The organism is Thalassospira mesophila, from assembly GCF_002115755.1.
In the GTDB taxonomy this organism is placed as follows: domain Bacteria; phylum Pseudomonadota; class Alphaproteobacteria; order Rhodospirillales; family Thalassospiraceae; genus Thalassospira; species Thalassospira mesophila.
Genome location: NZ_JFKA01000019.1, coordinates 1 through 46,031, shown reverse-complemented (window position 1 = coordinate 46,031; position 46,031 = coordinate 1). Strand labels below are relative to the sequence as shown.

At 53.5% G+C, this 46,031-nt stretch carries 33 protein-coding genes; 13 read left to right on the top strand and 20 right to left on the bottom strand.

Annotated features, from left to right (window positions below):
• On the bottom strand, positions 1-653 hold a 653-nt coding region (locus tag TMES_RS21290), incomplete at its 3' end, for an autoinducer binding domain-containing protein (protein ID WP_211275983.1).
• Between the two features lie 418 nt (positions 654-1,071).
• Here TMES_RS21290 and TMES_RS21285 point away from each other — a divergent pair.
• The 4 genes from TMES_RS21285 (at position 1,072) to TMES_RS21270 (ending at position 17,293) form a co-directional block, all read left to right on the top strand.
• A complete protein-coding gene (locus TMES_RS21285) occupies positions 1,072-11,742 on the top strand; it encodes a beta strand repeat-containing protein (RefSeq protein ID WP_158091289.1) in 10,671 nt (3,556 codons plus the stop codon).
• Between the two features lie 103 nt (positions 11,743-11,845).
• Positions 11,846-13,378, top strand: coding sequence for a TolC family outer membrane protein (locus TMES_RS21280; protein ID WP_085586383.1), 1,533 nt, complete (start codon positions 11,846-11,848; stop codon positions 13,376-13,378).
• Complete coding sequence (locus TMES_RS21275; RefSeq protein ID WP_085586381.1) at positions 13,375-15,987, top strand: type I secretion system permease/ATPase; 2,613 nt, start codon at positions 13,375-13,377, stop codon at positions 15,985-15,987. Before TMES_RS21280 ends, TMES_RS21275 begins: the two co-directional genes overlap by 4 nt.
• The gene (locus TMES_RS21270) at positions 15,980-17,293 is read left to right on the top strand and encodes an HlyD family type I secretion periplasmic adaptor subunit (protein WP_085586378.1); all 1,314 of its coding nucleotides are present in this window, start codon (positions 15,980-15,982) and stop codon (positions 17,291-17,293) included. The genes TMES_RS21275 and TMES_RS21270 overlap by 8 nt, the downstream gene beginning before the upstream one ends.
• A gap of 69 nt (positions 17,294-17,362) precedes the next feature.
• Here the strand turns inward: TMES_RS21270 and TMES_RS21265 are convergent, their stop codons facing one another.
• The 7 genes from TMES_RS21265 to TMES_RS21235 all read right to left on the bottom strand — a co-directional run bounded on the left by TMES_RS21265 (position 17,363) and on the right by TMES_RS21235 (position 24,946).
• Complete coding sequence (locus TMES_RS21265; protein WP_342746325.1) at positions 17,363-19,153, bottom strand: adenine deaminase; 1,791 nt, start codon at positions 19,151-19,153, stop codon at positions 17,363-17,365.
• Positions 19,150-20,082, bottom strand: coding sequence for a nucleoside hydrolase (locus TMES_RS21260; RefSeq protein ID WP_245835543.1), 933 nt, complete (start codon positions 20,080-20,082; stop codon positions 19,150-19,152). The genes TMES_RS21265 and TMES_RS21260 overlap by 4 nt, the downstream gene beginning before the upstream one ends.
• The gene (locus tag TMES_RS21255) at positions 20,079-21,113 is read right to left on the bottom strand and encodes an ABC transporter ATP-binding protein (RefSeq protein ID WP_085586376.1); all 1,035 of its coding nucleotides are present in this window, start codon (positions 21,111-21,113) and stop codon (positions 20,079-20,081) included. Before TMES_RS21255 ends, TMES_RS21260 begins: the two co-directional genes overlap by 4 nt.
• The gene (locus tag TMES_RS21250; RefSeq protein WP_085586374.1) at positions 21,106-21,885 is read right to left on the bottom strand and encodes an ABC transporter permease; all 780 of its coding nucleotides are present in this window, start codon (positions 21,883-21,885) and stop codon (positions 21,106-21,108) included. The genes TMES_RS21255 and TMES_RS21250 overlap by 8 nt, the downstream gene beginning before the upstream one ends.
• Entirely contained in the window at positions 21,882-22,709 is an 828-nt protein-coding gene (locus tag TMES_RS21245) for an ABC transporter permease (protein ID WP_085586372.1), read from the bottom strand. The genes TMES_RS21250 and TMES_RS21245 overlap by 4 nt, the downstream gene beginning before the upstream one ends.
• A 144-nt stretch (positions 22,710-22,853) precedes the next feature.
• Positions 22,854-23,873, bottom strand: coding sequence for an ABC transporter substrate-binding protein (locus TMES_RS21240; protein WP_085586370.1), 1,020 nt, complete (start codon positions 23,871-23,873; stop codon positions 22,854-22,856).
• Positions 23,870-24,946: a LacI family DNA-binding transcriptional regulator gene (locus tag TMES_RS21235; RefSeq protein WP_085586368.1), complete on the bottom strand. Its 1,077-nt coding sequence runs from the start codon at positions 24,944-24,946 to the stop codon at positions 23,870-23,872. The genes TMES_RS21240 and TMES_RS21235 overlap by 4 nt, the downstream gene beginning before the upstream one ends.
• A 311-nt stretch (positions 24,947-25,257) precedes the next feature.
• Here TMES_RS21235 and TMES_RS21230 point away from each other — a divergent pair, with 311 nt between their 5' ends.
• The 6 genes from TMES_RS21230 (at position 25,258) to TMES_RS21205 (ending at position 31,335) form a co-directional block, all read left to right on the top strand.
• A complete protein-coding gene (locus tag TMES_RS21230) occupies positions 25,258-26,010 on the top strand; it encodes an IclR family transcriptional regulator (protein ID WP_158091288.1) in 753 nt (250 codons plus the stop codon).
• A gap of 89 nt (positions 26,011-26,099) precedes the next feature.
• Entirely contained in the window at positions 26,100-27,059 is a 960-nt protein-coding gene (locus TMES_RS21225) for a Bug family tripartite tricarboxylate transporter substrate binding protein (protein WP_085586364.1), read from the top strand.
• A gap of 28 nt (positions 27,060-27,087) precedes the next feature.
• Complete coding sequence (locus tag TMES_RS21220) at positions 27,088-27,567, top strand: tripartite tricarboxylate transporter TctB family protein (RefSeq protein ID WP_085586361.1); 480 nt, start codon at positions 27,088-27,090, stop codon at positions 27,565-27,567.
• Between the two features lie 36 nt (positions 27,568-27,603).
• Positions 27,604-29,109, top strand: coding sequence for a tripartite tricarboxylate transporter permease (locus TMES_RS21215; protein ID WP_085586359.1), 1,506 nt, complete (start codon positions 27,604-27,606; stop codon positions 29,107-29,109).
• Between the two features lie 88 nt (positions 29,110-29,197).
• Positions 29,198-30,445 (top strand): CaiB/BaiF CoA transferase family protein, encoded by a 1,248-nt coding sequence (locus tag TMES_RS21210; RefSeq protein WP_085586357.1) that lies wholly within the window; start codon positions 29,198-29,200, stop codon positions 30,443-30,445.
• Complete coding sequence (locus tag TMES_RS21205; protein ID WP_085586355.1) at positions 30,442-31,335, top strand: HpcH/HpaI aldolase/citrate lyase family protein; 894 nt, start codon at positions 30,442-30,444, stop codon at positions 31,333-31,335. The genes TMES_RS21210 and TMES_RS21205 overlap by 4 nt, the downstream gene beginning before the upstream one ends.
• A 67-nt stretch (positions 31,336-31,402) precedes the next feature.
• Here TMES_RS21205 and TMES_RS21200 read toward each other — a convergent pair whose 3' ends face one another.
• Genes TMES_RS21200 through TMES_RS21175 form a run of 6 tightly spaced genes read right to left on the bottom strand, consistent with a single transcriptional unit; the run spans position 31,403 to position 36,646 of the window.
• A complete protein-coding gene (locus TMES_RS21200) occupies positions 31,403-32,071 on the bottom strand; it encodes an RraA family protein (protein WP_085586353.1) in 669 nt (222 codons plus the stop codon).
• Positions 32,068-32,820 carry a FadR/GntR family transcriptional regulator gene (locus tag TMES_RS21195; RefSeq protein WP_085586351.1) on the bottom strand — a complete coding sequence of 251 codons (753 nt, stop codon included), beginning with the start codon at positions 32,818-32,820 and terminating at the stop codon, positions 32,068-32,070. Before TMES_RS21195 ends, TMES_RS21200 begins: the two co-directional genes overlap by 4 nt.
• Positions 32,814-33,632, bottom strand: coding sequence for an SDR family oxidoreductase (locus TMES_RS21190; RefSeq protein WP_085586349.1), 819 nt, complete (start codon positions 33,630-33,632; stop codon positions 32,814-32,816). Before TMES_RS21190 ends, TMES_RS21195 begins: the two co-directional genes overlap by 7 nt.
• Positions 33,625-35,181 (bottom strand): tripartite tricarboxylate transporter permease, encoded by a 1,557-nt coding sequence (locus tag TMES_RS21185; RefSeq protein ID WP_085586347.1) that lies wholly within the window; start codon positions 35,179-35,181, stop codon positions 33,625-33,627. The genes TMES_RS21190 and TMES_RS21185 overlap by 8 nt, the downstream gene beginning before the upstream one ends.
• A gap of 5 nt (positions 35,182-35,186) precedes the next feature.
• Entirely contained in the window at positions 35,187-35,657 is a 471-nt protein-coding gene (locus TMES_RS21180; RefSeq protein ID WP_085586345.1) for a tripartite tricarboxylate transporter TctB family protein, read from the bottom strand.
• 20 nt (positions 35,658-35,677) lie between these two features.
• Positions 35,678-36,646: a tripartite tricarboxylate transporter substrate binding protein gene (locus TMES_RS21175; RefSeq protein WP_085586343.1), complete on the bottom strand. Its 969-nt coding sequence runs from the start codon at positions 36,644-36,646 to the stop codon at positions 35,678-35,680.
• 30 nt (positions 36,647-36,676) lie between these two features.
• Between TMES_RS21175 and TMES_RS21170 the strand changes: the two genes are divergently transcribed.
• Positions 36,677-36,919 (top strand): hypothetical protein, encoded by a 243-nt coding sequence (locus TMES_RS21170; RefSeq protein ID WP_085586341.1) that lies wholly within the window; start codon positions 36,677-36,679, stop codon positions 36,917-36,919.
• Between the two features lie 18 nt (positions 36,920-36,937).
• On the opposite strand, the gene TMES_RS21165 is transcribed toward TMES_RS21170, so the two are convergent.
• The 6 genes from TMES_RS21165 to TMES_RS21140 form a co-directional block, all read right to left on the bottom strand.
• Positions 36,938-38,215 (bottom strand): TRAP transporter large permease, encoded by a 1,278-nt coding sequence (locus TMES_RS21165; RefSeq protein WP_085586339.1) that lies wholly within the window; start codon positions 38,213-38,215, stop codon positions 36,938-36,940.
• Positions 38,212-38,739, bottom strand: a complete 528-nt coding sequence (locus TMES_RS21160) for a TRAP transporter small permease (RefSeq protein ID WP_085586337.1) — start codon at positions 38,737-38,739, stop codon at positions 38,212-38,214. Before TMES_RS21160 ends, TMES_RS21165 begins: the two co-directional genes overlap by 4 nt.
• Positions 38,740-38,828: 89 nt before the next feature.
• Entirely contained in the window at positions 38,829-39,821 is a 993-nt protein-coding gene (locus TMES_RS21155) for a sialic acid TRAP transporter substrate-binding protein SiaP (protein ID WP_085586335.1), read from the bottom strand.
• 155 nt (positions 39,822-39,976) lie between these two features.
• The gene (locus TMES_RS21150) at positions 39,977-41,479 is read right to left on the bottom strand and encodes a UxaA family hydrolase (protein WP_085586333.1); all 1,503 of its coding nucleotides are present in this window, start codon (positions 41,477-41,479) and stop codon (positions 39,977-39,979) included.
• Positions 41,476-42,600, bottom strand: a complete 1,125-nt coding sequence (locus TMES_RS21145; RefSeq protein ID WP_085586331.1) for a mannitol dehydrogenase family protein — start codon at positions 42,598-42,600, stop codon at positions 41,476-41,478. Before TMES_RS21145 ends, TMES_RS21150 begins: the two co-directional genes overlap by 4 nt.
• A complete protein-coding gene (locus tag TMES_RS21140) occupies positions 42,590-43,597 on the bottom strand; it encodes a zinc-binding alcohol dehydrogenase family protein (RefSeq protein WP_085586329.1) in 1,008 nt (335 codons plus the stop codon). Before TMES_RS21140 ends, TMES_RS21145 begins: the two co-directional genes overlap by 11 nt.
• A gap of 211 nt (positions 43,598-43,808) precedes the next feature.
• Between TMES_RS21140 and TMES_RS21135 the strand changes: the two genes are divergently transcribed.
• Positions 43,809-44,702, top strand: a complete 894-nt coding sequence (locus tag TMES_RS21135; protein WP_085586387.1) for a GntR family transcriptional regulator — start codon at positions 43,809-43,811, stop codon at positions 44,700-44,702.
• A gap of 372 nt (positions 44,703-45,074) precedes the next feature.
• Positions 45,075-46,031, top strand: a 957-nt coding sequence (locus tag TMES_RS22725; protein WP_211275982.1) for a hypothetical protein, incomplete at its 3' end; no start/stop codon positions are given.

The window sequence follows — 46,031 nt, the reverse complement described above, 5'->3', positions numbered from 1 at the left end:
ATGCGGTCGGCAATGGCGTCATTGCGCATTCCTTTGCATAGCCAAAGCAGACATTCCCGTTCTCGTGGGCTGAGAAGGGGATAGGAAGTGTTCTTTTTCGGGGCTAGATGGACGTCCGTTCGGGATAATTGAGGATCAAGTTCCTGACAGCGTTGATGCACGGCATGCGCAGCAAGGACAAGGGCGTTTTCCTTGTCGTTATAAAATTGCGAAAATTCCTGCTTTTCCATTGTATTTGCAATGTTGAAGCCACTGATTTTCAGGGTAGAGGGGGCCATTGTTGGAATGACAAATCCGCTACTCGAGCCTGTTTCGGCAAATTCCTGAAGCATCTGAGCGGCGGGCCCAGAGAGGGAAATTGGCAGATTAACCGATCTGGTATCAAATCGGGTTGGTTTGAAATAAGCGCGTCCGACATCAATGAACGGGTCCAGGCTGGCATAGTCATTTTCGAGATAATAGATCATCCACCAGTCTGGAAGGGTGGTGAGAAAGACGATGCTGCCATCCTGTCTTTCATGGGTATAGGTAATTTGATTACCTCCATATTTTTTGAAAAAATCCAGCCCCGCTTGCCATGCGTCTGGCACAGACAGCGCATTGTCCAGTGCATTTAACAGATCAAAAAGATCGTTATTTAGCTGAAGGGCCATTCCTGTCATTCCGGTAAAATTGCCTACCTATGGTTTTCCATAGATTGTTTCTAACAATTTATAAGACGAAAATTACCCTGTTGTCAGCACAAACGCATTCGGAACTTTTAAAGTAAAAAAGTGACATCGATGAAAGTGCTGAATAACGACGATGTAACATATCATTTTGATAAGCATTACATCTGAAATTAATGACACATAAGGATAGTTTTCCGATTCTATGCTTTGGGGTGGGATAGTGAAAATGAACAATTTTTAAGTCAAAAATATTTGAAATTATTAATCGCGATAAGGGTGGGTTTGACCGGATAGGCGAAAATCCGATCAGAGCATAATGCAATACTTTGGGACACTTGCAAGCAGGGCAGTGAATTTGCCTTCTTGGGTTTAAACGGGAAAGCTCAGCATGATATCAAACATGAATAGCATTGTCGCGTCTGCGGATACAGTCGTTGGCGGTCTTGCTAATGCGATTGATCGTGATACCAGTGCCGCATTTCTGGCGGGCCATTTTTTACCGTCGGTTCGGGTTGCGCATCAGGATGTCGGATTAGACCGATTTGATGAGCTGGAAGCACGTGAGATCCAAATTCCCCAGGGACGGCAGGCATTTCTGGAATTTATTGCCGATTGGCAGAAGAAATATAATGCCAACCTGAAGATCGGCATTATTTCTACCCTGATTTTACCTTTGGCTGCTTGCGGTGGTGGTGGCGGTGGACTGGGGGGTGTGTTTGGTGGTGGATCTGGCGGCAAGGTTGTCGATGGTTACATTTCTGGCGCCACTGTGTCGCGTGTTGATGGATCGGGTAATACGGTTACAACCGATGCCAATGGCAACTTTACCGGCCTGACCGGCAGTGGTGCCATCAAGATCACGGGGGGTACCGATATCAGCACTGGCCTGGCGTTTGAAGGGACATTGACGGCTCCAGGGGGTTCCAGCGTGGTCACGCCGCTGACAACACTTGTGCAAAAGCTGATTGACGATGGCGAAAGTGAGGAAGATGCGCTTTCCGCAGTCAAGGCAGCCTTTAATCTGACCGAAGATTTAAAGGCGGTTGATCCGGTCGCCACAAGTAACCAGGCCTTGTTCAAGGCGGGCGTTCAGGTTGCCAATATTATGACGATGGGGGCCAAGGCCCTTACAGGGTCGGGGGCGGAAGGAAACTCATCCTCGGCGATCGATATGGTGGCAACGGCCCTTGCCGCGCAGATCAAGGGTGCCGCCGCACCTGTAACCCTGGACAGTGCCGCGCTAAACACAGTGTTGCAGTCTGCCGGGGTTAGCACGACCATCGCCAATGATGCCGCCTCGATAATTTCAGCAAGTAATACCAATGTTGGTAACGCAACGTCGATAAATGATGTGGTTAAAAGCCAATATGTTGCACAGGGTGAAGCGGCAAATGCCATTAGTGATGGTGCCGCATCGGGGGATTTGTCGCAGGCCGCATCGGAGTTTGATCAGGCCGCACAATCGGCCAAAGCGGAAAATGTATCGCTAAGCAATGGCGGGGTTGGCTCCTTTACTGCTTCTGTGACGGAGCAAGGGGTGTTGTCGCTGTCGAACCTGCCGACATCGGGCAATATAACGTTGACACTGGATGAAAATGGCGGCGGGTCGGTGGTTTACGCCGGTGGAACATTGACCATTCCTGACGCCAATGTTGTGACATCGCTTAATTTATCCGGGGTTGGACGCCCGGTGATTATTAATGATTTTGGTGTCGTCACAACCCTGACCGCAGCGACAGATGCCCGGACAACGATTGTTGGTTCCTATGATATCCTGCGTGCGTTTATTCCAACCGGAGACGAGCAGCAAGGCGACCCGGTTAATACGATCACGGGAACATTTACCTTCCGTGTGACGGGTATTTCGGACCTGAGTGCGGGCAACACAAATTTCTATAATCTGGCTGAAGATATTACCGATATTGGCAGTAACAATCGTATTGCTGTTGTTGGGGATACGGATGTCAGTTTTACCATCGCGGCAAGTGGTGCGCAGTCTTTGGCGTCTTTGTATAGTTTGACGACAACGGGGACTGGCACGGTTACCTTAACGGGGGCAACGGTTGCCAATCTGGCGTCGTCGGTCGCAAAGGTGACCACGGCAGCCAGTACCGGAATTTCGGCCGAAATAACCGATAGCGACGGCGCAAGCCTTGCCTTGTCCAAGGCGCTGTTAAATCGTTTGTCGGCGCTTGATTTCAATGTTGATAACGGCATTATCAATTTTGGCGGGGCCACCAGTGCCGCCTTGCAGGCCGATTTGGCCAAACTCGATATTTCCGGCCATACCGTTGCGATCAATGTTACCGGAGTGATAAACGGTAATTTCTCGATTACCGATGATCAGCTGGAAAATCTTGCATCGTTAACGACGACGGGGACTGGCACAATTACCCTGACAAGCCTTGATGGTGCAGATGATATATCGGCCATTTTGGAGAAATTGACCGTGGCCAGTGGTTCCAGCATTTCTTTTGAAGCGGCAACGGATGAAAACATTGCCCTGACCAAGACGCAGCTTGATCAGATTGCCAGCCTGACCGTAAGCGGAACAGGCACGATTGCTGCGTATAGTGAGGCAACCAGTGCGGCACTTGTGGCCGATTTTGCCAAATTACATGCCGGAAGTGAAAAAATTTCCATTTCGGGGGCAAGCGGGCAAAGTTTTGAAATTACCAAGGCATTTCTTGATCAACTGGCCCAGTTTACAACGGTTTCGGGCAATCTTGCCCTGAGCGGTGTAACAGCGGCCGACCTGTCGGGTGATGTTGGCAAGTTGAGTATCGATGGTGCCTTGTCCTTGCAAGGGGCGGATGGTGAAGACTTTGTAATCGCCAAATCCCTGCTTGATAATGTGGCAGCACTGGAAGCGACAGGCGATGGCACGATTGGTTTTCAAGGTGCAACCAATGCGGATTTGGCGGCGGATCTGGCAAAATTAAGCGTTGTCGATGCCGGGGCAATTTCGGTGACAGGTGCCGATGACGAGGCCTTTACCCTGACGGAAACCCAGCTGGATAAACTGGTGGCATTTAGTGCCGCTGGCACCGGCGCTATTGCGTTATCAGGTGTTACTAACGCCAACCTGGCAGCCGACCTTGGCAAACTATCGGTGGTTAGCGGTTCGATTGCGATTACCGGGGCGGGCGATGAAAACCTTGCGGTTACGCAAAACCAGCTCGATGGTCTTGCCAGTGTTTCCGGTGCAGGGACGGGCGATATTACAGTAACCGGGGTTACTGCGGTTGGTTTTGCCGGTGATATGCAAAAGGTTTCAGTACAAGCAGGCAGTATTTCGGTTGAAGGCGCAAGCGATGAAAACTTTGCGCTCGATAAGACCGTGCTTGATACGCTGGGCCATTTTACGGCTACTGGCACTGGCACCATTACGTTTAGTGACGCGACCAGTGCGGCCTTTGATGCCGACCTTGCCAAGCTAAGTGTTGCGGATGGTTCAATTTCAGTTTCCGGTGCGACGGATGAAAGCTTCACGATTAGTGAAACCGTACTGGCAACATTATCCGGCCTGGCGGCCACGGGGGCCGGTGACATCACACTTACAGGTGTAACGAATGCCGTTTTGTCGGCTGACCTGGCGAAATTGACCGTTGGCAGTGGCGAAATTGCCATTCAGGCGGCATCGGGCGAAAACATTATTATTACGCAATCCGACATCGCAAATATTGCCCAGCTGACAACAACAGACGGCGGCAACCTGACCATCAATGACGCAACGGGCGGCGCACTGAGCGCGGATTTGGCCAAAATAACGGTTGATGGCGATTTGACACTGAATGGTGCGGTGGATGAAACCTTTACGCTGACCCAAAGTGACCTTGGCAACATTGCCGCCCTGAATGTAACCGGTACAGGCGGGGTTACTTTGACCGGGGTAACAGCCGCAACGCTGGCGTCGGACCTTGCCGCAATTACGGTTGCAAACGGTAATTTTGCCATTACCGGTGCGACAGGTGAAAGTTTTACCATAACAGAAACAGCCCTTGCCGAAGTGACGACGCTTCAGGCAACTGGTGGCGGTAATATTGTTTTAAACGATGTTACAGCTGCGGTTCTAACCAGCGATCTGGCGAAAATTTCGGCCATTGATAACGGGTCGATTACCGTTAATGGCGCAACGGGTGAAAACCTGAGTGTTACCAAATCGCAACTTGACGATCTTGCTGCCCTGAATGCGGCAGATGGCGCGACAATTACGGTTAGCGATCTGACGGCAGCAGACTTTGCAGTCGATTTTGGCAAGCTGACGGCGACGGGTGGTTTGGCCTTAAGCGCAGCGGCGGACCAAAGTTTTTCGATCAGCGAAACAGAACTAGCCGGCATCAACAGCTTTACAGTTAGTGGTGCTGGCAATGTGACACTGACCGACGTAACCGCGGCCTCATTGGCTGCTGACAGTGCCAAAATTACAGTAGGTGCGGGCAATATCAACGTTGTTGCTGCCGACGGTGAAAACCTTAGCCTGACCCAGGCGGATGCCGCGACCTATGGCAGTATTACAGCGACCGGGGCGGGCAACATCACCATTACCGAGGTATCAGGCGATGTTTCGGCCGTGCTGGATAACCTGACGGTTGGCACTGGCGTTATCAGTGTTGCGGCGGTTGCCAATCAGGACCTTTCCATCACCGAAGAGGCACTGGGCGATCTGGGTGGGCTGGCTGCGACCGGCACGGGCAATATTGCCCTGACGGATGCCAGCAGTGCATCTGTTGGCAGTGATCTTGCGAAACTGACCACAGAAACCGGCACAATTTCAATCACGGTTACAAGTAGTGATCAATCTGACGTTGCTCTGACATATAGCGATGTATCGGGCAAGATCGTTGAAATCGTTGCGACGGGCAATGTCGACGTTACGATCACGGCGGATGGGGCATATGATTTCTCCTACCTGTCTGGCGGGACGGTGCGCCTGGTGATTGATACAACAAATGGTGACGTGACCCTAAGCGACCTTGACCTCGGCAGTATTGACGAAGTGGTTGTTACCGGGCCGAATAATGCCTTTATTCAGGCCGCAGACGTAGACGGCTTGACCGTGGACTTTAGTGCGACAGGCGAAGGCAACGTTGTTGTTGCCCTGCCCGAAGGCACGACGATTGATGACACAGGCCTTAGTGGCGATGTCGAATATCAGTCCAGCATAACCTACAACGAAAGCGGCACGGTCCTAGACGGGTATCTGGTTGGTGCAACCGTGATGCTGGTGGATGGCGATGGTAACCAGGTAGGGACCCAGACCTGGACGACCGATGAAAATGGCCATTACAGCATTGAAGGTTATCAGTTCACCGGGATACTGCCCGAGAATGTTTCCGTCCGGGTGACGGGCGGTACGGACATGACGACGGGGCAGGCATTTGATGGTGCGTTGTCGGTTTTTGTTGGCGAGAATGCCACCGTGGTAACGTCGCTGACCGCAGTTATGCATCATTTGGTCGCAGGAAATATTTCGACCGATGCAGCTGATGCCCAAAGTGATTTGATTGCCGGGTTGGGGCTGGATGCATCGGCACTATCGGGCGCCAATGTTTTAACCATTGACCCGGTTGCGGTTGTGGCTTCTGGCAGTTCAAGTGCGGTTGATGCCGTTAATGCGGCCACACTACAAATTGCGGCTGCGGAAATGCTAACCATTTCGGCGCAGCTTGCCGAAGCCCTTCAGCCGGTTCTTTCGGCAGGTGAAAATGATTTCAGCCTTGCCGAAATTTCCGATGCGGTATTGGCGCAGATCGCTGTTGCAATTGGCAATGCAAATGGCGCCAGTGTCGACTGGACCGACAGCACTGTGCTGGGCAACCTTATTCAAAGCGTTGGCAATGCGCTGGTTGGTGCGGAAAATTTTGACGGATCCGAGACAGTTGCCACTGGCGTAACACTGCAAGACGTCTTTAGCGAAGTTGCCGAATTACTTGTAAATACGGTGAGTACCCTTGCGGAACTGATGCCAAGCGAACAGCAAATGCAGGATGTTTCCAGCATTGACGCGATGAACCTGATGATTTCAGCGATCAAAATTCAGGCAGCATCAAATGCAACTTTGGGGGATCTGCTAGACGGACTGTTTGACAGTAATGGTGTTTTCGACGAAGTCGGCTATCAGGCATTGCAAACCTATAATGATAACTTTTCAACCAGCTTCCCGACCGATGTTGCAGGTGTTTCGATTGGTGAACTTGTTGACGGAACCATTTATGGTTCTGCCGCAGCTGACATACTGACAAACGGCGATGAAGGCGGTCGTTTTTATGGAAATGGCGGTGCCGATACCATGATCGGCGGAACCGGCGATGACAGGTTCCATCTTGAAGCGGATCATTTGGTAAGCGGCCTTTCCATTACCGGAACCGACGGTGATGAAGGTAGCAAGGACCGCGTGGTCCTGCACGGCGAAGCTAATGACAGCTTTGATTTTACAGCCAGCGGTATGTCGTTTGATGGTGTTGACCGGATCGACATGAACAATGACGTTGCCGGACAGACCGTGATCATTGGGGATCAGCTTGCCGCAACGTCGGATGCGAATAATGACGAGACGCCAGGCGACATTCGCATCGTTTCACGCATTCATGACAGCAATGACCTTGATGTCGGGATGCAAAACGGCATCACGGTTGATGCATCGGGCCTGACCGGAAGCAACCATCTGTATTTTGATGGCGAACGTGCGGTTGACGGGGATGAAACCTATGGCGGTTTCATGGGCAACGACACGGTTACTGGTGGTGCTGGCGATGATACTCTTATCGGCGGGACCGGTAATGATACCCTTATGGGGGCCGACGGCGACGATACGCTGATTGGCGGTGATGGTGCCGACACCGTTATTGGCGGCGCGGGTGATGACCGTATCTTTATTGAAGGTAATGGCGATTATCTGGTTGGTGGCGACGGTAATGATCGCTTCTTCCTTAATACCACTGCTGACCTTGCCGGAAGCCTGACGATTCACGGGGATGGAACATCGGTAGGCAGCACGGGTGCGGACCGGTTGGTGCTTCAGCTTGACGCAAGCGACGACCCGATTTCGGTAGATCTTACCGGTGATAACCTGACGCTTACCGGCATTGATCGCATTGATGTTGGCATGGATATCGCTGGTGTCACCCTGACAATTGATCACGTTCTGGCAGCATCGGCGGACAACAACCAGGATGATAACCTTGGCGATATTCGCATTAACAGCCGGGTTTATACAGATAATGATAGCGGTTTTGGTCTTACATCCGATCCGATTACTCAGGGCATAATTGTTGACGCCAGCACGCTGGAGGCCGGTGATTCTCTGTTATTTGACGGCGAGGTTCATGTTGATCTGGTTGAAGTGGAAGGCCAGGGCGAAGTATATGAAACCCTCGGTGGATTTAACGGCGACGACACCGTTTATGGCGGCGCAGGGGGCGATACCCTTAATGCCGGGGGCGGGAATGACCGGTTGTATGGCAACGACGGCAACGATTACCTGAACGGTGGCGAGGGTAACGACCGGCTTTATGGTGGTGCGGGCGTTAACACCCTGATTGGTGGCGCGGGTCAAGACCGCATTTATCTGACCGATGTGTCGGGCCTTGCCGGAAGTGTGATTGACGGTAATGGCGGGTCGTCGAGCGAAGCCAATGACGTTTCAAGTGATCGCCTGATCCTTGATCTGGAAACGGGCGACACAGTCGATTTCACGACGGCAGACGTCACGAATATTGACCGCATCGATGTGGCAATGGATGTCGAAGACTTCAAGATCGTTCTTGGGCATGATCTGGCCATTAATGCCGATTCAAACAGCGATGGCACCGGCGGAGACATTCGCATCACCAGCCGGGTTTATGTCGATAACGAAAGTCAAATCGGCCTGACGGCGTCCCCCATCACTAATGGCATTTTTGTTGATGGATCGTCTCTCGACGAGACAGATTCCCTGCAATTCGATGGTGAAGTTCACGTTGGCCTGAACGATGCGGCAACCGGTGACGAAACCTATGGCGGCTTTAGTGGTGACGACACCATCTGGGGCGGTGCTGGCGGTGACTTCATTATGGCGGGTGATGGCGATGACCGCCTTAACGGTAATGGTGGCGACGATGTTTTGAATGGCGGTGCCGGATCCGACAGGTTGCATGGTGGAACAGGTGTCGACACAATGATTGGCGGGCTGGGAACCGACCGTCTTTATCTCGACAGTGCATCGGAACTTGAAGACGGTACGGTTATTTTCGGCGGGGAATATGACCTCGAAAATGAGCAGGCAGGTGCCGCTGAAGCCGATACCAAGGACCGCCTGATCCTGAGCGCGCACGGTGATTTTGATTTCACCGACGACACTCTGGAAACGCGCGACATCACAATTGCCCAGATTGACCGTATCGAAATGCGTGAAAATGCTTCAGGCTATGCGCTGGCGTTAGGCGACGGCATGGTCTCGACGGCTGATGCCAACGGCGACGGAACCCTGGGTGATATCCAGATTGTATCGCGGGCATTCGTCGAAGATGGTGACACCGAAACGGATGTTCCCATTACTGCGGGCGTTATCGTTGATGCAAGTGCCTTGTCGGCGAATTATTCCATTCATTTTCAGGGTGAAATCCTGATTGATGATGAAACTGACCTTGAATATGGCGGATTTTCGGGTGACGACCGTATTCGTGGCGGGCTGGGGAGTGACACCATTAATGGCGGTGCCGGTGATGACCGCATTTATTATAGCGGCGGGGCCGATACCCTGATCGGGGGCACGGGCCGTGACCGGTTTTATCTGACGACGGCTGTTCTGGCCGCCGGATTGATGATTGACGGTACGTTGGAAGCCGCAACAAATGACCGTTTGTTGCTGACAAAAGCGGGCAGTTTTGACCTGACGGATCAGTCGCTTGCGGATGGTAATGTGATCATTACCAATATTGACCGTATTGAATTGCGTGCCGACGAGGCTGGGAACATTCTTAAGATCGGTTCTCAGCTTGTCTCTACTGCCGATGAAAATGGCGACGGCACGCTTGGCGATATTTCGGTTGTTAGCCGTGTTAGCGATGACAACGATAATGATGTGGCCATGACCAATGGCGTGGTCATTGATGGTTCAGAACTGACATCGTCGCAAAGCCTGATTGTTGAAGGTGAAATCCAGAATGATCCCGTGGACGGTGATTATGGCGGGTTTACCGGCAACGACACCATGATTGGGGGTGAGGGCAATGACACCCTGGAAGGTGGTGACGGCAACGACGTCCTGATGGGTAACGGCGGTGACGATGTGCTGATGGGCGGTATTGGTGCCGATACCATCACCGGCGGCGACGGGAATGATATTTTTGAAATGCGCCTGGGCGGAGACGCCGTAACAGTTGAATATCCCAACTATACGCCGACGCAGGGGGACTATTTCGAGATTGTGATTGACGGATATGCCTATGGCGCACGGGCAGATGAAAACGAAACATCTATCGAGAGTGTTCTTTCTGACCTTGCCAGTGTGATTAATAATGACAGCGGACACGACTATCATGCGCGGGTGCAGGATGGCGTCTTGCAAATTGCCGGGGTAGGCGAAAGCGTTGCGATTGATGCCAATACTTATTCCCAGGGCACCGCATACGGAACCCAGCCAGATTCTGAAGATTTGTTTGCTTTCAGCTTTACCGATACCACCACACCGCAACCCGGAGATTTCCTGCGGTTAACGATTGGAAACGAGGTTTTCCAGGTTCAAATGAGCGACGGCGATACACCGGGCGGATTGATTTTCCAACTGGCGGCACAAATTTCTGCCAAGGCAGAAATTGCATATGATGAGGATGCAAACGCTGACGTTATTGATGCCGCCGCAATTGATACCGACGGTGATTCAAACCACGAGGCCGACCGTCTGTTTATTCACGTGCCACAGGGACAATCGATAGACTTTGACAATTCCGGCACCATTCGTGCCGATAGCGGTTCGGTTTTTGTCGAAACAAATGCCGGTGACAGCTTTAATGTCGATATTGCGGCCGATACCAATAATGCACAAACTGGCACTTTAACATTGTCGACAGACAATGCGGATTATGTCGCAGGTTCGTTCCTGTCTGTTACCCTTGTTATTACCACGGGTACTGGCGAGGTTGAGACGAATTATCTTTCAGCGCCGGTTGTTGAAAACGACGCTGCGGCCAGCATTAAGGCACTGGCCGATGAAATCAGGGCACAGGATGCAGCCTTTGCCAAAAGCGACGGCGACCCGGATGCGACCTTCTTTGACACCATTACTGTTGATGGCGGAACCATCGAGTTTGTTAGCAAGGAAGATGATTCCGATTTCACCATGGATGCAACATTCCTTGGCGATCTGGGGCCAAATGCGGATTATGTCGATCCGGCACAAGGCGAGAACGACACATTTGACGCCGTTTTGTTTGATTTTTATGATTTTGCCAACGCAAGTCAGCCTTTGCAGGATCATGGAACTTTTGTTCTGGTGATTGACGATTTCACCATCACCCAACCGGTGCATGGTTCGGACAGTTTAACCGACATCGTTTCGCGCTTTGCCGACACCCTGAAATCCTATGGCTATACGGTTGGTCTGGAAGATGAACACACGTTGTTTGTGGCGTCAGACGAAGAAATAACCGGCCATTCGATTAATGCCTATCAGGCCGGTTCAACCCTGGATAACGGCATTGATGGCACAGCAAGTGCTGTTTCGGACAGCACGTCGGCGATGCTGGACGTGATTACCGACTTTGTCATTGGCGAAGACAAATTTGATTTGTCCGCCCTGGGCGGGGATCACACCGTTCCGACCAGCATATCGGTGAATAGTTCGATCACCAATTCGTCGGATCAGGGTTTTGATCTGTCGACGGCCTTTGAAGGATTGACCTTGCAGGGAGATGGGGCCGCGATGTTTGTAGAGGTTTCAGGCGGAGGAGATGCTGCTGGAACCTATCTGATTGTCGATAATGGTGATGGCACAGTGAATGGTGCCGAAGACCTGTTTATCAATGTCACGGGAATTACCGGTGACGTTGAAACGGCCAGTGTTTCCGATCTTTTCTATTCAGAAACATAGACTTGCCTAAAATCGCGGAACAGGGGGTGGCAGGTCCACCCCTTGTTGCTTTTCGGGGACATGCACCCTTTGCGGGGGAAGCGGGATTGGTGTTTAACCCAGAATGGAAAAAAAGATAGCCTGTCTGGTGCTGATGACGGGGGTGATCAGCACCGTAATGATACCGGTTTCAGGGAATGCTGCCAGCAATGGGGCCGCAGGGGGCGCGATAACAGTGTCGTCTGCGGGGCGGATGGACAGTATGGATGCGCAGCTTGAGGCGCAAAAGGTTGCCGATAGTGCTGCCGGTTCAAGTGCAATGACGCCGCTGTTTCGCGAAATTGCCAAAAGCATGAACGGGTCGGAAAAACTGGTGAACCAGTTTTTGCAGCAACCTGGAAATGAGGCACACCCCATGGCAGAAACGGTGGCACAACCGGATTTTATTGCCAAGGTTCGCCAGGCGGTGGAAACTCATCCGTCCATTCAAAGCAGCATTTATGGCGCGCGCCAGGCCCGCGATAGCGTGGATGAAGCCGGTGGCGCACTATACCCCCAGGTCGATTTTGCCCTGGAAGGCGGATATAACGTTGCACGCGCCAATGAACGCACGGGCGAGGATAATGACCCCGATGGTGTTTTGTCGGTTAGCCAGTTATTATTTGACGCTGGCGAAACATTTAACCGCATTGATGCCGCCCGTGAAAACGTTACCGGTAGCAAATACGCCGCCCTTGATAACGCGCAGCAATTTTGCCTGCGGGCTATTTCCGCCTATTTTGATATTGTCCGGCTGCAGACCAAGGTGTTGCTGGCAATTGATAACCGTGATCGTCACGAACTGATTTTTAAAAGTGTCAATGATCGCGCCGCGGGCGGTACTGGCACCTCGGCCGATGTATATCGCACCGAAGGCCGTTTGGCCGAAGCCAATGCCAATTTAACCGAATTGATCGGGGAACTTGACCGGACGCGGGCCAGCTATCGCGAGTTATTCGGGGCAGAGGCAACGCACGGCGGACGTCCCGGCATTGTCCCCGACATTCCCCAAAATGCCGAAATTGCCTTGCAGCAGGCCTTGCAGCAAAACCCTTCGCTGGCGCAAAGCGAAGCAGGAAGCCGGGCGGCATCGTTTGAATATGATGCCAGCAAGGCGGCCTGGTATCCGCGTGTGTCGATGGTTGTTGAGGGGCGGCAATATGATTTATCCGAACCGCGTGGTGATGATAATGAAATGCGGTTTTATTTACGCCTGAACTATAACCTGTTTGACGGTGGCAGTGACCAGGCCCGCGAAAGCCGGGCTTCAAACCGCCTGTCGCAAGCGCGCGAGCGCGAACGCCAGTCCCGGCTGGAACTGGAACGCCAGATTTCAAGTTCCATGACCGATATTGTCACCCGTGAACAACGTCTCGCGGCGTTGTCACTCGCCGCACGGGCCGAAAAAGAAACCTTTCTGACTTATCTGGATCTGTTTTCAATCGGGCGGCGCGATCTGGTCGATGTACTTGATAGTCAGCGTGAGTTTTATCAAACCGCCAGCGCGCTGATTGATGCTCGAACCACGGCCGATTTATCGCGATATGTTTTGTTGTCGCTAACCGGGCAATTATTGCCAGGCTTTGGTGTAAATGATTTTGGGTGGGAGGCGAAATGAACCGTTCCCTTGGGCGTTTGCCCCCGTTGCGCGCCGTTGATAATGCGGGTGATGAAAAAATCGAAACCCGGCAGGCGACACCATCCGAAACACCACCGTCCCCGGCGCAGGCCCAAAACACCCCGGATCATGTGTCAAACGGCGATGACCAAAAACCGGCCCCAAATAGCACTGAATTTGCCAGGGATGCCGACACGCCAGAACCCGGTGTAACAGGTCCGAAAACTGATTATGTCGAACAGTGCCTGGTTTATTTGTGCCGCCATCATGACATGTCGGTAACGGCCAATTATTTTCGCAACCTTGCCGATGGCAAGGCCGATATTACGCCGCAGATCTTTGCTGAAATGGCCCGCAAAGTTGGCCTGGCCTGCATTGCCGGGGAATTTCAGTTAGAAACACTAAGCCATGTATCCTTGCCGGTGGCAGCATTTCTTGATGATGGCAAGGTGGTGGTGATCGTCAGCCGGGAAGGCCCGCACAAGCTGGCGGTGTATGACCCCGATTATGGCGATGCCCCGGTGATCATGACAATTGCCGATTTGCGCGGCGTGTTTAGCGGCCTTGGCATTGCGGTGCGGCCCTATTTTCGCGAAAAACAGCATGTAGACCATCAATTGGCAAAACGCGGGCGGCACTGGTTCTGGTCTGCCCTTGGTAAAAACAAGCCGATTTATCTTCAGGTTATTATTGCTGCCGCCTTAACCAACTTTTTAAGCTTGACCGTGTCGCTGTTTACGATGGTGGTTTATGACCGCATCCTGCCAAACGAAGCGATAGATTCCCTTATCGCCATGACCTTTGGTGTTGGTTTTGCCATTTGTTTTGATTTCATCATCAAAATGTTGCGCGCCCACTTTATCGACCGGGCGGGTATTCGCGCCGATCAGGAAATTGGCAGCGAGATTTTTGATCATTTGCTGGAAATGCAGATGAAGGACCGGCGCGGGTCATCCGGCGCCTTTGCCAATACCCTGCGTGAATTTGAAACGTTGCGCGAATTTTTCACCTCGGCCTCGCTGGTGGCGCTGGTTGATATTCCGTTTATCGTGCTGTTCTTGCTGGTCATTTACAGCATTGGCGGGCCATTGGTGATTATTCCGGCCCTGGCGGTGCCAACGATTATTCTGGTCGGTATCGGGGTGCAACCGTTATTGGCCCGTTATGCCCAGTCCGCCTTTGAAGAAGGCCAGACCAAGCAAGGCGTACTGGTTGAAACCATTTCCGGGCTGGAAACAGTTAAGACATCGGGTGCGGCCCGGCTTATGCGGCAACGCTGGAAAGACAGCCTTAAATTTCAGGCCGGGGTTGGCGCACGCAGCCGCCGCATTTCGCATATGGTCGTCAATATGACGGCCACCGCCCAACAGGTGTCGCAAATCGGTATTGTGGTTTTTGGCGTGTTTTTAATTGCAGCGGGCGAAACCTCGATGGGGGCTTTGGTCGGGTCGGTTATTCTGGTCGGGCGGGCGTTGGCCCCCTTGGGGCAAATCGCACAAACCCTGACCCGGCTTAATCAGGTGCGGACATCGTACCGCAGTCTTAACGGGTTGATGAAACAATCCACCGAACGCCAGGACGGGCGGCATTATCTGGCACGCACGCGCCTGGCCGGGCGGATTGAATTTCAAAATGTCAATTTTGCCTATCCGGGGCAAACAATTGCCGCCTTGCGTGATGTTTCCTTTGTTATCGAACCGGGCGAAAAAACCGCCATTCTGGGCCGGATCGGATCGGGGAAAAGCACAATCTTGCGCCTCATGCTCGGCCTTTATGAACCGGATAGCGGGTCCATTCTGGTGGATGGCACCGATATCCGCCAGATTGACCCGTCTGATTTGCGCGCCAATATTTCGGCGGTGTTGCAGGACGCCTGGCTGTTTTCAGGGTCGGTCAAACAGAATATTGCGGTCGGGGCCTATCGCCCCAATGATGATGATATTTTGCGGGCGGCCAGCCTGTCGGGCGCGCATGATTTTATCAGCCGACATCCCAGTGGTTATGATTTGATGATACAGGAACGCGGCGACGGGCTTTCGGGCGGGCAGCGTCAGTCGATATCGCTGGCACGCGGGCTGGTCGGGGCACCGCCGGTGCTGTTGATGGATGAACCCACCAGCATGATGGACATGCAAACCGAACAGATTGTGGTTAACCGGTTGCGCGCAGAAGCCGAAGACCAAACCATTCTGGTGGTTACTCATCGCCCCAGCATGCTTGATCTGGTTGATACCGTAATTGTAATGGACAATGGTGCGGTGGTGGCACGGGGGCCAAAATCGATTGTGAATAAAAAGCCGCCATCGACGGCGGATACGGACGAACCAGCCGGGCCGTCCGGTTCTTCGCCCGATGCAACGACACAGGAACATGGCCCGGCGCAAACAGGCGCGAATGCAAAAGGCAGCGGCACCGGATTTAACCGTATGGAGAAGGCGCGCGGGGCCAAGCCTGTGGCAAAAATTGTCCGTCATGCGGCGACAGGAACGGAAGATAACGACGACGCCCGTGTAACGCTATCCGGGGCAGGGCAGAAACCCGCTGTGGTCAAACAGGACACAAAGCCTGTTGCCCTTGCGCGTGGCGATAAGGAGACCGGTCATGCGTAACCGGGATCTCAATACGGAAATTATTCGTCAGATCAACGGTCGAAAATCGTTCTTTTCCGGCTGGGCGTTGCTGGTGGTTATTGCCTTGTTTGTCGCCAGTATGATCAGTTGGGCGGCCATCGCCGAGGTTGATGAAGTGACCCGGGGCTCTGGCAAAATCATTTCGTCACAGGATTTGCAAAAAGTGCAAACCATGCATGGTGGCATGATTAAAAAATTGTTGGTTCATGAAGGGCAACGTGTTCATCGCGGTGATTTGTTGCTGGTCCTTGATACGACGGCATCGCAAAGCGAATTTAACCAGCTCGAACAAAAACAGTTTGCCTTGCAAGCCCAGATCGAACGGTTAACTGCCGAGATTCAGGGATCAGATCTGGTGTTTTCACCGGGGCTGGAACAAAGTGCGCCGGCCGTGACCTTGACCCAGCAACGTTTGTTCAAAGGACGCAAATCGGAACTGGTGTCCGAACTGGCAGTTCTCGAGCAGCAAAAGCAGCAAAAAATCAAGGAATTGCGCGAAGCAGAAAGCGAATTACACACTGCGAGTGAAGGACTGGTATTGTCGCAATCGGAAATTGACATGATCCAGCCTTTGGTCGACCGTGGCATCGAATCGAAACTGTCGCTGATCCAGCTTCAGCGCACCCATGCGGAATTGCAGGGCAAACAACAGACATCGCAAATCCGCATCGAACGGCTCGACCTGGCTCTTGGCGAAGTTGCCGAACGATTCAAAACCATGCATGAAACCTTCCGCAAGGAAGCCTTGCAGGAACTCTCAAAGGCCACCGCCGAACTGGCCGAACTTGAACAAAGCTTGCCGGCTTATGCCAGCAAGGTTGACCAGTCTGAAATACGGTCCCCGGTCGATGGCATTGTTAATCAGATTTTGAAAACCACGCTTGGTGGTGTCGCCCAACCTGGCGAAGCCTTGGTCGAGATTGTGCCGATTGATGATGATTTTCTGGTCGAAGCCCATATTAAACCCGCCGATATCGGCTTTTTGCATCCGGGGCAACGGGTAAAGGTCAAACTGACCGCGTATGATTTCGCCCGTTATGGCTCGCTTGATGGCGAGTTAACCACCATAGGTGCCGATGCAATTGAATTACCCGAAACCAAAGAACCGGTTTACCCGGTTGTTGTACGGGTATTTTCCCACCTGACCGATGCAGGTGGCAACGATCTTGAAATTGTGCCTGGCATGATCGCCGAAATTAATATCCTGACGGGTCGGAAAACAGTTTTGAATTATTTTGTCGAGCCGGTGGTCAAGGTCAAGAAAAATGCTTTCACTGAAAGTTGATGCTGCAGCAAAGCTATGATCATGCCGTTATAAATGCGATACGATAATGCTCTTCGATTAATTATGGTTCTACGCCAGAACTTCTAAAACCGGGGTTTCAAGCACGGTGTCGCTGGTAACATCGGCGATGCCACGGTCGGTTTGGTGCGGGCCGATATTGCACGCCAGTGTGGCCCCGAATAATGCCTTGAACACCAGATAGGGCGGGTTCCAGTCGACAATATGATCCGTCGCGGTGCGGATGGCGGCAAATTGAGTGGCGACATCGCGCATTGAGACGTCGGACAGCAGCCCGCATAACGGCAGGGGCAACAGGGCATCTATTTTGCCGTTGGAGGCCACGGCCATGCCGCCGCCCGCCGCGATAACGGCATTTGCAGCAACGGCCATGTCTTCTTCATTGCCGCCAAAAACGGTCAGGTTATGGCTGTCGTGCGAAACGGTGGTGCAAACTGCCCCGCGCCATTTCCCCCATCCGGTTAAAAAACCCACACGGGGCCGGTCATTGACAAGGCCGTGGCGGTGGGCCACCGCAATCAGGGTTGTTTCGGCGGGCGGCACCACATAACCGCTTTTAACGTTGGCAGTTATTTCGCCCCAGCGGGTAAAACGCGGCTGGTCGATGGTTGCCAGTTTTACCTTGCTGCCAGTTGCTTTTACGCGAAAATCATTGGCGGTTACCGGTTTGATTTTCATGGTGTGGTGAAGCGGGGCGGGATTTAATGCCGGGGGCGCAACGGCGATTTTGCCGTTTTGGGCGACCAGTTTGCCGTTGGCAAAAACGTGGCTGGCATTAAAATCGGTTAAATCGTCAAAAATGGCAATATCGGCGCGGCGTCCGGCGGCGACCAAGCCCAGATCATTGCGGCCCAGCCAGGTGGCAGCATTTAGCGTTGCGGCGCGCAAGGCCCAGATGGCGGGCATGCCATAGGAAACCAGCCGGCGTACAACATCGTCCAGCCCGCCTTTATCGGCCAGATCATCGGGGAAAACATCGTCGGTACACAGCGAAACGGTTTGCGGCAAAAAGCCCAGTTTGTTGAGTGTTTCAACAAATCCCGGTAGCAAATGGTCGTGCGAGCCGCGCATTTCGATGTGAATGCCGGCGCGCAATTTTTCCATCAAATCGTCATTCGATGTGAGTTCGTGATCGGAGCTGACACCGGCGGTCATGAAGGTTTGCAGGTCCGCCCCGGTTAAGCCGCGTGCGTGCCCGCAAATCATTTTGCCCGATGCCAACCCGGCTTGCATGATGTTTGCCATGCGATCGGTCCGGTTGATCACCCCGCGCATATTCATGACTTCAGCAACACCGGCAATGTCGGGCCAGTTTAGCAGGTCGGCCATCGCCGCCCCGTCAAAATCGGCACCGGAAATTTCCAGTCCCGGTGCCGCAGGCACACAGGACGGGGCCAGCACCAGGGCACGCAGCGGCAGATCGCGGGTGGCATTGGTGGCCCATTTAACACCTTCCTTGCCCAGCACATTGCCCAATTCATGCGGGTCCCAGACAATGGTGGTGACACCACGCGGGACCACGGTTTGGGCGTAAATCGCTGGCGTGACCATCGAGCTTTCGACATGCATGTGGCTGTCGATCAGGCCCGGTGTGATGAATTTACCGCTGGCATCAATAATGCAATCGGCATCCTTGCGGCTTGCCGGGGCATGGACACTGGCGATGAGGGGGCCGACCATGCCGATATCGGCCGGGCGGATTTCACCGGTAACCATATCGATAATCTGGCCGCTGGTAATCAGCACATCAAACGGGGCATCACCGCGTGCGGCGGCAACGGCGCGGCTGCGCAGGGTTTCGTCGTTTAAATCGGCGGGTTCGCGGGTTCTGGTGTTCATCATTTTTCGGCTTCTGCTTGCAAGGCGGCAAAAATCATTTCGCGGGCGGTAACCGCATCGACACGCACGGCATATTCGGCGTTTTTCACCGCTGCCGGGCGGGGGTCGACAATGGTGCGACCGCGCGACGGGCCGGTATTTAAATCAACTGTAATGTGGGCCGGGGCAAAGGCGACGACATCATCGCAGGCCACGGCAATGGCGGCACAAGGATCGAATATTGCCATTGCCTGTCGTCCGCGTGACAGGGCGATGTTGATATAGCCTTCGATCAGGTCGGCCAGTAGGGCGGCATTTTTGCCCCCGGCTTTGCGGATCGCAACAACGTCTTGCGGGGCGGCAACGACCTGGCGGCACAAATCAAGGTCCACCATGCGCAATGGCACCTTATGGGCCAGGGTAATGGCGAGGGCTTCGGGGTCGGCAAAGGCATTATATTCCGCCGATGGTGTATGATTGCCAAGGCTTACGGCCCCGCCCATCCAGGTTAGCCGGTCTATTTTTGCCGCCAGTTCGGGGCGGGCCAGCACCAGAGCGGCAATATTGCCAAGCGGGCCGAGTGCGAGAATATGGCGTTCATCACCGGGGGCAATCGGGCATTCCAGCCAGTTACACAGCGCCTCAAACGCCGGGATGCCGGGGTTTAACGTTGCCGGCGGCAGGGATTGACCGGCGGTTAACATGCCGGTTGGCCCCATAATGCGTTCGGCGGTTTCAAGTTCGCCCAATACCGAGCGGGCACGCCCGGCATGAATGGGAAATTGCCAGTTAAACAGGGCTGCTGCGGCGGCGGCATTGCTGGCGACCTGCGGCAACGGGCAATTGCCCGCCACCAGCGACATACCATCAATTTTCAAACCGGCATGGGTCACGCATAGCACCGCAGCTATGTCGTCAAACCCCATATCGGTATCGACCCAAATTGTCATCATATGCCCCCGAAACGGGCCAGTGGCGCGGCCTTTTCCACCTTCAGGTCAAAGGAAACGGTGCTGCCAAACGGGTGAACCGGTAAGGTTGCATCGCATTCCGCCTTGATCTGGCCCAGTGGCGTATCAAGCAAATATTCCCGCGTGCCACCGGCAAAGGACGTGCCCCGCACCTGGCCTTGATGGGGGCCGGTGCCCAGGGTGATGCTGCCGGGGCGCCATGCGAGGCCCATGGTGTTGGGCGGAACGGTGCCGCGCAGGTCAACATACTGCGCACCGGTTTTCAACATGCCGTTTTCAAGGGCAAAAACATTTTCAAAACCGACAAAATCAGCAACAAAATCCGATACCGGATTGTTATAAATTTCTTCCGGCGTGCCGATCTGTTCGATCAAGCCATCTTTCATCACAATGATACGATCTGCCATTGCCAGGGCTTCGACCTGATCATGGGTAACAAAAATCATGGTGACGCCGCTTTCCTTTTGCACACGCTGCAATTCGGTCCGCATTTCAAGGCGCAGGCGGGCATCAAGGTTTGATAATGGTTCGTCTAGCAACAAGACCTTGGGTTCCATCACCATGGAGCGCGCCAGCGACACACGCTGTTGCTGCCCGCCCGACAATTCGGCGGGTTTGCGGGTGGTGAATTTGCCAAGGCCAACGGTTTTAAGGCCCTGATTAACCCGGTCTTCCAAGTCTTTGCCTTTGACGCCCATCAAACGCAGGCCAAAGGCAACGTTTTCATAAACATTAAGGTGCGGAAACAGCGCATAGGACTGAAATACCAGCCCGACCGGGCGTTTGTTGGCCGGGGTGCGGGTGATATCGGTGCCATCAAGGCGGATGGTGCCCGATGACGGGCTTAACAACCCGGCAATGGCGCGCATGGTTGTGGTTTTACCACAGCCCGACGGGCCAAGCAGGGCAACCAGTTCGCCCTCGCCAATGTCCAGATCCATTTCTGGCACGGCAACGTTTTTGCCATAAGACAGGGTCAGTTTTTCAAGGCTGAGAAAGCGGGTATTAGACATAGCGGGAAAATCCTAGGAAACGTTCGGCTAGAAACACAATACCCAGTGACATGAAAGCCAGAAGGGCGGACAAGGCCGCCACCGACGGGTCATAGGTGATTTCCATATAGGCCAGCATATCAATCGGCAGGGTGCGAATACCGGGGCCAGACAAAAACAGCGATACCGGCACCTGGTTAAAGCTGGTGACAAAACCCAAAATGAAGGCAGCCAGAATACCGCCGCGAATATTGGGCAGAACCACGCGGAAAAACGCGCCAACCCGCGAGGATCCCAGTAAAACAGCGGCTTCTTCGATATCGGATCGCAAATTGGTCAGGCTGGCGGAAACCACCCGCACGGCATAGGGCAGGATTAATGCCGTGTGGGCCATAAACAGGGCAAACAGAATGCCGGTATTAAACGGCACAACAAAATAACGCAGCAATGCCAAACCCACGATAATGCCAGGCACAATGATGGGCGATGACACAATGGTACGGATGGTTTCGGCACCGGGCACCTTATAGCGCGACAGGGCGTAACTGGCCGGCACCCCCAGTATCAGGGCGGTTAATGTGCCCCCAATAGCAAGAAACAGCGAAATACCGAAACTTTGCCGGAAACTTTCAATCTCAAAAACCTTGAAAACCCAGCGCAGCGACAATCCTTGTGGCGGGAAAGCCAAAGTTTCACCCGCCGATAACGAGGCGGCAATGATAATGGCGAAAGGACCAATCAGAAAGGCCAGCACCAGCAGTAAAACGAGGGGGGAAAACAGGCGTGATGTCATCGTTTGTTCCTCGCAGTTGCCAGTCGTTTCAGCAAAATATTGGCCGAAAATGCCATCACGATCAGGATCAGGGCGATAACGCTGGCCGATACAAAGTCATTGGCAACAGTCACACGCTGATACATCAGGGTTTCCAGCATCAAAACCTTGGACCCGCCCAGAATGGCCGGGGTGATATAGGCAGTCATGGAACCGGTAAAAACCAGTGTGCCGCCAATGACCAGCCCTTCGCGGGTGAGGGGCAAAATAACGCGGGTAAAAACCTGTAACCAGTTTGCCCCTAAAACCCGGGCAGCGGGAATGGCGTCGCGCGGCATGTTTTCAAGCGCGCTGATCAGTGAAATGATCATAAGCGGCAAAAACAGCTGCAACAGGCCAATAAATACGGCGGTTTCGGTAAACAAAAACCGGATCGGTTCGTCGCTTAGGCCAATCGCCACCAGCGCCTGATTGACAAAGCCGGTGCGCCCCAAAATGACCAGCCAGGCATAGGTGCGCGCCACGGGCGAAATCATCAATGGCAGGATGACCAGACCTGTGATGCGGCCCTTGCCTTTAGCAGGCAAATTCACAATGGCGAAGGCAGCGGCATAGCCAATAACGGCGGCCGCAGCCGTGACCATGGCAGCGAGTTTCAGGGTGCGAAAAAACACCGCCTGGTTAAGCGAATGGGAAAAGAAATCAATATAGGCCTGTATGCTCCAGCCGTCTGCGGTGTGAAACCCTTCGGATAGCAGGATGATCACGGGAACCAGAAAGACGGCTCCGGCAAAAACGGCGGCAGGCATGACCAGGGCAAAGGCCTCGGCCCGGTTCTGAAACATCTTGGTTGCTCGCTTGGGTGGTCTTGCGTGGAATGCCCGGCGGTGGTGGCGCAAGGGAGCATTCATCTATCATTCGGTATTTCGCGGACAATAAAGCACAAAGCCGGGGTGCCGTTACAGTTTTGGCGGCACCCCGAATATGGATTACTGACCGACGTTTTCGTTCCACTGGTTCAGCCATGCATCGCGATTATCAAGCATGACGTCAGACGGAATCAAATGCAGGTTGGCAACGGTATCGGCACCATAGGTCAGGTTTTCGGCAATATCGTCGGAAACCTTGACGTCTTTGTTGGCCGGGCTGTCAACAAGGCCTTGGGCCAGTTTGGTCTGGATATCGGTCGAGAGCCAGAAATCCATGAATTGCAGGGCAAGGTCGCGATGTTCGCTGCCTTTGGTCACAACCATCACATTCATGCCGCCAGACTGGCCTTCCTTCGGGGTGGCCCATTTGATCGGCAGGTCCATTTTGGAAAAGCCTTTCCAGGCGAAACGGCCAATCGGTGCGGCCCAGATTTCTTCTTGCTGCATCAACTGCACCAACTGGGAGGAACGCACATAGAAGGTAACAATATCGTCCTTGTGCTTGCCGACTTCTTCAATCGGGGTTTTCAGGCTGGTATCGTCATCGCCCAGTGCCTTGCCCAGCATATAAAGGGTTAGCGGGCCCTGGCTGGTGGTGATGTTGGGCAGGGCAACATGGCCGGCCAGTTTGTCAGACAAAAGATCTTTCCACGATGTCAGATCGATTTTGTCGGACCGATAGGCGATCGAGCTTGTGTAAAAGGTGTAACCAAGGCTGTGACCATCGCCGTTGGGGTCTTTGGCAATGTCGTAAAGTTTGTCAAAGTTTGCCAGTTTTGATGTGTCGATTTTGTCAGTTAAATCCTTGCGGTGGGCGGCAAGGGCGTCTTGTGTGGTCATGACAGCCAGATCAATAACCGGGTGGTCCTTGTTGGCTTCCATTTTGGCAAGACGTTCAACCGAGTTGCCGGTTTCAACGACCAGTTCACAGCCGCATTTTTCTTCAAACGGCTTGTACAGGATTTCGTTGAAGGCATCCTGGGCAAAGCCATAAACCGAAATTGTCAGCTTTTTTTCTTCTGCCTGTGCCGCATTAAGGGACAGCAGAAGGGCGCATGAAGCCAGCAGCAGTTTTTTCACAACGTCTCTCCATTGGGAATGTGGGTTTGATAAGGGGTTGCCGGGCCGGTGGAGGACCGAATGATCAGCTCCATCGGAACCCTGGACGTGTCAGCCATGACGGTATCGGGGACCGTTCGTTTTTGTTGGGGTGTTGTTGATTTTATCTTTTGGGTGCCGGTGATTTCGGCAATCAGTGCCGCAACCGCAATTTCGGCAATTTGGGCCATATCCATATGAATGGTGGTGAGCGCGGGCGTGACAACCGGCGAAAATATCAAATCGTCAAACCCGGTAACACTGACGTGGCCGGGCACCCGAAATCCTGCTGTTTGCAACTCGGTTAAAACGCGAAGTGCCAAAAGGTCGGACACGGTGGCAATTGCCGTTACCCCGCTTTCCACCAGGTAAGGCAGCTTTAGCGAGGCGGTGGTGCCGCCATCGCGCAAGATTGGTTCCAGCCAGATGGTTTGATGGCAAATATCCCGGCCAAGGGCGGCTTTCATGCCACCGATGCGGTCATTTTGCACGTTCGATGCCGGGTCATTGCCCAGCAGCAATATCTTTTTATGACCCAGGTCGCTTAAGTGGCGGGCGATCTGTTCGCCGCCCTCCCAGTGATCTGCGGAAACCGTGTTGCCCGGTGTGGAGGGGGTATCGACCATGGCAACCGGGCAGCCAACCGCGCCAATGCGGGTGCCACGTCGGGGAATGACAATCAAGCCGTCAACACCGCGTTCGATCAAGCGGCCAATAGCATCGGTCTGGGTGGTGACTTCGCCGCGTGAATCGGCAATGAGCACGCCATAACCATTATTTGAGGCCGCCATTTCCATGGCCTGGGCAATTTGCGGAAATAGCGGATTGGCAATGTCGGGCAGGACCAGCCCCAAAACACCCGAGCGGCCCGTGCGCAAGGCGCGGCCAGCATTGCTGGGTACATATCCCAGTTCATCGGCTTTTTGCCGGATTTTTTGGACCAGATCTGCCGAAACCCGACCTTTGCCAGACAGGGCATTAGACACAGTTGCCGACGACACCCCAAGGGCGGCGGCAATCTTGGTCAGATTTGGTCCTGTGCGCGGAACGGCCATCAAATACCTGTGCGGGAGCGTTTGGTGATGATCAAATCAATGGTTAATCGATTAATCAAACGCTAGTCGAGTCTTTTTAAAGAGTCGAGAGGAAATTATGGCAGGAGCAGGGGAAATTTTTCCGCACTTGCGAGAGAAATTATAAGCGTTTGAAAAATAACGATTTAAAAATTCAAGAATGCCGCGCATGGCGAAGGGCCTCAGCAGAGCAGAGGTTTTTCTTGACAGCTTACGAGGCAGAACTATAGCATACGTTCATAATAATGAACAAGTTCAAAATACTGAACTTTATAGAAAATGCCGGAGGAACGATGAGCGGTCGTGGCGCGGAACGTATTCTTGAGGTGATCGAATGGTTGGCTCGCCAACCTGTTGGTCGCACTCTTACCGACGTGGTTACCAGTCTGGCTTTACCAAAAAGCAGTGCGCTGATGTTGCTGCGAACACTGGTTCAAAGCGGATATGTGCGGCGCGATGACGCAGGCCTGTATCACATTCGTCGACTACCCGGCGAGGTGAGCGCAGATAACCGCGCCTGGGGCACCGTTTTGCGCCTTGTTGATATCAGTTTGCGCGAGGCTGTCAGCCTGACCGATGAAACCGGATTTATTGGCGTTTTTGATGATGCACAGCAGGTGCGGTACCTCAACAAGGTGCTGCCAGTGCGCGAAATTCGCTATGACCGCGATATTTCTGTCGCGCGGATCGCGGCCCATGTTGCGACGGGACAGGTGCTTTTGGCCGGGTTGTCGGATGCGGCACTGAATGCATATTGCGCTGATCTGGCGCTTGCGCGCGACGATGTCGACACAATCGCGCTGATAAAGCAGATCAGAACGGTGCGTAGCAATGGTTATTCCCTGAATTTGCAAGGACGGGTTGAAGGGGCGGCGGGCATTGCTGCCCCCGTCTTTGATCGAAATGGAAATATGGTGGCGGCCCTGAATATTGCCGGGCCGCGTGAAAGAATTGCGGCACGGCAGGATGAAATTCTGTCGGTCGTTATCAAGGCAGCGCAACAGGCTTCGGCCGCGCTGTCTGAAATGCGTCGCGAAGGCCGATAAAAACAGGCTTTTCGACACCAGGAAAGGTCAATTGCCGCTGCGGGAAAACAGGACAGGCAATTGCAAGTTAGAAACATGGGAGGAAGAAGATGACTTTTGTTAAATTGATGAAGGGCGCATTGGCCGGGGCGGTTGCCTTGTCATTCGCCGGGGTTGCACAGGCAGATGATTTTCCGTCACGCGGGATCGAATTTGTCGCTGGTTATGGCCCGGGCGGTGGACACGACACCATGTTGCGCGCCATGGCCAAAATTATTCAGAACAACGAACTTTCGTCTGTTCCGATTAATGTTGTGAATAAACCCGGCGGCAGCTCGGCGGTGGCCCTTGGCTATCTGAATTCGCACAAGGGCGATGGCCATTTTCTGATGTCGGCAACGTCATCATTTCTGACCACGCCGCTGACATCGAATATCGGGCTGGATTACACCAATTTCACCCCGATCGCCCGTCTTGGTATTGATCCTGAACTTCTGGTCGTCAATGCTTCTGGTTCTTACAAAACACTCGACGATATTGCAAAAGCCGACAAGGTTCTTAACGTTGGCGGCAGTGGGACCGGTTCGATTGAAAACATCGTCACCATCAAGCTGGCGGAAGCACTTGGCAAAAAACTGAATTACATTCCGTTTCAGGGTGATGGCGAAGTTACGGCGGCGTTGCTAAGCAATCAGATTGATTTTGCGATTACCAATACCGGCCCGGTTGGCGATTTTATCAAAACAGGCCGGTTTAGCGCACTTGCGATTAGCACTGAAAAACGCGTGGACCTGTTTCCCGATGTCCCGACCTTTATCGAGCAGGGCTATAACATCAATCTGAGCCTGTTCCGTGGTGTTGTTGCTGCGGGTGACATTGGTGACGAAGAAAAAGCTTATCTTTTGAAAATGGTCAAGGATATGAGCGAAACCAAGGAATGGCAGGAAAATTATATTCAGCCGAACTCGGTTGTGCCTGATTTTCTCGGTCCCGATGAATTCGCCGAATATCTCAAGGGTATGAACGATGTTTACAAAACGTCGCTGACCAACCTTGGCATCATCAAGTAAGAAATTTCCGAAGAAAACGGAGTTCTCCATGAAAATCTCGGAGATCATTCTTCTGGGAGGGCTGTCGGTATTTTCCGGCAGCCTCCTTTGGGGCAGCCTTGATATGCCCTATTCAACCGACACCACTTTTGGCCCGGGGTTTATACCGCTTAACGTTTCCATTGCCTTGCTGGCATTGATTGCGGGGGTGGCTATTCGGGCTGTTGTCCGTTCGAAACGCGATGTGGCGGTATCGAGCGGTGGCACCGGCGAACCTGCGGATGATGCACAAGACGTTGTCCCGCAAACGCTGGGCGTGTTGATGCTCGGCGGTGCAATCGCCTCAATTGCGATTTGCATTTACGCCATGTCCTATATCGGCGTCATGATCCCGCTTGGTGTTTTGCTTGTGATTTTGTCGTGGCGGTTTTCGGGGCACGGATTTTTTAAATCGGTTGCGATCAGTCTGATCGTACTTGCCGTAATTTACCTGATCTTTTCGGTCTGGTTGCGCATCCCCCTTCACTGACCGCTCATCCTTTGAACTTCTGTTCTGGAAACAGCCATGCTTGATACTCTCGCCAGTCTCAGCGGCGGCTTTGAAACCGTGCTGACTTTTCACAATATTGTTCTGATTTTCCTTGCCGGGATTATCGGAACCGTTATCGGGGCATTGCCGGGATTGGGGCCTTCAGCCGGTATTGCGCTGATGCTGCCTTTGACATTTGGCATGCCCCATGCGTCGGGCCTGTGCCTTTTGACCGGCGTTTATATGGGCACCATGTATGGTGGCCGTATCACATCGATCCTGATCAATACGCCCGGTGATGCGCCTGCGATTATTACCGCCCTTGAAGGTTATCCGATGATGCGTCAGGGCAAGGGCGGGCTCGCCCTTGGTATTTCGGCGATCAGTTCGTTTGTCGGCGGCTTTTTCGGGTTGGCGGTGCTGGTTTTCTTTGCGCCAATCGTTGCCGAATACGCCATTTTCCTTGGGCCGCCGGAATATTTCATGTTGATGCTGGTGGGGCTGAGCACGATTGTGCTGTTGGCCGGTGATGATGTTTTCAAGGCCCTGATCGTGACCTGTTTCGGGTTTCTGGTCAGCACGTTTGGCAGTGATTATATTTCCGGCCATATCCGGTTTGCTTTCGTGCCCGAATTGATCGAGGGCATTGATTTTGTTGCCATTATCATTGGTCTTTATGGTCTGGGAGAGGTTTTTTATAACCTTGAACGTAAAATCGTCCTCAATCTTGGTAAGCCGAATTTCAGATTTTCTGATTATATTCCTGGCAAAGAAGACCTGAAGCAAGCATCTGGCCCAACCGTTCGCGGATCGGTTTTAGGAACGTTTATTGGCATTCTGCCCGGTGCCGGGGCGACAATTGCGACATTTCTGGCCTATGCGCTGGAACGCAAATTGTCGAAAAACCCCGAAAATTTCGGCAAGGGTGCGATTGCAGGGCTGGCCAGCCCCGAGGCATCGAACAATGCTGCGGTTCCCGGCTCGCTTATTCCGCTTATTACACTGGGGATTCCCGGTTCTGGCGGAACAGCAATCATGCTGGGTGCTTTGATCATGTTTGGTTTGCAGCCCGGTCCGCTTTTGATGATCCAGTCGGGCGATGTCGTTTGGGCGATGATTGCCGGTCTGATTTTGGCAAATTTCTTTTTGCTGGCATCAAACGTTTTGTTGATCCCATTATTTGTCAACATGCTGCGTCTGGTGCAAAAACATCTGCCCAGTATCGTGGTTGGGCTGTGCATCGTTGGGGCATTTTCGTTAAATTACGGCACCTTCAATATCTGGATCGCGCTGATCTTTGGCGTTATCGGCTATCTGATGCGCAAAAACGATTACCCGACCGGCCCGTTCATTCTGGCGGTGGTATTAGCCCCGTTGGCTGAAAACTATTTCCGCCAGTCGATCATGTTGGCCCAGGGCTCGTGGAGCATCTTTATCAACCGTCCGGTTTCACTGACGCTGGTTGTGTTCATGGTTCTGGTGGTTTGCGCCAGCATCATCAGCAAACAGTTGTTGCGTCGCCGTCGGGTGGGCACCGAATAATCGGGAGCCGCGACCGGTTCTTTGGCCGGTCGCGATTTTACCGACCTGAATTTCCAGAATAGATATAGAATTAAAGGACTGAATTGGCATGCACGCACCCACTTCACATTGGCGCAAAACAGCCTTCACACCCGAACAAAGCGGTGCTTTGAAAGGGCTTGTGGTTGTTGACCTTTCGCGTCTTGTCGCGGGCAATATGACATCGCTGCAACTGGCCGATTTTGGCGCTGATGTTATCAAGGTTGAGCCCGCGTCATCGGGGGATCCGTTACGGGCGTGGCAAAATGCCGGTGTGTCGTCGTTCTGGAAGGTTTACGGGCGCAACAAACGCAGTATTGCCCTGGATTTTCGCAAAGACGGAGCTATTGATGTTTTGCGCGGACTGATCGCCCACGCCGATGTGCTGATTGAAAATTTCCGCCCCGGCACAATGGAAAAAATGGGACTGGCCCCTGATCAATTGCGCAAGGATCATCCCGGTCTGGTGATTTTGCGGGTATCAGGGTTTGGGCAGACCGGACCATACAGCCCGCGCCCAGGGTTTGGTACTATTGTCGAGGGTATGTCGGGCTTTGCGCACCGCAACGGCGAAGCCGACGGCGGGCCGTTATTGCCACCCCTGGCGCTGGCCGACATGATTGCCGGTTTGTACGGTGCGTTTTCGGTGATGACCGCTTTGCGGGTGCGCGATGATACAGGTGCCGGGCAGGTGATTGACCTGTCGCTGCTGGAGCCGATTATTTCCACCCTTGGCCCCGAGGCTCTGGATTTTGCCCTGACCGGCAAGGCCAAGCCACGGGTTGGTAACGGGTCAAACACATCAAGCCCGCGTAATGTTTATCAAACGGCAGACGGGCTGTATGTGGCGCTGTCCGGGTCAATGCAGCGTATGGCGGAACGGCTGTTTCGTCTTATGGGCCGTGACGACATGAACAGCGACCCCCGCTATGCCACCAATGCGGCCCGTGTAGCCCATCGCCCGGAGGTTGACAAAATTGTCGGCGACTGGATCGGCCAATATACCCGCGATGAAGTGATGGAAAAATTTGAAGCTGCCGAAATAACCGCGTCACCGCTTTATAATATCGCCGATATTCACGAAGACCGGCATTTCATCGAGCGCGGCGTTTATGTCGATGTGCCCGACGATGACCTTGGCGAAATCGCCATGCACAGCCCGGTACCGCGCCTGTCTGATACGCCGGGCACCATCCGTTTTGCCGCCCCCGAACTGGGCGAGCATAGCGAACAGATCCTGCGCGACATTGGTTATGACGACGCCCGGGTTGAGGCTGCCTTTGAAAGTGGTCTGGTCAGCCGGAGTAAGAATAAATGATGGCTTTTCAGGATCATTCACCTTGTTCGTGGCGGTCATTGCTGTATGTGCCCGCCAATAACCCGCGATTTGTGGGCAAGGCCCAGCAGCGCGGGGCCGACGGCATTGTTTTAGACCTTGAAGACAGCGTAGCCGACACAGACAAGGAAAATGCCCGCAACCTGTGTGCCGAGGCCATTGCCAATATGGCCGATGGCCCCAGCGATGTTCTGGTGCGGATTAATGCCAGCCTGCGACAGGCTATTCCCGATCTGGAAAAAATCGTCCAGCCAGGTTTAAAGGCCATTTTGTTGCCCAAGGCAGATATGCCCGACAAAATTTCCCTGCTGGCAGAAACCCTTGACGAACTGGAAGCCGAGCGTGGCATTGCGCCAGGAAGCATCAAGTTCATTCCCATGATCGAGGCCCCGGCGGGCTTTTTCGCCGCCAGTGACATTGCCACGGCATCGTCACGATCAATCGGGTTGCTGTTGGGCAGTGAAGATTTCGCGACCGAGGCTGGTATGGACCCGGCCCCGGAAACCCTGTTATTGCCACGCCAGCAACTGGTATTTGCGGCACGCAAGGCCGGGCTGGTGCCCTATGGCTTGCTGGAAAGTGCGGCAGATTATTCCAACGTTGAAAAGACCCTGGAAATTGCCCGCCGTGCCGCCCGGTTTGGCTTTGAAGGGTCCACCTGTGTGCATCCGGCACTGGTGCCGGTTTTAAATCAGGCTTTTTCCCCTAGCGAGGATCAGATCAGCCATGCCCGTGAAGTGATGATTACACTGGATGAAGCCGCACGGCAGGGCAAGGGGGCTGCAGTGTTAAAAGGCCGTATGATTGATGCGCCGATGCGCAAGCGGGCCGAACGCCTTTTGCTACGCGCCAGGCGTTTTGGTTTGGTGTAGAATTTAATTCTGGAATGTAAAAGCGGGAAACAGCAACCGTCGTTTCCCGCTTTTTATTGTGCGCCTGTTAGGCCGCAGGCCAGACAGATTGCAGTTTTTCGCCCGTCAGCAAACGATCGCGGGCGGATTGTTCGTTCTTGCCTAACTCATCGGCAGCATCGGCAATGGCAACCAGCTGTTCCTTGGGCAGGGCGACAACGCCGTCAATATCTGCAAAAATCACATCGCCGGAGCGAATGGTGACACCGGCAATGGTTACGGGTACCTGCGAATGGCGAGGTTCTTTTTTGCCGGTAACACCAACCGGGCTGGGGTGCGTGCCAAATAACGGATAACCCAGCTCACGCACCTGGGCCAGATCGCGCACCGTGCCATTGACGATGGTGGCGGCAAGACCCCGGGTTTTTGACCCGGTGGACATCAACTCGCCTGTGCAGGACCCATCGGCGCAAGATGCATCAACCACCATAATGCCGCCTTTGGGCGCGTTATCAATGGCATTGTGATACACATCCTGCGGTTCGCCCTTGCGATCAGATGGTTCAAACAAAACCGTCACCGCAGGGCCACAAACGACTTCGCCTGGTGCCAACGTACCAAATAGCGAAATACCGCCCAGATAGCCCCACAGGCCCAGATGTTCCATGCTGTCGTGGATGTCGCCCGAATACCATTTTTTCAGGCGTTCGATGGCGTCCCAGTCGGTGTCTGAATAGTCGAATTTATTGGTGGTCATTCTTGGGTTTCCTTGTTCTGGGCTTTGGCGATGGCGACCTGCAAATATGCGCTGCTATTGTTGATATGCGCGGCAATGGCTTGTTTGGCGGTCGCTTCATCGCGGTTTTTAATCAGGTCATACAGGTGTTCGTGTTCTGCGCAGGCAACATCAAGCGATTTCACCGGCACCCGGCTGGTCACGCGGATAACATCCGTGATCAGCCCGTACAGATTATTGTATAAAACGGCCATCACATCGTTGCCGGCGGACTGCACCAGCGCGCGGTGAAAGGCAGCATCGCAATCGGTGAATTTGCCAAATTCGCCTGCGTGTGCCGTTTCCCGCAGATTGTTCATCGCCTTGTCAATTTCCGGCGTGATCGGGTTTTCCCGGGTAACAAGGGCACCGATGACTTCAACCTCAATCATGCGTCGAACATCCATCAACTGAACCAGATAGTCCGGGTTGGTGGAAAACAGCTGCCGCACGGTTGTGGCCAAGGTGCCGAGAAATTCGGCAACATCGTCACGAACAATCATGGCGCGTTCGCCATGTTTGCGCCGGACCAGCCCCTTGGTTTCCAGAATTTGCATCGCCTCGCGCACCGACCGCGTGCTGACATTGAAATCGCGCGCGATGGCACTTTCCGATGGCAGGCGGTCGCCAATGGGCAGGTTGCCGCTTAAAATCCGGTTTTCAAGGTCCTCGGCCACGCTTAAATGCAGTCTTTCACGATCTGCCGGGCGCGACGCACCTTCTATCACCATGCTGTAAACCCTCCATCAACCACAACGTTTGATCCTGTCATATAGGATGACGCGTCAGATGCAAGAAAACGGATCACGCCGTTATATTCGGTGATTTCAGCCTGGCGGCGCATGGGGACGCGATCAAGAAACGCATCAATGAATTCCTTGTCAAAGCTGGCTGTTTTAACACCGCCAAAGGAAATCAGGTTGGTGCGCACCCCTTTGGTGCCCCAATAGGTGGCAAGATAACGGGTTAAGTTTAATAAGGCCGACTTGGACGCGGCATAGGAAATGGCCTTCACAAATGGCACCCCGTCGCGTTCTTCACGGTAGGCATACAGGGATTGATTGGGCGACACCATGCCGTAAATCGACCCGACATTAATGATCGATCCCCGCCCGGCTTTTGCCATTTTGCTGCCAATGACCTGGCTGGTCAGCATGACGCCGGTCAGGTTGGTATCAATAATTTCATCCCAGTACCGCTGGGGGTAATCCTCGAACGGGGCGTTTTGTTCGGCCGATCCGTCGGGTTTGGAATCAATCCCGGCATTGTTGACCAGCACATCGGGCACACCCCAGTCGGCAACCAAAAGGTCGGTTGCTTTTTGCAGGGCTTCCTTGTCGGTAACACTGGCAACATAAACCCGGATATTGTCGGCAACATCGGGGAATTTTTCGGCAATCTGGTTGCGGTCAAACGGGCGGCGGCTATAGATGGCAACTTTCGCCCCGGCCTGTGCCAAAGACTGGGAAAATTGCGTGCCCAATTGTCCCAGACCACCGGTGACGACGATGACTTTGTTTTTAACGCTGAAAATATCAACCATGTTCGTTTCTCTCTTGTTCGTGGTCTGACGTATGTGTGGATAATGTTGACGGGTGTTTTGCCCGGCCCACGCGGCGCCAGGTGGCACGGGCAATGGGCAGGATCAGCAGCGAACAAACGATGACGCCCAGTACTGCTGCGATTGGTCGGTCAAAAAACCCGAGAAGATCTCCGTTGGCGATTTGCATCGACATAATGAAGTTGCGTTCAAGAACCGGCCCCAGAACAAGCCCCAGAATGATCGGCGCAATGGGAAAACCGTTTTCTTCAAGCAGGTAACCAACGATGCCAGCGACAAACATGACGCCGATATCGAAGGTGGAATTGTTAATTGCGAAGGATCCCAGAACGCAGCAGGCCAGAACAACTGGCACAATGACGCCGCGCGGCACCGACAAAACCCGACGCGCCCCTTTGATTGCCAGATACCCGATGGGGAACAGCAACAGATTGGCGAGGAAAAACGTCATGATGATTGCGGTGGGCATGGACGGGTTTTCGACAAACAGGCGCGGCCCGGGGTTAAGGCCCTTCATAAACAGAACACCAACTGCGATGGCGGTAACCGCATCGCCGGGAATGCCAAAAACCAGGGCCGGTATCCAGGCGCTTGAAAGTCCGGCATTGTTTGACGTGCTGGCTTCGATCAGGCCTTCTTCGTGGCCGGTGCCAAATTTTTCCGGAGTTTTCGACATCCGTTTGCTCATGCCATAGGCGATCCAGGCGGCAACGTCGCCGCCCACACCGGGCAATGCCCCAACCGCCGTGCCCAGCGATGCGCCACGCAAAAAGCTGAATGGATAGCGCATCAGCAAACGCCCCATGCCATGAAACGGACGCGCCCGTGACGTATCGGGGGCCGGGGGGAATGATGCGTTGGCGGAAAACCCGCGCAAAACCTCGGCAAAGGCAAACATGCCGATCATAACGGGAATAAAGCTGACCCCGCCCATAAGGTCGATAGAGCCAAAGGTAAACCGGGGCTGACCACTGGTGACATCAAGCCCGACCGTTGCGATTAACAACCCGATCAGCAAGGATATAAAGCCCCGTGCCGGGTCGCTGCTGCTGACCAGAGCGGATGTCATCAGGCCCAGCATGGCGAGCCAGAAAAATTCAAAGCTGGAAAACATCAGGGCGACATGGGCCAGAAGCGGCCCGGTCACCAGCAACACAACCGCCCCGACAAGCCCGCCACATGCAGAAAAGAAAATACCGATGCTAAGCGCGGTTTCGGCCTTGCCTTTCATGGTCAGGGCATAGGATTCATCGACATAGGCGGCCGATGCCGGGGTGCCGGGGATCCGTAACAGCGCACCGGGAATATCCCCGGCAGTAATCGCCATGGCAGTTGTTGAAACGATCAGGGCAATCGCAGGCACCGGGTCCAGATAAAAGGTTAATGGCACCAGAAGGGCCGTTGCCATGGTGGCGGTCAGGCCCGGTATGGCCCCGATAAACAGGCCATAAACCGCACCGCCCAGAATGGCGAGCAGGACCGGGGCCTGAAAAACGATATTTGCAGCGGTAGCGAATGTTTCAAATGTCATGCTTGTCACCACGGCAAAGGAAGTGGCCCCGCCGACAGCGGAACATACAGGATTTGCGCAAATACATATTGCAGGCCCAAAATCACGATCAGACCAACCGGCAGCGCAATAACGAGGCGGATTTGCAAAAGCAGCATCAACCCGATGGTGTAGACCAGCCCGAGAAGGGGAAAGCCGATGACCGGCAGGGCGTAAATGGCCACAAGCACACCGGTCATGGTCCAGATCGCGCTGATAATGCCGCGTGTGCGACCCTGCCAGGCCGATATATCGAACCACGGCCCGTGATGCGTAGTACGCAGCGCGGCAATCATGATTTTGAGCGACAGCCCCAGCATGGCAACGCCAATCAAAGTTGGCATCAGGTTGGGGCCAAAGGTGGTTCCTGGCACAGCGGGAAGCTGCTGTGCCAGAAAGATGACCCCACATCCAAGAACGGCGAATATCAAACCGGTAAGGCGGTCATCGATACGCATGGTAATGCTCCAGCCTATCGTTATTTCGCCAGTCCCAGGGTCTTCATGGTTTTCACCAGCCCTTCACGCGATTGCATGACGGTTTTGGTGAAATCTGTGCTGTTCTGATAGGCAACCGAAAACCCGCGCGATGCCATGAATTTATGGAATTCCCGGTCTTCAGTAATGTCTTTCAGGGTTTTTGACAGCGTTTTTGTGATGTCGTCCGGCAGGCCCTTGGGGGCGGCTAACCCGCGAAATGGCAGGGGCGACCAATTGATGTTGAAGGCCTCGGTGGTGGTGGTAAGGTCAGGCCAGGCATCGCTGCGTTCGTTTGAAACAAGGGCCAGCGTTTTGGCTTCGCCGGCTTCAACCAGCGACCGTGCTTCGGCCGGGGATGTTGAGACAACATCAATGGCACCTGCGGCAAGTTGCTGCATAGCCGGGGCGGCACCATCCGATGCAATCCACGGGCTGGCATCGGGGTTAACATCAAGCGTGTTTAACAAGCCCGCCCAGGCCAGATGCGACAGGCCACCCCGGTTTGCCCCGGATGCTTTGATATCGCCGGGATGGGCTTTGACCGCCTTGATCAGGTCTTCAACACTGTTATAGGGCGCATCGGCGCGTACATTTACCGCAATCGGGTCGGCATTAAAACGACCGATCAGGGTGAAATCTTCGGGTGTGGCACCGGGAATACCCTGTGCGTCATACATGGTCATTTCGATGGTCACAACGCCTAGCGTATAGCCATCAGCTGGCGCATTGGCGATGGCAACATGGCCAACTACGCCGCCACCACCGGTCCGGTTTACAACGTTAACTGGCTGACCAAGGCGTTGTTCAAGTTGCTGGGCAACGGCACGAGCCGTGGCATCGGTGCCGCCACCGGCTGACCACGGCACAATAATGGTAACAGCCCGTTCGGGCCATTTGGCAAAAGCGGATTGGGAAAAACTTGCACAGGCGAGGGCAATCGCACCAAGGGCGACTAAAGTCCGTTTCATTATATTTCCTCCCGAAAGGATATCGCATTTTTGCGTGTTTTTGTCCGGGTTGTTCCCGGTGCTTCATCATCTTATGTCATAAGTCATATGTCAAGAGTAAAGCAGTTAAAAAACATCAGCAAACGGGATGAAATGATTGTTGATTTGAATAGGGAGGTGGTGCGGGCCGGTTTGGCGAGCGATGTGATTTTGCCCAAAGCCCAGCCGGGTTTGTTCGGGGAATATAAAAACGGCACAGGACCACCTGTTTTCGGTGGGCCTGTGCCGGTGTAAAAAGGGCTGGAACCGGGCTTAACGATAAAGCAGGGTCGGCAGTGCCATGCTGAGTTGCGGGATGAAAGCCAGCAAGAACAGCACGATCAAAAGCGGAATGAGGAAAGGAGCTGTTGCCTTCACACATTCTTCAAACCGTACGCCGGAAACGCGCGACAGCACATAAAGCACCATACCAACCGGTGGCGTGAGCAAGCCCAGCATTAAATTCAGAATAACGATGATGCCAAGGTGAACCGGGTCAATCCCCACGCTATGGGCAACTGGCAACAATACCGGCACTAAAATGGTGATGGCGGCAATGGTTTCCATAAAGCAGCCAACGACGAGAACCAGCAGCATGATCAGGACAATGATCAGGTTTTTATTGTCGGTAAAACCAAGCACAAAGTTCGCCAGATGCTGAGCCGACTGGTTGGCGGTTAAAATCCAGGCGAAAACGGCGGCGGCACCCACAATCAGCATAATGGCAGCCGTGGTTTCAACCGTATCCATGGTCACACGCAGCAAGTGGCGGATGGTCAAGGTGCGATAAATTACGGTGCCCAGTACCAGCGAATAGGCCACAGCGCCGACGGCGGCTTCTGTCGGAGTGAACAGACCGGTTGAGATGCCGCCAATAATAATCACCGGCGTCATCAACGGCAGGAAGGCATCCTTGCTGGCCTTGCCCAGAATGACCCACGAAAAGGCGAGGTCACGCGGATAGTTCCGGCGCCGCGAATACCACGCGACCATAATCATAAGGGCAACAGCCATCAGCAGGCCGGGGATGATGCCTGCCAGAAATAACTGCCCGATCGAAACCTGGGCAATAACGCCATATAAAACCAGCGGCAGCGACGGCGGAATGATAGGGCCAATGGTAGAAGACGCTGCGGTAATGCCAACGGCAAAGGCGGTATCATACCCGGCATCGCGCATGGCCTTGATTTCGACATTGCCAAGGCCACCGGCATCGGCGACAGCAGCACCCGACATTCCGGCAAAAATGACACTGGCCCCGACATTCACATGCCCCAGCCCACCGGGCATCCAGCCGACAATGGCGCGGGCAAAATTGAAAATACGTACCGTAATGCCCCCGGTATTCATCAAATGACCGGCCATAATGAAAAACGGCACAGCCAGCAATGGAAAGCTGTTAACCCCGTTGATCATGTTGTGCAGCATGGTAATGGGCGGCATGCCTGCAATGAAAAGATAGGCCAGCGACGACCCGGCCAGCGCAACGGCAACCGGCGCACCACACACCAGCAGCACAGCCAGCAAAATAAACATAATGGCCAAGCTCATGGCGCAGGTCTCCGCAGGGAATGAAATGCTCGAACCAGCGTGACAAGGGCCGTAATGGCCAGACAGATAACAACGGCCCAGAACATCCAGGATCGTGAAATATCAATGCTGATCATGCGTTGGCGGCCCATGCGGTTTGCCAGCATAACGCCTGACCATGCGGCATAGGCAAAAAAAGCCGCTGTTATCAAATCCATCAGGAAAAACAAGGCGCGCGATGCTGCCTTGGGCAGGTAAAGATGGAAAAAATCGAGATAGATGTGGCTTTTCTTGCGCGCACAAATGGCGGCACCGGAAAACGTCACGACGATTAACAAATAGCGGGCGATTTCCTCGGTCCAGGAAATGGAATTATTCAGCACATAGCGCGAAAAAAATTGCAGGAAAACAACAAGAATTAACGCCCAGAACACCGCGAATATTGGTGCATCCCACCAGGAAATATCGCTGATATCGGTTTGTTGGGCATCAATCTGGCTGGTGATTTCCTTGGCAATTTCACTGTCGCTTGAAAGGTCGTTCATGGGCCACCTTCAGCATCAAACAGCAAGACAGGACGGATGAAGCAGGGAGACACCCCATCCGTCCCATTGGTCAGGCACAGACAAGCAAATTACTTGCCAATAGCCTGCAAACGGTCAAACGTTTCCGGCGACCATGGCATGTCCTTGCCTTTCAGCAACGGCTGAACAATGTCCATGAACGGCTGGCGGTCAACATCATGAACCTTTACACCTTTATCCTTGAACCACTGAACCAGAGAAGCTTCCTGATCGCGGACTTCTTTGGTGGCTGTGGCCGAGGCATCACGCAAAATACCGATAATGATTTTGCGGTCTGCTTCGTCGATATTGTCATAGGTGGTGCCAGACATCAGGGTGGTCAGGGTCGCAATGGTATGACCCGTCAGGCTGATATCGCTTTGTACTTCATAAAACTGGCCTGCCTTGATGGTCGGCAACGGGTTTTCCTGGGCATCGACAACACCCTGCTGCAGGCCAAGGTAAACCTCGGAAAAGGCCATCGGGGTGGGGTTGGCGCCAACGGCCTTGGGGAACAGGGTATAGGCCGGTGCGTTCGGCACGCGAATTTTAAGGCCCTTCATGTCGGAAGGTTTGAGGATTGGCTTGTTCGCGGTTACCTGACGGGTGCCATAATAGGTGTGCGTGATCAGGACGTTGCCGGTCGCGTCCTGATAGCCCTTTGCCATTTCATCGCGCAGATCGCTGTTCCAGAAGGCTTCCCAATGGTCGTAATTGCGAAAGACAAACGGGTAATCGATCAGGCCGATATCGGGGTAGCTTTGTGCCATAAAGGCGGGGCCGGTATAGATCAGGTCCACTGTGCCCAGCGACAGGCCTTCATTGATGGATTCTTCATTGCCCAGCGAAGATGACGGAAAGACCTGCATTTCATAGCGGTCATCGGTCTTGGCTTTGATTTCCTTGGCCGCGTCAAGCAGCACCTTATGGTACGGCGTTGATTCATCATAAACATGGGCGAATTTCAGAACCGTTGTGGCCTGTGCCGATGTGACAAGGCCAAAGGCAAGCGTTGCCGCAACCAGTGCTGTTGATGGAACTATGGCCTTAAGTGACTTGAACATTCAGGGGTTTCCTCCCGTTGAGTAATATGAATTATTTGATCTTCATTATTATTGGTTTTGCCGCCAGGTGGCGGAAAGGCAGGTTTGCGGGTTGATTTTTTGCAAACCTGCCAAAGGGTGTTGTGTTTCGGCAAAGTGTTGAGGCTTAGCGGTGCTTAAAGAACAGCACCGATTTTCCACGGCACAAATTCATTGTCGCCATAGCCAAAATCTTCGCTTTTGGTTTTGGCACCCGATGCCGTATCCAAAAGGGTGTTGTAAATTTGCAGCCCCAGTTCGTCGTGGGTTTGCAGGCCGGTAATGACGGTGCCGCAATCAATGTCCATGTCTTCGGGCATGCGGGCAAACAGTGTGCTGCTGGATGCCAGTTTTAGCGACGGTGCCGGTTTGGCACCAAAACACGACCCGCGACCGGTGGTAAAGGCAATGATATTGGCCCCGCTGGCAACCTGGCCGGTGGCCGAAACCGGGTCATAACCGGGGCTATCCATGTAAACCAGCCCGTGTTTGCGCACCGGGTAGGCATAGCCGATGGCATCGGAAACCGGTGCCCGGCCCGATTTGGCAACAGCACCCAGCGATTTTTCCAAAATGGTGGTCAAACCGCCCCGTTTGTTGCCCGGGGACGGGTTGTTATCCAGCGTGGCATTGTTCTTTTCGGCGTAGTCTTTCCACCATTCGATCATTTCGGCGATGCGCGCGCCGGTTTGGGCGTCTGAGCGTGCGATCAGCAAATGTTCGGCGCCAAAAATTTCGGGTGTTTCCGACAAAAGGCTGGTGCCACCTGCTGCAACCAAAAGATCGCTGGCAACGCCAAGGGCCGGGTTGGCGGAAAGCCCCGAAAAACCGTCGGACCCGCCACATTGCATCCCTAAAACAAGTTCAGATGCCGGGCAGGTTTCACGCTGGTCCTGCGAGACGATTTTGGCAATGCCATCGAGAATTTCAACAGCCTTGCGCACGGCTGATGACGACCCGGCGGCGGACTGGATGTTGAAACTGGCATAGCGCGCGGCGTGTTCAGGGTCATCCATCTCGCCATATGCACTCAGCTGGTTAACCTCGCAGCCCAGACCGACCAGCAACACACCGCCAAAATTGGCATGATCGCGGTAGCCGCCAAGGGTGCGGACCAGAATGTCATATCCTTCGCCGTGATTAACCATGCCACAGCCCTGATCGTGAACAATCGGGGCGAAACCATCAATACCGGGATATTTGGGCAACAGCGTGCGGGTGGCGGCCTCGGCAATGGCGCGGCATACCGTGGCCGAACAATTTACCGTCGAGACAATGCCGATATAATTGCGCGTGCCAACCCGGCCATTTTTACGACGATAACCCATAAAGGTGTCGCGGGCCGGGCGCGGCAAGGTGGGGGTGGTGGTTTCCCCCGCGCCAAGGCGGGCATCGCCCATTGCCAGATTGTGGCTATGAACCAGGCAGCCGGTGGCGATATCGGAAGTGGCGACACCGATGACCTGACCGTATTTTACAATCTGCTCGCCCTGTTTGATATCGCGGGCGGCAAATTTGTGACCGGCACCGATATCTTCGGCGGTGGTAACGCCGGGGGATGATATATCGCCTGCCAGTAATGGCAGTAACGCGATCAGGACATTGTCGGTTTCGTCAAGGCGAAGGGCGTTAATCTTCATGGTGCGGGAACCTTGTTGATCATGGCGGCAAGGGTTGGTTTTTTTGTTGTGTCACCGTGGCTTTGGGCCCAGTGCATAAACCCCTGAATACGGCGTTCGGTTTTTTGGCGGTGGTTTTGGGCAATATCGGCCAGACGATGATCGAGAAACGGGTTGCGGAACCGGTCCAGCGTTGTGGCCAGATAGGCTCTGGCGCGCTCTTCCATTCCGGCCGCCGCAAAGCCGGGAATAACTTCTCGTTCGTAAAGGTCGTGAAGTGCTTCCGTTATGGCCGGGTTTTCCAGAAACCGGACAACCGACATGGCTTTGTCGCTGCCATGGCGTTGCCACTGATCGGCAAGCCAGGTGTGACCCAGATTAAGGATAAACAGTTTTAAGGCTTCGATTTCATCAAGCGTTTCAACCAGTTCAATTGCCGGGTGCAAGCACGGCAGGATTAACCCGGCTTGTTGTTCAACGGCCCAAAGCGCATAGGGTTCACAGATGGCCCCGGCGGGTTCGATGGGCTCGGACACAATACGATCCACCAGTGAATTGGCCCAGATGACCCGGTGTTCCAGCCAGTCTTGAAATTCGCTGTCGTCAATGGCGGCAATTGCAAGCACGCAGGCGCGCAGGACATCTCCATTTGCGGGGACAAGTTCCATGGGCAAAATTGTAAGGGGCCGCCCGTGTGCCAGATAGCGTTCCTTTAACAGCAACCGCAATTTGGCCGGGAAGGACATGGCCTGGTCAAATTCGGTACTTTTGTCGGCGGGGTGCGGGGCATAACCGGCGTCACCGGTGTTTGAAACAATATATTCGGCCTCGTTAACAACAATGGCGGCAATTTTGGGCCAGTCGGTTGCGGTTGACAGGGTGCGGGTAACGGACCGTACCTTTTGGTGCCGGTCGACGACAACGCCGTTTTCAAGGCCGCGAATATGCACAGGGTACCCGTCCTCGGCGGCCAGTGCGGCAAGGCGGCTGGCCCGGCTGGCGTCCCCGCTGGATTGCACAACGGTAATTGGGCCAATGGCCTGTCCGCGTTGCAGGGCCTCGTCAATAAACAGATCAAAATGGGCCTGCAAAAAACGGCTGGTGCCAAACTGAATAATCGGGGTGGGAAACCTAACCGACATGAAGAATGGCTTTCACAATATCTTCGCGGTTATGGCCCCATGCGGCTAATTGTTGCACGCCTTCGTCAAACGATGCTTCATGGGTGTTAAGCAAATCAACCGGCACATCACCAGCGCGCATGTGGGACATAACTTTTTCAAAGTCTTCTTTAAGGGCGTTGCGGCTGCCCATCAGGGTGGTTTCGCGTTTGTGAAATTCCGGGTCATCGATGCGCAATTCGCCCTTGACCACACCCACCAGCACCAGCGTGCCGCCATGGGCCAGGTCGTTAATCGCAACATTCATGGCCTTGATATTGCCTGTGGCGTCAAAAACGGTCTCAAAACCGTCGCCGGGCAATTCTGCCGCCGGGTCATTGGCAAGAACTCCCTTTGATCCCTTAACCATCGCGCAGGCGCGGTCCAGCCGGGTTTGGCTGGTATCACGAAGGGTTACTTTGGCCCCGGCAAAGCTGGCAAACAGGGCGGTGCCAATGCCGATCGGCCCGGCACCCACAACCAGCGCCTGTGTTCCGGCCTGAAGGCGCGACCGTGCAACGGCATGGGCACCAATGGCCAAAAATTCAACCATGGCGGCGTCCCGCGCGGTTAGGCCGGTGGCAGGGTACAGGTTTGATTCCGGCACGCAGATCTGGTCGCACATGCCGCCATCGCCGTGCACCCCCAGAACCGATATTGATGTGCAGCAGTTTGGCTTTCCAATTGTACAGGCATGGCAAGTGCCACAGGTGACATAGGGATTGACCACAACCAGATCCCCAACCGCGATGTTGCCGGTTGTTGAGGCATCAAGGGCGGTGCCCGAAAGCTCATGCCCCATGACGCGGGGATACTGCAAAAACGGGTGCAGGCCTTCCATGATGTGGTAATCGGTGCCACAAATGCCGATGCTGCGAATAGCGACCCGAATGTGGCCGGGTTTTGGCGACGGGAAAGGGGCTGTTCCGCTGGCAAGCTGGCCGGGTTCTACACAAACGATGGTTTTCATGGCGGTCATGGCATTTCCCTATTGGTCGCGTTTTGGGTCTGTGACGCCCAAATTGTATTTTATACATAAAAAACAAACTGAATTTGCCGTCAACTGTTTTTTATGCATAAAATACTTACGACGCAAAATCGGAGCAAAGTGCCGTCGTCAGGATAAAGCGATTGCCTTTGTTGCCCGGGACGGGCATTTTTTGCCAAACGGGTGGGGAAACCAGAACGACGTGGCCAAAACAAACCGGACTTACAAGGAAACTTACAACGTTTGCCTTGACCATATTCAGGGTGTTGGCGCTGGTGCGTGTTTGCCATCGGAAAAGGAAATGGCCGCCCGGTGGTTGATCAGCCGCAGCACCGTTCGGGCGGTATTGGAACATCTCTCCGATCAAAATATTATCCACTGGAAAGGGCGCGAAAAAACGGTTTTGCGCCTGCCAACTAAGGACGATTATTTTCAGGCCAGCGAAACCCGCCCGACATCGGCCCTGATCGAACCGGCATTTATGCAATATATCGTTGGCGGTGATTTGGCGCCGGGCACGGTTTTACGGGAAAGTGAACTGGCAAAAAACTTCGGTGTCAGTGCATCCTCTGTTCGTGAATATCTGATCCGCTTCTCGCGCTATGGCCTGATCGAGAAAAAACCCAACCGCCATTGGGTATTAAACGGATTTACCCGTGAATTTGCGATGGAATTGTTTGATGTGCGCGAAATGTTCGAATTGCGTGCGTTTGACCATTTTACACGACAGGCGCGCCAGTCTGCATGTTGGAAGACACTGCAACAACTGGGCATCGAACATCGGGACGTTCAAACTGATATCGATGCGAAATATGCGTTGTTCCCACGGCTGGATGACCGCTTTCACCGGGTGCTGATTTCAACCTACAACAATCGTTTTGCCGATGATTTTTATGATCTGGTCGCCCTGATTTTCCATTACCATTATCGCTGGAACAAGGCGGACGAAAAAAATCGCAATGCGGCGGCTGTCATTGAACATTTGCAAGTGATCGATGCTCTTGAAGCGGGCGATTTTGCCGCCGCACGCCTGTTTTTCCAAAACCATCTTGAAACCGCCCGACGGACATTATTGTCATCAGTCAGTTGGGATTAGGTTTCGTGTAAATTTTACCGAAAACCTGACTTTTGTGGCGTACTGTTATGAGATTTCTGTAAAAACCTAGGGGATCGCGCGAAAAATTCTCTATCAGCTCATCGTCGCTTCAGGACCATAAGTTTCCGCTGTAATGCGTCCAGTGTGGAGAGTTAAATTATTTTTTTATTATCAATGGTTGTGGCAATAGACAATATTCCGAATATTTTCATTTCATAATATTTGCTGAATCTGGCTCAATGTCTGATTTTGTCAGTATTTGCGACGAATTTTACTTTAAAAAATTTTAAAAAAAGAGCTTACTCCGTCAAACAGGATGGTCAGTGCATGTCATGCGTGGGGCTGTCCTTTTTGTTTTGGGGGAGACATTATATGACAAAACGGGTTTCGGGCTTTCGTGGGCAGCTATTGATAGGGGTGTCGTTGGTCGCTATCGGTGCCCTTCCGTTAACGTCAAGTCCTGCCCTGGCTGTTTCAAGTTGTTCTGTGGTCTCCACTGACACAACTATTGGGAGTTCTTCCACCTGTGTCGAATGGACCGCCGGTGGTCTTGAGGTCGCGAGCGGTATTACCTTGGTTGGCAATAATACTGCCGTACGGATTGAGTCAGGTGATACTGTTGGTACATTTATAAATAATGGTCGCGTAGAATCTTCCGAGGTGGAGTTTAATAATGCTGGCATCGTCGTCGGTGTTATTAACAATGGTGTGATAACCGGTTCGTCTGCAGCGTTGTATAACTATGGAAGTATAGGATTTATAAAAAATACCGGAAATATATCAGCTGTATATACCGGACTTTATAACGCAGGATCAAAAACAATAGGGTCTATTGTCAATTCTGGTTCTATTTCAGCGAAAACAGCTATTTATAATAGCGGGTCAATCGCAACAATCTCAAACAGCGGTACGATCTCGGCAACAGATACGGCATTGCTTACATATGTAGGTGGCACTACCGGTTTAGTTGTAAATACAGGTTTTATTTCTGGGAAATATGCAATCAAATCGAGTGGTAGCATCGGAACTATTTCCAACAGCGGTACTATTGTGAGTACAGATGTGAGTGCCATCTACAACCAAACCAAAAATTCGATGCTGATTGAGAATAGTGGCACGATTGCCGGGGACGTTGTTGCTGTTTCCACCGGCAGTTTTACCATCGCCGGTGGCAGTGACAGCAGCCATTATGGCGTGATGACGGGCAAAAATTTGACGACTGAAAGTGGCAACATCGGTACGATCACGCATACCAAAGATGACCTGCATTTTACATCCGGTTATTTGCTGCTGAACGATAATATCAATGCCGGTAGCTATTCCGTGATC

Coding starts and splice junctions, on each gene's coding strand:
- TMES_RS21285 (WP_158091289.1), top strand. CDS start 1,072: ATGAATAGCATTGTCGCGTCTGCGGATACAGTCGTTGGCGGTCTTGCT.
- TMES_RS21280 (WP_085586383.1), top strand. CDS start 11,846: ATGGAAAAAAAGATAGCCTGTCTGGTGCTGATGACGGGGGTGATCAGC.
- TMES_RS21275 (WP_085586381.1), top strand. CDS start 13,375: ATGAACCGTTCCCTTGGGCGTTTGCCCCCGTTGCGCGCCGTTGATAAT.
- TMES_RS21270 (WP_085586378.1), top strand. CDS start 15,980: ATGCGTAACCGGGATCTCAATACGGAAATTATTCGTCAGATCAACGGT.
- TMES_RS21265 (WP_342746325.1), bottom strand. CDS start 19,153: ATGATGAACACCAGAACCCGCGAACCCGCCGATTTAAACGACGAAACC.
- TMES_RS21260 (WP_245835543.1), bottom strand. CDS start 20,082: ATGATGACAATTTGGGTCGATACCGATATGGGGTTTGACGACATAGCT.
- TMES_RS21255 (WP_085586376.1), bottom strand. CDS start 21,113: ATGTCTAATACCCGCTTTCTCAGCCTTGAAAAACTGACCCTGTCTTAT.
- TMES_RS21250 (WP_085586374.1), bottom strand. CDS start 21,885: ATGACATCACGCCTGTTTTCCCCCCTCGTTTTACTGCTGGTGCTGGCC.
- TMES_RS21245 (WP_085586372.1), bottom strand. CDS start 22,709: ATGTTTCAGAACCGGGCCGAGGCCTTTGCCCTGGTCATGCCTGCCGCC.
- TMES_RS21235 (WP_085586368.1), bottom strand. CDS start 24,946: ATGGCCGTTCCGCGCACAGGACCAAATCTGACCAAGATTGCCGCCGCC.
- TMES_RS21230 (WP_158091288.1), top strand. CDS start 25,258: ATGAGCGGTCGTGGCGCGGAACGTATTCTTGAGGTGATCGAATGGTTG.
- TMES_RS21225 (WP_085586364.1), top strand. CDS start 26,100: ATGACTTTTGTTAAATTGATGAAGGGCGCATTGGCCGGGGCGGTTGCC.
- TMES_RS21220 (WP_085586361.1), top strand. CDS start 27,088: ATGAAAATCTCGGAGATCATTCTTCTGGGAGGGCTGTCGGTATTTTCC.
- TMES_RS21215 (WP_085586359.1), top strand. CDS start 27,604: ATGCTTGATACTCTCGCCAGTCTCAGCGGCGGCTTTGAAACCGTGCTG.
- TMES_RS21210 (WP_085586357.1), top strand. CDS start 29,198: ATGCACGCACCCACTTCACATTGGCGCAAAACAGCCTTCACACCCGAA.
- TMES_RS21205 (WP_085586355.1), top strand. CDS start 30,442: ATGATGGCTTTTCAGGATCATTCACCTTGTTCGTGGCGGTCATTGCTG.
- TMES_RS21200 (WP_085586353.1), bottom strand. CDS start 32,071: ATGACCACCAATAAATTCGACTATTCAGACACCGACTGGGACGCCATC.
- TMES_RS21195 (WP_085586351.1), bottom strand. CDS start 32,820: ATGGTGATAGAAGGTGCGTCGCGCCCGGCAGATCGTGAAAGACTGCAT.
- TMES_RS21190 (WP_085586349.1), bottom strand. CDS start 33,632: ATGGTTGATATTTTCAGCGTTAAAAACAAAGTCATCGTCGTCACCGGT.
- TMES_RS21185 (WP_085586347.1), bottom strand. CDS start 35,181: ATGACATTTGAAACATTCGCTACCGCTGCAAATATCGTTTTTCAGGCC.
- TMES_RS21180 (WP_085586345.1), bottom strand. CDS start 35,657: ATGCGTATCGATGACCGCCTTACCGGTTTGATATTCGCCGTTCTTGGA.
- TMES_RS21175 (WP_085586343.1), bottom strand. CDS start 36,646: ATGAAACGGACTTTAGTCGCCCTTGGTGCGATTGCCCTCGCCTGTGCA.
- TMES_RS21165 (WP_085586339.1), bottom strand. CDS start 38,215: ATGAGCTTGGCCATTATGTTTATTTTGCTGGCTGTGCTGCTGGTGTGT.
- TMES_RS21160 (WP_085586337.1), bottom strand. CDS start 38,739: ATGAACGACCTTTCAAGCGACAGTGAAATTGCCAAGGAAATCACCAGC.
- TMES_RS21155 (WP_085586335.1), bottom strand. CDS start 39,821: ATGTTCAAGTCACTTAAGGCCATAGTTCCATCAACAGCACTGGTTGCG.
- TMES_RS21150 (WP_085586333.1), bottom strand. CDS start 41,479: ATGAAGATTAACGCCCTTCGCCTTGACGAAACCGACAATGTCCTGATC.
- TMES_RS21145 (WP_085586331.1), bottom strand. CDS start 42,600: ATGTCGGTTAGGTTTCCCACCCCGATTATTCAGTTTGGCACCAGCCGT.
- TMES_RS21140 (WP_085586329.1), bottom strand. CDS start 43,597: ATGACCGCCATGAAAACCATCGTTTGTGTAGAACCCGGCCAGCTTGCC.